Annotated in this window: 49 protein-coding genes (1 of these 49 only partly in view); 22 read left to right on the top strand and 27 right to left on the bottom strand. The window is 73.1% G+C overall.

Annotated features, from left to right (window positions below):
* On the top strand, window positions 1–108 hold the 3' end of the coding sequence (locus tag AB0K07_RS10230; protein WP_363752966.1) for an acyltransferase. 1,290 nt of this gene lie to the left of the window's left edge; 108 of the gene's 1,398 nt are visible here — the last part of the coding sequence; the start codon falls outside the window, past its left edge; it ends in the stop codon at window positions 106–108.
* Here AB0K07_RS10230 and AB0K07_RS10225 read toward each other — a convergent pair.
* The 3 genes from AB0K07_RS10225 to AB0K07_RS10215 form a co-directional block, all read right to left on the bottom strand.
* Entirely contained in the window at window positions 80–1,567 is a 1,488-nt protein-coding gene (locus AB0K07_RS10225; protein WP_363752963.1) for a CoA-acylating methylmalonate-semialdehyde dehydrogenase, read from the bottom strand. The genes AB0K07_RS10230 and AB0K07_RS10225 overlap by 29 nt on opposite strands.
* Complete coding sequence (locus tag AB0K07_RS10220) at window positions 1,564–2,862, bottom strand: aspartate aminotransferase family protein (protein WP_363752960.1); 1,299 nt, start codon at window positions 2,860–2,862, stop codon at window positions 1,564–1,566. The genes AB0K07_RS10225 and AB0K07_RS10220 overlap by 4 nt, the downstream gene beginning before the upstream one ends.
* Before the next feature lie 107 nt (window positions 2,863–2,969).
* Window positions 2,970–3,230, bottom strand: a complete 261-nt coding sequence (locus AB0K07_RS10215) for a hypothetical protein (protein WP_363752957.1) — start codon at window positions 3,228–3,230, stop codon at window positions 2,970–2,972.
* Between AB0K07_RS10215 and AB0K07_RS10210 the strand changes: the two genes are divergently transcribed.
* Window positions 3,229–4,248, top strand: coding sequence for a hypothetical protein (locus tag AB0K07_RS10210; RefSeq protein ID WP_363752954.1), 1,020 nt, complete (start codon window positions 3,229–3,231; stop codon window positions 4,246–4,248). The genes AB0K07_RS10215 and AB0K07_RS10210 overlap by 2 nt on opposite strands.
* Window positions 4,249–4,274: 26 nt before the next feature.
* Here the strand turns inward: AB0K07_RS10210 and murD are convergent, their stop codons facing one another.
* Window positions 4,275–5,624, bottom strand: a complete 1,350-nt coding sequence (gene murD / locus AB0K07_RS10205) for a UDP-N-acetylmuramoyl-L-alanine--D-glutamate ligase (protein WP_363752951.1) — start codon at window positions 5,622–5,624, stop codon at window positions 4,275–4,277.
* Window positions 5,625–5,715: 91 nt separating this feature from the next.
* Here murD and AB0K07_RS10200 point away from each other — a divergent pair, with 91 nt between their 5' ends.
* Window positions 5,716–7,065, top strand: coding sequence for a hypothetical protein (locus AB0K07_RS10200; RefSeq protein WP_363752948.1), 1,350 nt, complete (start codon window positions 5,716–5,718; stop codon window positions 7,063–7,065).
* A 146-nt stretch (window positions 7,066–7,211) separates the two neighbouring features.
* On the opposite strand, the gene AB0K07_RS10195 is transcribed toward AB0K07_RS10200, so the two are convergent.
* Window positions 7,212–8,969 carry a PucR family transcriptional regulator gene (locus AB0K07_RS10195; RefSeq protein WP_363754246.1) on the bottom strand — a complete coding sequence of 586 codons (1,758 nt, stop codon included), beginning with the start codon at window positions 8,967–8,969 and terminating at the stop codon, window positions 7,212–7,214.
* Window positions 8,970–9,041: 72 nt separating this feature from the next.
* On the bottom strand, window positions 9,042–9,899 hold the full coding sequence (locus AB0K07_RS10190; protein WP_363754243.1) for an RNA methyltransferase: 858 nt from the start codon (window positions 9,897–9,899) through the stop codon (window positions 9,042–9,044).
* An 82-nt stretch (window positions 9,900–9,981) separates the two neighbouring features.
* On the opposite strand from AB0K07_RS10190, the gene AB0K07_RS10185 reads away from it, so the two are divergent.
* Complete coding sequence (locus tag AB0K07_RS10185) at window positions 9,982–11,829, top strand: thiamine pyrophosphate-requiring protein (RefSeq protein ID WP_363752946.1); 1,848 nt, start codon at window positions 9,982–9,984, stop codon at window positions 11,827–11,829.
* A gap of 89 nt (window positions 11,830–11,918) precedes the next feature.
* Here AB0K07_RS10185 and AB0K07_RS10180 read toward each other — a convergent pair whose 3' ends face one another.
* The 4 genes from AB0K07_RS10180 to AB0K07_RS10165 form a co-directional block, all read right to left on the bottom strand.
* Window positions 11,919–14,117 (bottom strand): transglycosylase domain-containing protein, encoded by a 2,199-nt coding sequence (locus AB0K07_RS10180; protein WP_363752944.1) that lies wholly within the window; start codon window positions 14,115–14,117, stop codon window positions 11,919–11,921.
* Window positions 14,118–14,391: 274 nt separating this feature from the next.
* A complete protein-coding gene (locus AB0K07_RS10175) occupies window positions 14,392–15,159 on the bottom strand; it encodes a hypothetical protein (RefSeq protein WP_363752941.1) in 768 nt (255 codons plus the stop codon).
* Between the two features lie 152 nt (window positions 15,160–15,311).
* Complete coding sequence (locus AB0K07_RS10170; protein WP_363752938.1) at window positions 15,312–16,418, bottom strand: SPFH domain-containing protein; 1,107 nt, start codon at window positions 16,416–16,418, stop codon at window positions 15,312–15,314.
* A gap of 5 nt (window positions 16,419–16,423) precedes the next feature.
* Window positions 16,424–16,897, bottom strand: a complete 474-nt coding sequence (locus tag AB0K07_RS10165) for an NfeD family protein (protein ID WP_363752935.1) — start codon at window positions 16,895–16,897, stop codon at window positions 16,424–16,426.
* Between the two features lie 112 nt (window positions 16,898–17,009).
* Between AB0K07_RS10165 and AB0K07_RS10160 the strand changes: the two genes are divergently transcribed.
* Both AB0K07_RS10160 and AB0K07_RS10155 read left to right on the top strand, forming a co-directional pair.
* Complete coding sequence (locus tag AB0K07_RS10160) at window positions 17,010–18,095, top strand: serine hydrolase domain-containing protein (RefSeq protein WP_363752932.1); 1,086 nt, start codon at window positions 17,010–17,012, stop codon at window positions 18,093–18,095.
* Window positions 18,092–18,340, top strand: a complete 249-nt coding sequence (locus tag AB0K07_RS10155; protein WP_363752929.1) for a hypothetical protein — start codon at window positions 18,092–18,094, stop codon at window positions 18,338–18,340. Before AB0K07_RS10160 ends, AB0K07_RS10155 begins: the two co-directional genes overlap by 4 nt.
* A gap of 45 nt (window positions 18,341–18,385) precedes the next feature.
* Here AB0K07_RS10155 and AB0K07_RS10150 read toward each other — a convergent pair whose 3' ends face one another.
* Window positions 18,386–19,198, bottom strand: a complete 813-nt coding sequence (locus AB0K07_RS10150) for a DUF3097 domain-containing protein (protein WP_363752926.1) — start codon at window positions 19,196–19,198, stop codon at window positions 18,386–18,388.
* 241 nt (window positions 19,199–19,439) lie between these two features.
* On the opposite strand from AB0K07_RS10150, the gene AB0K07_RS10145 reads away from it, so the two are divergent.
* Window positions 19,440–20,234, top strand: coding sequence for a hypothetical protein (locus AB0K07_RS10145; RefSeq protein ID WP_363752923.1), 795 nt, complete (start codon window positions 19,440–19,442; stop codon window positions 20,232–20,234).
* A gap of 12 nt (window positions 20,235–20,246) precedes the next feature.
* The gene (locus AB0K07_RS10140) at window positions 20,247–20,402 is read left to right on the top strand and encodes a hypothetical protein (RefSeq protein ID WP_363752920.1); all 156 of its coding nucleotides are present in this window, start codon (window positions 20,247–20,249) and stop codon (window positions 20,400–20,402) included.
* Here the strand turns inward: AB0K07_RS10140 and AB0K07_RS10135 are convergent.
* From AB0K07_RS10135 to fabG, 4 genes are all read right to left on the bottom strand, one after another.
* Window positions 20,368–21,147: an HAD-IIA family hydrolase gene (locus AB0K07_RS10135; RefSeq protein WP_030337797.1), complete on the bottom strand. Its 780-nt coding sequence runs from the start codon at window positions 21,145–21,147 to the stop codon at window positions 20,368–20,370. The genes AB0K07_RS10140 and AB0K07_RS10135 overlap by 35 nt on opposite strands.
* 15 nt (window positions 21,148–21,162) lie before the next feature.
* On the bottom strand, window positions 21,163–22,191 hold the full coding sequence (locus AB0K07_RS10130; RefSeq protein WP_363752916.1) for a ferrochelatase: 1,029 nt from the start codon (window positions 22,189–22,191) through the stop codon (window positions 21,163–21,165).
* Window positions 22,192–22,291: 100 nt separating this feature from the next.
* A complete protein-coding gene (gene fabI, locus AB0K07_RS10125) occupies window positions 22,292–23,059 on the bottom strand; it encodes an enoyl-ACP reductase FabI (protein ID WP_363752913.1) in 768 nt (255 codons plus the stop codon).
* Between the two features lie 36 nt (window positions 23,060–23,095).
* Window positions 23,096–23,800: a 3-oxoacyl-ACP reductase FabG gene (gene fabG, locus AB0K07_RS10120; RefSeq protein ID WP_363752910.1), complete on the bottom strand. Its 705-nt coding sequence runs from the start codon at window positions 23,798–23,800 to the stop codon at window positions 23,096–23,098.
* A 704-nt stretch (window positions 23,801–24,504) separates the two neighbouring features.
* On the opposite strand from fabG, the gene AB0K07_RS10115 reads away from it, so the two are divergent.
* Window positions 24,505–24,714, top strand: coding sequence for a hypothetical protein (locus AB0K07_RS10115; protein WP_363752907.1), 210 nt, complete (start codon window positions 24,505–24,507; stop codon window positions 24,712–24,714).
* A gap of 70 nt (window positions 24,715–24,784) precedes the next feature.
* Here the strand turns inward: AB0K07_RS10115 and AB0K07_RS10110 are convergent, their stop codons facing one another.
* The 3 genes from AB0K07_RS10110 to AB0K07_RS10100 are packed head-to-tail and all read right to left on the bottom strand — an operon-like array spanning window position 24,785 to window position 27,818.
* Window positions 24,785–25,735, bottom strand: a complete 951-nt coding sequence (locus tag AB0K07_RS10110) for a VWA domain-containing protein (RefSeq protein ID WP_363752904.1) — start codon at window positions 25,733–25,735, stop codon at window positions 24,785–24,787.
* The gene (locus AB0K07_RS10105) at window positions 25,732–26,733 is read right to left on the bottom strand and encodes a DUF58 domain-containing protein (protein ID WP_363754240.1); all 1,002 of its coding nucleotides are present in this window, start codon (window positions 26,731–26,733) and stop codon (window positions 25,732–25,734) included. The genes AB0K07_RS10110 and AB0K07_RS10105 overlap by 4 nt, the downstream gene beginning before the upstream one ends.
* Window positions 26,712–27,818, bottom strand: coding sequence for a MoxR family ATPase (locus tag AB0K07_RS10100; protein WP_363752901.1), 1,107 nt, complete (start codon window positions 27,816–27,818; stop codon window positions 26,712–26,714). The genes AB0K07_RS10105 and AB0K07_RS10100 overlap by 22 nt, the downstream gene beginning before the upstream one ends.
* A gap of 242 nt (window positions 27,819–28,060) precedes the next feature.
* Between AB0K07_RS10100 and AB0K07_RS10095 the strand changes: the two genes are divergently transcribed.
* The 3 genes from AB0K07_RS10095 (at window position 28,061) to AB0K07_RS10085 (ending at window position 30,803) form a co-directional block, all read left to right on the top strand.
* Window positions 28,061–28,291 (top strand): hypothetical protein, encoded by a 231-nt coding sequence (locus tag AB0K07_RS10095; protein WP_363752898.1) that lies wholly within the window; start codon window positions 28,061–28,063, stop codon window positions 28,289–28,291.
* Window positions 28,292–28,720: 429 nt separating this feature from the next.
* The gene (locus AB0K07_RS10090; RefSeq protein WP_363754237.1) at window positions 28,721–29,257 is read left to right on the top strand and encodes a PH domain-containing protein; all 537 of its coding nucleotides are present in this window, start codon (window positions 28,721–28,723) and stop codon (window positions 29,255–29,257) included.
* Between the two features lie 43 nt (window positions 29,258–29,300).
* Window positions 29,301–30,803 (top strand): PH domain-containing protein, encoded by a 1,503-nt coding sequence (locus tag AB0K07_RS10085; RefSeq protein WP_363752895.1) that lies wholly within the window; start codon window positions 29,301–29,303, stop codon window positions 30,801–30,803.
* 33 nt (window positions 30,804–30,836) lie between these two features.
* On the opposite strand, the gene AB0K07_RS10080 is transcribed toward AB0K07_RS10085, so the two are convergent.
* Window positions 30,837–31,934 (bottom strand): phosphatase PAP2 family protein, encoded by a 1,098-nt coding sequence (locus tag AB0K07_RS10080; protein WP_363752892.1) that lies wholly within the window; start codon window positions 31,932–31,934, stop codon window positions 30,837–30,839.
* A 138-nt stretch (window positions 31,935–32,072) separates the two neighbouring features.
* Between AB0K07_RS10080 and AB0K07_RS10075 the strand changes: the two genes are divergently transcribed.
* Both AB0K07_RS10075 and AB0K07_RS10070 read left to right on the top strand, forming a co-directional pair.
* Window positions 32,073–32,477: a hotdog domain-containing protein gene (locus tag AB0K07_RS10075; RefSeq protein ID WP_363752889.1), complete on the top strand. Its 405-nt coding sequence runs from the start codon at window positions 32,073–32,075 to the stop codon at window positions 32,475–32,477.
* Entirely contained in the window at window positions 32,474–33,304 is an 831-nt protein-coding gene (locus tag AB0K07_RS10070; protein WP_363752886.1) for an MBL fold metallo-hydrolase, read from the top strand. Before AB0K07_RS10075 ends, AB0K07_RS10070 begins: the two co-directional genes overlap by 4 nt.
* Here AB0K07_RS10070 and AB0K07_RS10065 read toward each other — a convergent pair.
* Window positions 33,277–34,236, bottom strand: a complete 960-nt coding sequence (locus tag AB0K07_RS10065) for a PfkB family carbohydrate kinase (protein WP_363752884.1) — start codon at window positions 34,234–34,236, stop codon at window positions 33,277–33,279. The two genes, AB0K07_RS10070 and AB0K07_RS10065, sit on opposite strands and share 28 nt — an antisense overlap.
* A gap of 133 nt (window positions 34,237–34,369) precedes the next feature.
* Window positions 34,370–35,521, bottom strand: a complete 1,152-nt coding sequence (locus tag AB0K07_RS10060; protein ID WP_363752882.1) for an XdhC/CoxI family protein — start codon at window positions 35,519–35,521, stop codon at window positions 34,370–34,372.
* Window positions 35,522–35,711: 190 nt separating this feature from the next.
* On the opposite strand from AB0K07_RS10060, the gene AB0K07_RS10055 reads away from it, so the two are divergent.
* The 4 genes from AB0K07_RS10055 to AB0K07_RS10040 all read left to right on the top strand — a co-directional run bounded on the left by AB0K07_RS10055 (window position 35,712) and on the right by AB0K07_RS10040 (window position 40,811).
* Window positions 35,712–36,212: a (2Fe-2S)-binding protein gene (locus tag AB0K07_RS10055; RefSeq protein ID WP_363754234.1), complete on the top strand. Its 501-nt coding sequence runs from the start codon at window positions 35,712–35,714 to the stop codon at window positions 36,210–36,212.
* Entirely contained in the window at window positions 36,199–37,194 is a 996-nt protein-coding gene (locus AB0K07_RS10050) for a xanthine dehydrogenase family protein subunit M (RefSeq protein WP_363752879.1), read from the top strand. The genes AB0K07_RS10055 and AB0K07_RS10050 overlap by 14 nt, the downstream gene beginning before the upstream one ends.
* On the top strand, window positions 37,191–39,422 hold the full coding sequence (locus AB0K07_RS10045; protein ID WP_363752876.1) for a xanthine dehydrogenase family protein molybdopterin-binding subunit: 2,232 nt from the start codon (window positions 37,191–37,193) through the stop codon (window positions 39,420–39,422). Before AB0K07_RS10050 ends, AB0K07_RS10045 begins: the two co-directional genes overlap by 4 nt.
* Window positions 39,423–39,713: 291 nt before the next feature.
* On the top strand, window positions 39,714–40,811 hold the full coding sequence (locus AB0K07_RS10040; RefSeq protein WP_363752873.1) for a lytic polysaccharide monooxygenase: 1,098 nt from the start codon (window positions 39,714–39,716) through the stop codon (window positions 40,809–40,811).
* Window positions 40,812–40,909: 98 nt separating this feature from the next.
* On the opposite strand, the gene asnB is transcribed toward AB0K07_RS10040, so the two are convergent.
* Window positions 40,910–42,871: an asparagine synthase (glutamine-hydrolyzing) gene (gene asnB, locus AB0K07_RS10035; protein ID WP_363752870.1), complete on the bottom strand. Its 1,962-nt coding sequence runs from the start codon at window positions 42,869–42,871 to the stop codon at window positions 40,910–40,912.
* A gap of 132 nt (window positions 42,872–43,003) precedes the next feature.
* Here asnB and AB0K07_RS10030 point away from each other — a divergent pair, with 132 nt between their 5' ends.
* Complete coding sequence (locus AB0K07_RS10030) at window positions 43,004–44,485, top strand: aminopeptidase P family protein (protein WP_363752867.1); 1,482 nt, start codon at window positions 43,004–43,006, stop codon at window positions 44,483–44,485.
* A gap of 308 nt (window positions 44,486–44,793) precedes the next feature.
* Window positions 44,794–47,256 (top strand): hypothetical protein, encoded by a 2,463-nt coding sequence (locus AB0K07_RS10025; RefSeq protein ID WP_363752864.1) that lies wholly within the window; start codon window positions 44,794–44,796, stop codon window positions 47,254–47,256.
* 138 nt (window positions 47,257–47,394) lie between these two features.
* Here the strand turns inward: AB0K07_RS10025 and pulA are convergent, their stop codons facing one another.
* The 5 genes from pulA to AB0K07_RS10000 form a co-directional block, all read right to left on the bottom strand.
* A complete protein-coding gene (gene pulA, locus AB0K07_RS10020) occupies window positions 47,395–52,890 on the bottom strand; it encodes a pullulanase-type alpha-1,6-glucosidase (protein ID WP_363752861.1) in 5,496 nt (1,831 codons plus the stop codon).
* Between the two features lie 144 nt (window positions 52,891–53,034).
* Window positions 53,035–53,724 carry a cellulose binding domain-containing protein gene (locus tag AB0K07_RS10015; RefSeq protein WP_363752858.1) on the bottom strand — a complete coding sequence of 230 codons (690 nt, stop codon included), beginning with the start codon at window positions 53,722–53,724 and terminating at the stop codon, window positions 53,035–53,037.
* An 84-nt stretch (window positions 53,725–53,808) separates the two neighbouring features.
* On the bottom strand, window positions 53,809–54,495 hold the full coding sequence (locus AB0K07_RS10010; RefSeq protein WP_363752856.1) for a hypothetical protein: 687 nt from the start codon (window positions 54,493–54,495) through the stop codon (window positions 53,809–53,811).
* A gap of 125 nt (window positions 54,496–54,620) precedes the next feature.
* Window positions 54,621–55,010: a hypothetical protein gene (locus tag AB0K07_RS10005; RefSeq protein ID WP_363752853.1), complete on the bottom strand. Its 390-nt coding sequence runs from the start codon at window positions 55,008–55,010 to the stop codon at window positions 54,621–54,623.
* 36 nt (window positions 55,011–55,046) lie between these two features.
* Window positions 55,047–55,727, bottom strand: a complete 681-nt coding sequence (locus tag AB0K07_RS10000) for a hypothetical protein (protein ID WP_363752851.1) — start codon at window positions 55,725–55,727, stop codon at window positions 55,047–55,049.
* A 19-nt stretch (window positions 55,728–55,746) separates the two neighbouring features.
* On the opposite strand from AB0K07_RS10000, the gene AB0K07_RS09995 reads away from it, so the two are divergent.
* Both AB0K07_RS09995 and AB0K07_RS09990 read left to right on the top strand, forming a co-directional pair.
* Window positions 55,747–55,935, top strand: a complete 189-nt coding sequence (locus AB0K07_RS09995) for a hypothetical protein (protein ID WP_363754342.1) — start codon at window positions 55,747–55,749, stop codon at window positions 55,933–55,935.
* Window positions 55,936–56,009: 74 nt separating this feature from the next.
* Complete coding sequence (locus AB0K07_RS09990; RefSeq protein WP_363752849.1) at window positions 56,010–56,732, top strand: hypothetical protein; 723 nt, start codon at window positions 56,010–56,012, stop codon at window positions 56,730–56,732.
* Window positions 56,733–57,144: the final 412 nt, after the last annotated feature.

Here is a 57,144-nt window from a genome sequence, read left to right as displayed (position 1 = left end):
GCGCGCACCCCGGAACCGCTCGGCACGCCCGTCCCGGCGCTGCTGGCGTACCTGGCCGGGGCGGGCGTGCTGCGGCTGCTCAGGTCTGGGTGGGGAACCCGAGGTTGACCCCGCCGTGGCGCGGGTCCAGCCACCGGCTGGTGACCACCTTGCCCCGGGTGAAGAAACGCACCCCGTCCTCGCCGTGCGCGTGCAGGTCCCCGAAGAGCGAGGACTTCCAGCCCCCGAACGAGTGGTACGCCATCGGCACCGGGATCGGCACGTTGATCCCGACCATGCCCACCTCCACCTCGTGCTGGTAGCGCCGGGCCGCACCGCCGTCGTTGGTGAAGATCGCCGTGCCGTTGCCGTACGGGCTGGCGTTGACCAGCTCCACCGCCTCGTCGTACGAGCCGACCCGGACCACGCTCAGCACCGGCCCGAAGATCTCGTCCGTGTAGATCGACATCTGCGGGGTCACCCGGTCGAACAGCGTCGGACCCAGCCAGAAGCCGGCCGGGTCGCCGTCCGGCGTCACGTCCCGCCCGTCCACCACCGGCACCGCCCCGGCGGCCACCCCGGCGTCGACGTAGGAGCGCACCTTCGCCGCGTGGGCCGCGGTGACCAGCGGGCCCATGTCGCAGCCCCGCCGGCCGTCACCGGTGCGCAACGCGGCCATCCGCGCGGCGATCCGCTCGACCAGCGCGTCCGCGACCGGCTCCACCGCCACCAGCACCGAGATGGCCATGCACCGCTCCCCCGCCGAGCCGAACCCGGCGTTGACCGCCGCGTCGGCGGCCAGGTCCAGGTCGGCGTCGGGGAGCACCACCATGTGGTTCTTCGCCCCGCCCAGCGCCTGCACCCGCTTACCGGCGGCGGTGCCGCGCTGGTAGACGTACCGGGCGATCGGGGTGGAGCCGACGAAGGACACCGACCTCACCTCCGGGTGGTCCAGCAGCGCGTCCACCGCCTCCTTGTCCCCGTTGACCACGTTCAGCACCCCGTCGGGCAGGCCCGCCTCGGCGAACCACTCGGCCAGCAGCAGCGCCGCGCTCGGGTCCTTCTCGCTCGGCTTGAGCACCACCGCGTTGCCGCACGCCACCGCGACCGGCACGAACCACAGCGGCACCATCACCGGGAAGTTGAACGGGGAGATCACGGCGACCACCCCGAGCGGCTGCCGGATGGTGTACGAGTCGACCTCGGTGGAGACGTTCTCGCTGAACGCGCCGCGCAGCGCCGAGGGCAGGCCGCAGGCGTACTCGATCACCTCCAGGCCACGCTGCACCTCCCCGGCGGCGTCGGCGAGCACCTTGCCGTGCTCGGCCGTGATCACCTCGGCGAGCCGGTCCCGGCGGGTGTGCACCAACTCCCGGAAGGCGAACAGCACCGCCGACCGCTTGGCCAACGACGCGTCCCGCCAGGCCCGGGCGGCGCGGGCGGCGGCCTGCACCGCGACGTCGACGTCCGCGGTCGAGGCCAGCTCCACCTCGGCGGTACGCCGACCCGTCGCCGGGTCGAACACGTCGCCACGCCGCTCGGACGTCCCGCCGACCCGCTTGCCGTCGATGAAGTGCCCGATGCTCATGCCGCCACCCCCGCCGCCGAGCGGATCGCGTCGACGAGGATGGCCAGGCCCTCACGGGCCTCCTCCTCCGTCAACGTCAGAGGTGGACCCATCCGCAGCACGTTGCCGTACAGGCCGCCCTTGCCGGCGAGCAGGCCGCTCTCCCGGCACGCCTCGAACACCCGGTTGGTCAACGCCGGGTCGGGCTCGCTGGTGCCCGGCCGGACGAACTCGACGCCGAGCATCAGCCCCTTCCCGCGTACCTCCGCGACGCAGTCGAGACCGCCCACGGCGGACCGCAGGCCGTCGGCGAGGATCGCGCCGACCCGGGCCGCGTTCGCCTGGAGGTCGTGCGCGATCAGGTAGTCGAGCACCGCGTTGCCGGCCGCCGTGGAGATCGGGTTGCCGCCGAACGTGGAGAAGCTGATCGCCGGCACCGACTCCAGCACCTCGGCCCGCCCGACCACCCCGGCCAGCGCGAACCCGTTGCCGATGCCCTTGGCGAAGGTGAGCAGATCGGGGGTGACACCGTGCGCCTGGTAGCCCCAGAAGTGCTCCCCGGTACGCCCCCAGCCGGTCTGCACCTCGTCGGCGATGAACAGGATGCCGTGCTCGTCGAGGACCTTCTTCCAGCCGGCGAAGAGCCCGTCCGGCGGGTGCACGAAGCCACCCACGCCCTGGATCGGCTCGGCGATCAGCGCCGCCACGTCGCCGGCGGTCTGGGTCGCCAGCACCTCGCGCAGGTCCTCCACCGCCGCGTCGACCTGCTCCTCGTCACTGAGCCGGGCGAGCAGGCCGCGCACTCGGTCACCCGAGTGCAGCCAGGCGACCTGGAGCGGGTTGAGCCCGCTGGCCGACCAGTTGCGGTTGCCGGTGACGCCCATCGCCGCGTACGACCGGCCGTGGTAGCTGTTGCGCACGGCCAGGATCTGGTGCGACCGGCGGTGATTGGTGGCCACCAGCAGCGCCGCCTCGTTCGCCTCGGTGCCGGAGTTGGTGAAGAACACCCGCGCGTCCGGGATGCCGGAGCGCTGGGCGATCTTCTCGGCCAACTCCACCTGCTGACGAATCAGGTAGAGCGTCGAGCTGTGCACGATGCCGGTGGCGAGCTGACGCTCGACCGCCTCCCGGATCTCCGGGATGTCGTAGCCGATCATGTTGGTCAGCACGCCACCGAAGAAGTCCAGGTAGCTGCGGCCCTGCGCGTCGGTGACCCGGCGGCCCGAGCCGGCGACCAGCTCGATCGGCTCGGCGTAGTAGATCGGCATCCAGGACGGAAGCACGGCCCGGTGCCGGGCCAGCAGGTCGTCGGTCATCGTGGCAACCCTTCAGCGGCGTTCGTGGATACCGCACGCTCCCACCGGAGGCCGGTGTGGACAACTGCCACTGTGTAGCGCAGACCGCGCCCGCTCCTGACAGTGCGTCAGCCGGCGGCGGTAGCGCCCGTGCGGCTGTGGACCACGCCGACCCGCGCGGCCGCGTGCAGCGCCCCGGCCACCAGCGCGAAGGCCACCCAGCCGGCCGCCAGGGCCGCGACCGGCGAGGTCTCCTGCCACCCGTGGTACGCCGCCAGGAAACCCACCAGCGCCAGGCTGTTGCGGGCGAAGTGCCCGGTGAACGCCACCAGGTCCCGGCGGCTCTCGACGGCCACCAGCACCCCGGAGTACGGGAAGGTCACCACCATGCCGCGCAGCAGCTCGCCGAGCAGCCCGGTGAGCGTCGCGCCGATCCCGTACGATCCGGCGGTGCCCGAGCTGCCCGTACCGCTGCCCGTCGGGGCGACGGGCGGCCCGGCCACCGGCATCGCCGGGTGGATCGGCGCGGACCCGATGCGCCGGCTGGTCGAGCACTTCGGTGGCCGTTGGCCCGAGGGCGACCTCGCCGAGGTGCTCCGATTCCTGGACGAGTTCTCCGCGCGACACTGGGATTTCCGGGGCGGCAGGGAGCGGCCCGACGCCCGCGAACCGGACCTCGACGCCGCCACCGCCGAGCTGGTGCTCGCGTCGGCGGCGGCGCTCGGCCTGACCCTGCCGGTGCCGCCGGCCCGAGGGGCGTACGCCCACCTGGTGGTGCTCGGCGGCCTGGCGCACGCCTGCGTACGCCGGGTCGGGTACGCCGCGCACCTGCTGCGCGCCGGTCTGCGGGTGACCGGCGAGGTCGCCGTGCTGGGCAGCTTCCGGCCGCTGTCGGAGTGGGAACGCCGGACGCTGGCCGACGCGGGCCTGCCCGCCGACGACACCGAGGTGGACGTGCTCGACTCGGCGGTCCGCCAGGTGTTCCGGGTGACCGCCCCGGCCGAGCAGGACGGCGTGGACGCCGGGCACCCGCACCACTCCTGGTCCTCGCGGACCTACCGACCCGCCGGTCTGCCGCCGGTACGGGTGCTCGCCGCGCCGTCCAGCGAACCGCGCCGTCGGCGCGCGCACACCGCCGACACGCAGCGGTTCTGGGCCGGGCACGTCCAGCTCGCCCCGGGCGACGAGGTGCTGATGGTGACCGCGCCGATCTACGTGCCGTTCCAGCACTGCGACGCGCTGCGCACCCTGGCCGTGCCGTACGGCTGCGGCATCGACACCGTCGGGGTGGACCCGACGCTGGCCGACCTGGCGGTGCTGCCCGAGCAGACGCTGACGCCGGGGCGCTACCTCCAGGAGATCCGCTCGGCGATCCGCTCGATGCGCGCCCTGCACGACGGGCGCTGATTCCGGCCGGGCTGCACAGCGCCGTGTCAGACCCCGGCGGTGTCGGCGACGGCCTGGGCGAAGACCTCGGAGCGGTGCTCGAAGTTGCGGAACTGGCCGTAGCTCGGAGCGGCCGGCGACAGCAGCACCACCCCGCCGGCCGGGGTGAGCTTGCGCGCCAACCGCACGGCCGCGACCAGATCGTCGACCAGCTCGGCACGCACCCCGGGCAACCCGTCCAGGGCGGCCACGATCCGGCTGCCGCTGTCCGGGATGCCGATGACGGTCAGCTCCCGCTCGGCCAGGTGCTCGGCCAGCGGCGCGTAGTCCAGCCCCCGGTCGTTGCCCCCGACGATCACGGTCAACGGCCGCCCCTCGTACGCGTCGATGGCGTGCATGGCCGCGTACGGGCTGGTGGCGAGGGTGTCGTCGACGAAGGTCAGCCCGGACGGGTCGGTGATCTCGGTGAGCCGGTGGGCCAGCCCCTGGAACTCGGCGACCGCCACGGCGAGGGTGTCCTTCGCGGCCAGCACGTCGACGCCGAGCGCGTCGAGCACGGCGAGCGCGACGCACAGGTTGCCCTCGTTGTGCCGGCCGACCAGGGGCAGCACGGCACGCGGGAAGAGCGGCTGGTCGCCGAGGTGGAACCAGGGGGTTCCGTCCGCGCCGGTGGCGACGTTGGTGGTGTCGGGGCGACCGGCGCGGACCGCCGGCCGGTCACCCAGCTCGGCGGCGAGCCGGGGGTCGGCGCCGTTCACCACGATCGTCTCCGGGTCGTGGGCGAGCAGGTTGAGCTTGTCCCGGTAGTACTCCCGCTCCCCGCCGTGCGCGTCCAGGTGCTCCGGGAAGAGCGCGGTGACCACGGCCACCCGGGGGGAGTCGGAGAGGTCGCTGCACTGGTAGCTGGACAGCTCCAGCACGTACAGCTCGGCCTCTGGCAGGTCGAGCGTGGGTACGCCGATGTTGCCGCCGAACACGTTCGGCCGGCCCATCGCGGTGAGCAGGTGGCTGATCAGGCTGGAGGTGGTGCTCTTGCCCTTGCTGCCGGTGACCCCGACGGTGCGCGCGGCGTGGTCGGCCATCCACAGCGCGGTGCCCTGGGTGACGGTCACGCCGCGCTTGCGCAGCTCGATCAGCCACGGGTGGGTCTGCGGCACCCCGGGCGAGCGGACCACCACGTCGGCGGCGGCCAGCCGCTCGAAGCCCGCCTCGCCGGTGACCAGCGGGGCCGCCTCGGCCAGCGGGCCGTCCCACGGCAGCGAGAGGAAGTTGGCGCTGTCGTCGACGGCGACGAGCTCGGCCGGGCCGTGCGCGGCGATCGCGGTCACCGCGGCCCGGCCCTCCCGGCCGGTGCCCCAGACGGCGACGGTACGTCCGCGCAGGTCAGACAGGCGCACGGTGCTCTCCTCAGGGGTCGCGGCGGAGGTGGGGCGGGCATGGTCCGGCGCAGCCGGACACGGCCGGACGAACCAGGGCCTAGTATGGCGTGTGCCCAACGAGCAGCTCCGGCGGATGGACGCCTTCACCTTCCCGTCCTACTCGATCGACTTCGCCACCGGCGAGGTGTTGTTCGACTACGCCCTGACCGGCCCGGCCGGTGAACAGCGGTTCACCGAGGTCATCACCCTGCCGCTGCCGGCAGCGCCGCCGTCGGACGAGACGGTGGCCACCCTCTCCCGGGTGCTCGAGGTGCTGCACCTGGTCGCCGGCGTCAGCTACTACAAGGCCGCCGCGCCGCCCCGGCTGGTGCTGCCGGCGCCACTGGGCGCGGCCACCGCCGACTACGTCACGGCCGTCTACACGAAGGGCCTGGCGGAGTACGCGTACCGCAACCAGCTGCCGCACGTGCTGGAGCTGCGCCCGGAGGTGCCGGCCGGTGAGGTGACGCCGGCCCGGGTGTACGACAACTCCGACCGTCGCCCGCTCTCCGCGGTCGGCGGCGGCAAGGACTCCATCGTCAGCCTGGAGGCGCTGCGCCGCGCCGAGCTGGACCCGGTGCCGTTCTCGGTCAACCCCAACCACGTGATCGTCTCGGTCAACGAGGCGTCCGGGTTGACCCCGCTGGCCGCCCGGCGGCGGATCGACCCGGTGCTGTTCGACCTGAACGCGGCCGGAGCGCTGAACGGCCACATCCCGGTCACCGCGATCAACTCGCTGATCGCGGTGGCGACCGCGGTGCTGCACGGTCTGGGCCCGGTGGTGATGTCCAACGAGCGTTCGGCGTCCGACCCGAACCTGGTCTGGAACGGCCACGAGATCAACCACCAGTGGTCCAAGGGCGTCGAGGCCGAAGGGCTGCTGCGGGGGGCGCTGGCCGAGCACGCCGGCCTGACCGAACCGTATTTTTCGCTGCTGCGCTCGCTGTCCGAGCTGCACATCGCCCGGCTGTTCGCCGAGTTCACCCGGTACGACGACGTGGTGACCAGCTGCAACGCCGCGTTCAAGCTGCGCGACGCGAGCGAGCGCTGGTGCCGCGACTGCCCGAAGTGCCGGTTCGTCTTCCTGGCCATGGCGCCGTTCATGCCACGGGAGCGGGTCACCCACATCTTCGGCGGCGACCTGCTCGCCGACCCGGCGCAGATCCCCGGCTACCGCGAGCTGCTCGGCGTGGACGGGCACAAGCCGTTCGAGTGCGTCGGCGAGGTCGAGGAGTCGGTGGTGGCTTTGGGCCTGCTCGCCGAGCAGGACCAGTGGCGCGACGCCCCGGTGATCCGCGCCCTGGTCGACGCCGTCCCGGCCACCGCCTGGTCAGCCGTGGCCACCTCCGACGTCTTCACCCCCGGCGGCCCCAACCACATCCCCCCCACCTACGCCAAAGCCCTGACCTCCCTCACCTGACCCCCCTCCCCACCCCTCCCCTCCCCTCCCCTCCCCTCCCCTCCCCGTTGATCATGAAGTTATTGCCACTCGTACCGGCGTGTCATGGCAACAACTTCATGATCAACGGGCCGCAGGACGGGCCGAGGGCCGGGCCCGGGATGGGGTCAGGGGGTGCGGACGGCGTCCAGGGCCAGCAGGGCCACGTGGAGGGAGAGGGAGGCCTCGACGGAGTCGAGGTCGACGTCGAGGATGCGGGCGATGCGGGCCAGGCGTTCGTAGAACGCCGGCCGGGACAGGTGGGCGGCGGCGGCACCGGCGGACTTGTTGCGGCCCTGCTCCAGGTACGCGCGCAGGGTGTCGAGCAGCCGCTCCCGGGGGTGCCGCGCGTCGTACTCCAGCAGCGCACCCAGTTCACGCTCCACGAACGTCTGCAACCGGGGCTCGTCGCGCAGCAGGTGCAGCAGACCGGCCAGGCCGACGTGCGGCAGCCGGAAGATCGGCAGGTCACGCCGGTCCCGGCGGGCCGCCTCGGCGATCTGACGCGCCTCGACCAGTGACCGTCGGGCCTCACGCAGGCCGCCCACCCCCGAGCCGGCCGCAACGATCACCCCGCCCGGCGCACCACCCCGGGACGGTTCCGCCGCGCGGACCGCACCGGCGTCGAGGCGTACCCGACGCAGCGCGGTGGCGAACGCGGACAGCGCGCGGTCCTCGGCGGCCGGGTCCGGCAGGGCCAGCAGCGCGCCCACCGAGTGGTCGTCGACCGCGCTGGTCAGCGCGGTCAGCTTCGCCTCCCGCAACGCCTGGCCGACCGCCTCGGAGAGGTCCCGCAGCCGGGCCGGGCCGGCCTCGGGGCCACCCTCGCCGGCCGGGTCGTCGGCCCGGTGGCGGACCATCACACCGACCAGGTGCCGGCGCTCCAGCACCACGCCGAGCGCCCTGGCCCGCAACGCCACCTCATCCACCGGCCGGGAGTGATCGAGCAACGCGGTCAGCAGGGTGCGGTGGATCTGCCGTTCCAGCCCCTCGGCGTCGCGGCGGATCAGCCGGCCCAGCGCGAGGGTCGACGCGGCCCGCTCGATCAGGATGGTGAGCCGGGTCGGCGGCCCGCCGCCAGGTGAGACCTCGGCGCTGTCGTCCCGGCGGGTGGGCGGCTCCCCGCCGGCCGGCCAGCGCAGCAGCAGCCGCCCCCAGTCCTGCCCCCGCGCGCCGACGACCGTCACCAGCCAGCCACTGTCCGGGTCGTACGCGGTCCGCCCGGCCGGCCGGATCCGCCGGGAGTGCTGCTCCCAGCCGTCCAGCAGCAGCTCGGCGCTCTCTCCCGCCGGGTCGTACCCCAGCACCTGCCGGGACAGGTTCTCCAACACCACCGGGCACCCGGACAGCTCGGCGGCCTGCCGGATCACCTCGCCGGCGTCGGCGCCCTCGACCGAGAGATCGGTGAACCGCTGGTGGATCTCCTCGGTGGCGCGCAGCTCGGTGAGCTGCGCGTCGACGATCAGCGCGTGCACCGCTTCGGTGATCCGCACGAACGGGGTGGCGCGGCGCAGCTCCACCAGGGGCAGGCCGCGCCGCTCGGCGGCGGCGGCCATGACGCGGGGCACCCCGCTGACGTACCGGCGGCCCAGCTCGACGACGAGCCCGGAGACGCCGACGTCGGCCAGGTCGCCGATGAACGCGCGCAGCCCCGCGTCGTCCCCGGGCAACCCGATGCCGGTGGTGAGCACCAGCTCACCACCACCGAGCAGGGTGGCGATGTCCGGCACCTCGGCGACGTGCACCCAGCGGACCGGCCGGTCCAGCCCGGTGTCCCCGGCCACCACGCGCGGCGCGCCGTGGCGGACCGGGTCGAGGGCGAGGACCTCACGGACGGTAGGGAACACGGCCGCCACGCTACCGTCCGTGACACCGGAACTCGACATCCCGCCGCTGGCGGGAACGGTCAGCGGCGGAATCCGCGCCGCGTCCACCGGCTGACGAGGGCTTCCCCGCCCTCACCACGGGTCGTCGCGGCTCAGTTCCCAGCAGGCCACAGCGGTGGCGGCCGCGACGTTGAGTGAGTCGACCCCACGGCGCATCGGGATGACCACCCGGACGTCGGCGGCGTCCATGGCTGCCCGGGTCAGGCCGGCGCCCTCGGCGCCGAGCAGCAGCGCCGAGCGGGCCCGCTGGGTGGCGTCGAGGCGTTGAATCGGCACCGCGTCCGGTGCCGGGGTCATCGCCAGAATGGTGAACCCGGCCGTCCGGACCTCGGCGAACGCGTCCGGCCAGGGGTCCAGCTTCGCGTACGGCACGGCGAAGACCTCGCCCATGCTGACCCGGACGCTGCGCCGGTAGAGCGGGTCGGCGCAGCTTGGCGAGAGCAGTACCGCGTCCACCCCGAGGGCCGCCACCGCCCGGAAGATCGCGCCGAGGTTGGTGTGGTTGTTGACGTCCTCCAGGATCACCACCCGGCGCGCGGTGGCGAGCACCTCGGCCGCCGTCGGCAGCGGTCGGCGGTGGAACGACGCCAGCACCCCCCGGTGTACGTGGAAGCCGGTGGCCCGTTGCAGCACGTCCTGCGTCGCCGCGTAGACCGGCGCGTCGCCGGTGTCCAGGTCGGCGAGCTGGTCGATCCGCTTGGCGTCGACGAGGTACGACCGGGCCGGATAGCCGGCGCGCAGCGCCCGGCGCAGCACCAGCTCCCCTTCCGCGATGAACAGGCCGTGCGGCGGCTCCCAGCGGGTGCGCAGCTCGACGTCGGTGAGCGCGCGGTAGTCGGCGATCCGGTCGTCGTCGGGGTCGGTGATCTGGTGGACGGGCACCCGACGATTCTGCCGGACGGCGGGCCCGGCACTCCGGGGCCGGTCCAGCCTGCGGCATCGAGGGCGTTTTGTCCGGGAAGGAAGGGGAATGGCGGGCGGCGTACCGGACCCGACGGGAAGGACCAGCCAGGTGAGTTCAGACCACACCGCGCCGGGCGAAGCAGGCATCCTGCCCCGGCACCCGACCGTCGCGGACCACATCGTCTCCCGCCTCTTCAGTTGGGGCGTGCACCGCTACTTCGGCTACCCCGGCGACGGCATCAACGGCCTCACCTCCGCCCTGCAACGCACCAACGAACGTGCCCAGTTCGTCCAGGTGCGGCACGAGGAGACCGCCGGCTTCGCCGCCTCGGCGCACGTCAAGTACGGCGGCGGGCCGCTGGGCTGCGCGCTGGTGACCAGCGGCCCGGGCGCCATCCACCTGCTCAACGGCCTGTACGACGCCAAGCTCGACCACCAGCCGGTGATCGCCCTCGTCGGGCACACCGCGGTCACCGCCGAGGGCGGCGGCTACTACCAGGAGATCGACCTACTCGCCCTCTACAAGGACGTGGCCGCAGCGTTCCTGGCTCAGCTCGACCACCCGGCGCAGGTCCGCCACCTCGTCGACCGGGCGTGCCGTACGGCGCTGGCCCGACGGACCGTCACCGCCCTGGTGCTCCCCTCGGACCTCCAGGACGAACCGGCCGTCCCGCAGCCGCCGTACGCGCACGGCTACTACCACACCAGCAACGTGCCGAGCAGCACACCGACCGTGCCGCCGGAGGCTGACCTGCGGCGGGCCGCGGAGGTGCTGCGCGGCGGGCAACGGGTGGCGATGCTGGTGGGGCAGGGCGCGCTCGGCGCGCAGGACGAGGTCCGCGAGATCGCCCACCGGCTCGGCGCCGGGGTGGCCACCGCGCTGCTCGGCTTCACCGTCGTCGACCACCGGGAGCCGTGGGTGACCGGCGCGGTCGGGCTGCTCGGCACCCGGCCGAGCTGGCAGCTGATGACCGGCTGCGACCGGCTGCTGATCGTGGGCAGCAACATGCCGTACTCGGAGTTCTACCCGCCGCCCGGCCAGGCCCGCGGAGTGCAGATCGACCTGGACGGCACCCAGCTCGGGCTGCGGTACCCGACCGAGGTGAACCTGACCGGCGACGCGGCTCCCACGCTGCGGGCGCTGCTGCGCGAGCTGGGCCCCGGTCCCGGACCGACCGCCTGGCGGGCGGAGATCACCGATGCCACCACGGCGTGGCGTCGCGTGCAGCGCGACCTGGCCGAGCAGCCCGCCGACCCGGTCAACCCGCAGCTGCTGTTCAGCACGCTCAGCGAGCGGCTGCCCGACGACGTGATGCTCGCCGTGGACTGCGGCACCGCGACCGCCTGGTACGCCCGGCACATGCAGGTCCGCCCCGGGATGCTGGCCAGCCTCTCCGGCACGCTGCTGTCCATGGGCGGCGCCATGCCGTACGCGCTGAGCGCCAAGTTCGCCCACCCCGACCGGCCCCTCGTCGCGCTGATCGGTGACGGCGCGATGCAGATGAACGGGGTCAACGAGCTGATCACCGTGGCCAAGTACTGGCGGAGCTGGGCCGACCCGCGGTTCGTGGTGCTGGTGCTCAACAACCGGGATCTGGCGTTCGTCAGCTGGGAGCAGCGCTCCAGCGAGGGGACGCCGATGTTCCCGGACAGTCAACAGCTGCCGGACATCGGCTACCACCAGTGGGCGCAGGTGCTCGGGCTGCACGGCGAACTGGTCGACTCACCGGACCAGCTGCCGGAGATCTGGGAACGGGCCCTCGCCGCCGACCGGCCGACGGTGATCAACGCGCTGGTCGACCCGGCCGAGCTGATGCTGCCACCGCACTTCACGGCCGAGCAGGCGCGCAAGACCGCGGCGGCGGTGCTGCGCGGCGACACCGACTGGGCCGGGATCATCCGGCGGGGCCTGCCCGCCACGATCGCCAGCTACCGCCCCCGGCGCCGGGAGCGCTGACCGGCCCGCCCTCAGGATCGGCAGAGGCTGTCCCGGACCGATCGACGGCCGGAGGTGCACGATCGCGAGGAACGCCGCGGGGCGGCGGGTCAGCCCCGGCGGTTGAGCCAGCGCTGGAGCAGCGACCGGGGGTCGTCCTGGTCCGACCGGCGGTCCGGAACGACGGGCGCGCGCTCGACCGGGCGGCGGGGTTCGCCGGCCAGCTCACGGCTCGGCGCGACGAACGCCTTCTCCGGCTGCCCCTTCACCGCGGTGGCGATGACCCGGGCCACCGCGTCGATCACCTTGGCCTGCACCGCGGAACCCACCGAGTCGGTCGGGTCGTCCGGGTTGGCGGCGATGCCGGCGACCGCGACCTGCGGGGTGAAGCCGACGAACGTCTCGGTGGCGTTCTCCTCCGAGCTACCGGTCTTGCCGGCCACCGGGCGGCCGTCGAGGATCTCGTTCACGCCGGTGGCGGTGCCACCGTTGCACTGCCCGTACGGCGACTGCTGCCCGACCGGGCACCGGGCGGCGTCGGTCGCGGCGCGGGCCACGTCGGCGTCGAGCACCCGCTTGCAGGACGGCTGCCCGACCGGCACCTTCGCGCCCTTCGCGTCGGTCACCGAGATCACCGGCACCGGCGTGCAGTAGGTGCCCTCGGCGGCCACCGTGGCGTACGCGTTGGCCAGGTCCAGCGGGGTGGTCGCCGCCACGCCGAGCGTGAACGAACCCCAGTTGGCGGCGTCGTTCTTGGCGAAGGCGGCGTCCGTGTCGGCGCGGAAGGTGATGCCGAGTCGCTGCGCCATCTCCACCACCTTGTCCTGGCCGACCTGCTCGGCCAGCCAGACGAAGTAGGTGTTCACCGAGCGGCCGAAGCCGTCCCACATCATCCGGTACCCGTCCATCCAGTCCGGGTTGGCGTTCGCGGGGCACCAGTGGCCGTCACAGCTGCCCGGGCCCTCGGCGGCGTACCGGGTGGGCAGCTTGGCGGGCGCGTCGAAGCCGGTGGAGAGGGTACGGCCCGACTCCAGCGCGGCGAGCATGGTGAACAGCTTGAACGTCGAGCCGGCCTGGTACCCGACGACGCTGGCGCCGCCGGAGATCAGCGGGTTGACGGTGTTCGGGTAGTTGGCCTGCCCGGCCGGGTTGTCGGCCAGGCTGTAGTGCCGGTTGACCGCCATCGCCAGCACCTGCCCGGTGCCCGGCTGCACGGCCGCGATCGGCAGCGCCCGCTTGTTGTCGTACCCGTAGACCTTGGTGGCCTGCTGCTGCGCGGTGGCCTGGACCTGCGGGTCCATCGAGGTGACCACGGTGTAGCCGCCCGCGCGCAGGGCCTGCTCGCGCTCCGGGACGGTCGCCCCGAACGCCGGCTGGGTCACCCACCAGCGACGCAGGTAGTCGCAGAAGTAGCCCCAGTCGTCGTGGCCCTGGGCCACGGCGGTGCAGCCGTTGGGCTGCGCGGTGGGGTGCAGGGTCAGCGGCTCGGCCTTGGCCTGCGCGGCCTGGGCGGCGGTGATCGCCCCGGTGTCGGCCATCGAGTCCAGCACGTACGACCGACGGGCCAGCGCCGCGTCGGAGTCCCCGTCGATCGGGCTGTACGCGTCCGGGGACTGCACCAGGCCGGCGAGCAGGGCCGACTCGGCGAGGGTCAGCTGTGCCGGGAGCTTGCCGAAGTACCGCTGGCTGGCCGCCGCGATCCCGTACGCGCCGGAGCCGAAGTAGGCGATGTTCAGGTACCGGTTGAGGATCTCGTCCTTGCCGAGGCTCTGCTCCAGCGCGCTCGCGTACCGGATCTCCTGGATCTTGCGCCCGACGGTGGGATCGGTGGCGGCGGCGCGCTCCTCGGCGGTGCGGGTGGGGTCGGTCTTGAGCACGTTACGGACGTACTGCATGGTCAGCGTCGAGCCGCCCTGCTCGGTGCCGCCACCCTTGACGTTGGCCACCAGCGCGCGGGCCAGGCCGCGCAGGTCGGCGCCGCCGTGCGAGTAGAACCGCCGGTCCTCGGCCGCCACGATCGCCTGTCGCATCACCGGGGCGATGTCCGCCAGCGCCACGTCGGTGCGGTTCACGTCGTAGAACGTCGTGATCAGCGTCTTGCCGTCGTTGGCGTAGAGGTAGGAGCGCTGCGGGGTGGCCGGGGTGCGCAGCGAGTCCGGCAATGCGGCGTACGACCCGATCGCGGAGCGGGCGGCGAACCCGAGCAGCAGGTTGCCCGGCAGCGCGGCGACCGCCAGGACGAGCCCGGCCAGCAAGCCGGCGAGCAGCACGGTGAACAGCCGCGACAGCGGCGAGCGAGAGGCGGCCATGCTCCCCAGGATTGCCACGAAAGCCGCCAACCGACCACCCCCGGCCGCCGATTGTCAGCAACTTCACCACCCCCCACCAGCAACTTCCCACCAAACCCCACCCCGCACCCCCGCCCGCGCCCGCGCCCGCGCCCGCGCCCGCGCCCGCGCCCGCGCCCGCGCCGGTGATCATGAAGTTATTGCCGCGACTCGCCGAGGCGGAGGGCGATAACTTCATGATCAACAGGCGGAACGCGGGTGCGAGCGTGGGATGGGTGGGATGGGGTGGGTGGGGTTAGGGGGTTGGGGTGGAGAGGCTGGCGCTGGCGGCGTCGCGGGCCGTTTCGCGGGGCATCAGGCGGCCGGAGCGGTAGCCGATCCCGATGCCGGCGATCAGCACGAAGATCGCGCCGAACGTCTGCAACGAGCCGATCAGGGCACCTCCCAGGCCGAGCAGCGGCGCGGCGATGATCAGCATCACCCCGTCGCCGAGGCTGAACGTGCCCGAGCGGGCCACCGCCCACCCGGTGAGCAACCAGCCCACGCTGTAGAAGGTGGCGCCGACCAGGACCAGCGAACGCGCGGTGGTGCCGAAGACCGGCGTCTGCTCGGCGAGCCCGGTGAACGGCAGCATCAGCACGGTGCCGGCGATGCTGACCAGCAGCCCGGCGGTGGCCTCCCGGCGGCTGCGGGTCGCGGCCAGCAGCCCGGTGAGGGCCAGCAGCGCGAGCAGGCCGAGCCAGACCGCGGCCACCCAGCCGATGAGGTACGCCGCCTGGCCGTCGGCCGGATACGGGTCGTTGCCCACCCCGCCGTCGCTGGCCATCGCCACCGCGCCGTAGAGGATGGCGTACGCGGGCAGCAGCCACACCGCCGCCCGCGCGAACCGGCGCACCGACCAGGCCCAACTGGCGTTCGTTGCCGGCCCGGCCGGGCCCGGATCGCCGACGAACGGCAGTACGCCGAAGCCACCACCGGTACGCCGGGAGCCCAGGGGGCCGGCGGGGTCGTGCGCGCCGGGCACCGGGGCCGAGGACCACATCCGATTCGCCGGATCCTTCATGCGTCACCTCGCTCGTCCACGAGCGGTGCGGAACGCGCCGGGGCGCCCCGATTGCCTGGTCACCACCCGTCCTAGGACCGATCGTGGCAGGCGTCGGAGCGCCCCATGAGTCTTTCTCGCATTTAACCGGCCGGCTGGGCCGGCGTACTCGGTTACTCGCGCTCGCGCTGGTCGGTCGGGTCGTTGACCAGGCTGGTCGGGGACACCGGCTCCGGCGCGGGCAGCCCCTGCGGCCCCTTGCCACCGGTGGCCTGCGCTTCGGCCACGCGTACCTCGTCGTGGATCTGCTGGGCGGCGTCCGCCGCGGCCTGCGCGGCCTCCGCGGCCTCGCGCTCGACCTGGCTCGCGTGGTCGGCCGCCTCCGGCGCGGGCAGGTCCCCCACCATCTTGCTCAGCCCGCCGAGCGCGCCACCCATCCCCTCCAGAGCCTTGGTCAGCTCGGCCGGCACGATCCAGACCTTGTTGGCGCTGCCCTGGGCGATCTGCGGCAGGGCCTGCAGGTACTGGTAGGCGAGCACCTTCTGGCTCGGGTTCGCCTGGTGGATCGCGTCGAAGACCGTCCGGATCGCCTTCGCCTGCCCCTCGGCCTGCAGGATCCGGGCCTGCCGGTCACCGTCGGCCCGCAGCACCGCGGACTGCTTCTCACCCTCGGCGGTCAGGATCTGCGACTGCTTGTGCCCCTCGGCGGTGAGGATCGCCGCACGCCGGTCCCGCTCGGCGCGCATCTGCTTCTCCATCGAGTCACGGATGCTGGCCGGCGGCTCGATGGCCTTGATCTCCACCCGGGTCACCTTGATGCCCCAGCGGCCGGTGGTCTCGTCCAGCACGCCGGAGAGGTGCCGGTTGATCTCGTCCCGGCTGGTCAGCGCCCGCTCCAGGTCCAGCGAGCCGATCACGTTGCGCAGCGTGGTGACGGTGAGCTGCTCGATGGCCTGCAGGAAGCTGGAGATCTCGTACGTCGCCCGGACCGCGTCGACCACCTTGAAGTAGAGGACCGTGTCGATCGAGACCACCAGGTTGTCCGAGGTGATCACCGGCTGCGGCGGGAAACTGACCACCTGCTCCCGCATGTCGACCTTGGTGCGCACCGCGTCGATGAAGGGCACCAGGAGGTTGAGGCCGGGGCTGAGCGTGCGCTTGTACTTGCCGAGCCGTTCCACCACGTCCTGGCGTTGCTGCGGCACGATCCGCACCGCCTTGGCCAGCGTCACGACAGCGATCAACGCCACCGCTATCACCAGCACGCCTATGACCGTCATCCCGTTCACCCTCTCGCTTCCGGCAGCTCGCCGGCGGAAGAAACGTCGTCCTGCCAGACCAGGGCGGTCGCGCCCCGGACCTTTATCACCCGCACCCGTTGACCGGGCTCGTAGATCTGCGTCGTGTCGTACGCCCGGGCGCTCCACAGCTCTCCGTCGATCTTGACGAGGCCGCGCTCGGCGTCCACCCGTTCCAACACCAACGCCGTGGAGCCCTCGATCGCCTCCACGCCGAACGGCTGCTCGCCGCTGTCCAGCGCCGTCCGCTGATGCCGCCGGATGACCGGCCGGACCACCAGCAGGCTCAACGCCGACACCACCGCGAACACCAGCGCCTGCACCGCCACCGGCGCGCCCAGGGCGGCCGCACCCGCGGCGGCGAACGCGCCCGCCCCGAACATGATCAGAAATAGCGTCGTCGTGAAGATCTCGGCGACTACCAGCACCACACCCAACACGATCCACACCACGGCGTCCACACCACGATCGTGACACGCAAATGCACGCGCGGCCGACCCGTGATGATCAGTAGGCTCGGCGAAACCCACCTGGCCCCCCGAAACAGCCCACACCGGTGGCCCGCCCGAGCCGATGAGCGAGGAGATCCCGTTGACCCTGCTGCCCGAGACCGCCCGACAGATCGACGCCCGGGTGGCCCGGGCACAGGCCGACGGCCGCGCCCCGTCGCTGGTGCTGGGCGTGGTCCGCGACGGCACGCTGGCGCACCTGGCCGTCGCCGGCGAGCACCCCCACCCGGGCGTCGACCTCCAGTACCGGCTGGGCTCGATCAGCAAGACGATGACCGCCACCCTGATCATGCAGTTGCGCGACGCCGGCCGGCTCGCCGTGGACGACCCGCTGGAACGACACCTGCCGGGCACCGGCGTCGGCACGCTCACCCTGCGCCAACTGCTCGGGCACGCCAGCGGCATCCAGCGTGAACCCGACGGCGAGTGGTGGGAGCGGACCGCGGGCGCCGACCTGGCCACCCTGCTCGCCGGGCTGACCGCCGACAAGATCGCCTACCCGCCGCACGCCACGTACCACTACTCCAACCTGGCGTACGGGCTGCTCGGCGGGGTGCTCGAACGACTCACCGGGACGCCCTGGGCGGACCTGCTCGACCAGCGGATCCTCACCCCGTTGGGGATGCGCCGCACCACGTACGCGGCCACCGAGCCGTTCGCCCGCGGCTACGTCGTCCACCCCTGGCACGACACGCTGCGCGAGGAGCCCCGTACCGACACCGGGGCGATGGCCCCGGCCGGGCAGCTCTGGTCGACGATCGAGGACCTGGGCCGGTGGGCCGCGTTCCTGGCCGACCCGGCCCCGTCGGTGCTGGCCGCCACGACGCTGACCGAGATGTGCAGCCCCGTGGTGATCAGCGACCTGGACTCCTGGACCTCCGGGCACGGCCTCGGGCTGGAACTCTTCCGGGAAGGCGACCGGGTGTACGTCGGGCACGGCGGCTCGATGCCCGGCTACATCGCCTCGCTGGCCGTGCACCGGCCGTCCCGCACCGCCGTGGTCGGCTTCGCCAACTCGTACGGCCTGCGCACCGGGCACATCGGCGCACTCGGCCGGCAGCTGCTCACCCTGGTGCTGGACGCCGAACCCGCGCCGGTCACCCCGTGGCGGCCGGCCGCCGCGGCGCCGCCGGCCGAGCTGGCCGAGTGACCGGCCGCTGGTGGTGGATGGGCACCGAGATCGAGGTGTCCGTGGACGCCGCCGGCGAGCTGCGCGCCGGCCCGGTGGGCGCGCCGGACCTGCGCTTCGTCCCCGAGGGACCGGACCGCTGGCGGGGCCGCGCCGGTGGAGAGAACGGCGAGATCCTCACCGTCCTGCGCGACGAGCGGGGCGGGCCGGTCGCCCTGGACATCGCGACCTTCGTCCACACCCGCACGCCCGACCAGGAACCCTGACCCGCGCCTGCGACCCCGGCCCGGCGCGAGACGCGGCGGGGCAGCTCAGGCCGGCTCGGTGACGAAGTCGATGAGGCGTTCCACGGCGTTGATCAGGGGGGTCTCCACGTCGGCGAAGCTGTTCACCCGGGACAGGATGTGCCGCCACATGTCGGCCGGCTCGGCCACCCCGAGGGCCGCGCAGACCCCCTCCTTCCACGGCCGTCCCGGCGGCACGACCGGCCACGCCGCGATGCCCAGCGCGGCCGGCTTGACCGCCTGCCAGACGTCCACGTACGGATGCCCGGTCACCAGCACGTACGGCGAGGTCACCCGGGCCACGATCCGGCTCTCCTTGCTGCCGGGCACCAGGTGGTCGACGAGCACGCCGAGTCGCCGGGTCGGGCCGGGGGCGAAGTCGCGCACCTCGGCGTCCAGTGCGTCGATGCCGTCCAGCGGCTCCACGACCACGCCCTCGATGCGCAGGTCGTCGCCCCAGATCCGCTCGACCAGCGCGGCGTCGTGGACGCCCTCCACCCAGATCCGGCTGGCCTTGGCCACCTGGGCGCGGACGTTGTCCACGGCCACCGAGCCGGACGCGGTACGCCGGCGGGCCGCCGGCACCGGTGCGCGGGCCGGACGGCGCAGCGTCACCGGGCGACCGTCGAGCAGGAACGCCGCCGGCAGCAGCGGGAAGTTGCGCCGCCGGCCGTGCCGGTCCTCCAGCACCACCGCGCCGGACTCGAAGCCGACGACCGCCCCGCAGAACCCGGAGTCGGCGTCCTCCACCACGAGATCCGGTTCGGCGTCCACCTCCGGGGTGACCTTCCGCCGCCGCCAGTCCCCCGCCAACACGTCCTCGCCGTATCGCCCCGCCATGTCGATCACGCTAACCCCGCCGCCGCCGACCACCACCCCGACACACCGCCCCACCGCCCCCGCCCACCCCGCCGATCATGGTTGTGGTGCCATGATCGACATCAGCGGAGGGCGACCGGAGGGAGAGCAGACGGCGAGCAGGGACGGGCCTGGAGTGGGGCGAAGGGGGCAGTTCGGGGCAGGCAGGGCGGCCGGAGCGGCAGTCGAGACAGGGCCGGCGGTGACCACGTACCCTTTCGGCATGTCCACCCCCGCAGCGGGCGCGGCCACACTCACGCCGCGCCGGTCGAGCCGGTTCGTCGCCTGGGTGCGCGCGTGGCGCGCCGGGTTGGTGCCGTACGACGAAGTCGCCGACGCCATCGCCGGCGACGAGGAGCACCTCGTGGCGGACGCCCCCGGCACCTGGACCGACGTCCCGCTGGGCGCCGCGCTGCCCACCCTGGCCAAGCTCTCCCCGGACGAGATCCGCCTGGTGCTGCCCGCGCCGGGCGACCCCCGGGGGCTGCCCGGCCCCGGCGACTTCGCCGGCGCGGCCCTGGTCGCGGGCGAGGCGGTGGTGGCCGGCGGCCTCGGGTTGATCCCGCACGTCCGGCTGCACACCTCCGGCTCCGGGGACTGTTTCGAGACGGTGCTCTGGCGGGTGTACCCGCTGCCGGCCAACGCGCCCGCCGCCTCCCTGTCGCTGCCCGGCGCCGCCGAGGCGGAGGCCGAACTGGCCGCCGCGCTGGCCGAGACCACCGCCGCGCTGACCCGTCTCGACGTCGCCCAGTGGCGGCCGGAGCTGGCCGGGGCGCTGGCCGCGCTGCGCCGCCCGGACGGCGCCACCGACCTGCCACCGGGCTTCGACCCCCGGGCCCGCCGGCTCTTCGCCCGCGCCGCGGTGCTCGACCGGGTGCTGGCGCTGGCCGGGCACGCCGCGCCCGGTGGCGCGATCAACAACTACGAGGCGCAGCAGCGCGACGCCGCGCTCCGCCCGCTGACCACGGCCTGCCGGCAGGCGCTGGTGGCCGCCTGCAACGCTCCACTGCGCCCCTGACGGGAGGCAACCATGGTCGGCACCGCGGTGTTTCTCCTGTTCGCCGCCGTCGAGATGCTGTTCTTCGTCTGGATGATCATCGTGGTTCGCCGGCAGCACCGGCGCATGGCGGCGGGCCGCCGAAACCAGCCGATCACACCTCGTCGAGCAGGTCCGCGACCGAGTTGATGATCCGGGACGGGCGGTACGGGTAACGCTCCGCCTCGGTGCGGCTGCTGATCCCGGTGAGCACCAGGATGGTCTCCAGCCCGGCCTCCAGGCCACACAGGATGTCGGTGTCCATCCGGTCGCCGATCATCGCGGTGCTCTCCGAGTGCGCGTTGATCGTGTTCAGCGCCGAGCGCATCATCATCGGGTTCGGCTTGCCCACGAAGTACGGCTCCACCCCGGTCGCCTTGGAGATCATGGCGGCGACGGAGCCGGCGGCGGGCAGCGCGCCCTCCACGGACGGGCCGGTCACATCGGGATTGGTGCAGATGAAGCGGGCCCCGTCGTTGATCAGCCGGACCGCCTTGGTGATCGCTTCGAAGCTGTAGGTGCGGGTCTCACCGAGGACCACGTAGTCCGGGGCGAAGTCGGTGAGCACGTACCCGACCGCGTGCAGCGCCGTGGTCAGCCCGGCCTCCCCGATCACGTACGCGGTGCCGCCCGGCCGCTGGTCGGCGAGGAACTGGCCGGTGGCCAGCGCGGACGACCAGATCGACTCCTCCGGCACGTCCAGACCCATCCGGCTCAGCCGGGCGGTCAGATCGCGGGGGGTGTAGATCGAGTTGTTGGTGAGCACCAGGAACGGCTTGCCGGAGGCGCGCAGCCGGTTGATGAACTCCGGCGCGCCGGGCACCGGCTGGCCCTCGTGCACCAGCACGCCGTCCATGTCGGTCAGCCAGCTCTGCACGGGCTTGCGGTCATGCATGATGATCCTCAGAGGTCAGGGGCGGCGGGTCGGCACGCAGCAGACGGTGGGGCAGGTGTCCCACATGGGCAGCTCGCCCAGGCGGCGGCGCAGCTGCGCGCCGTCCGGGTCGATCCGCTCGGTGACCAGCTCACGCACCATGGCCACGAAGCGCGGGTCGGTGCCCGGGGTGCCGGCCCGGACGAAGTCCAGGCCGAGCTGCTTGGCCGTCTCCAGCGCCTCGGTGTCCAGGTCCCACACCACCTCCAGGTGGTCGGAGACGAACCCGATCGGGCTGACCACCACGGCGGTGGTGCCGCCCTGCGCGAGGGTCGCCAGGTGGTCGTTGACGTCCGGCTCCAGCCACGGCACGTGCGGCGGGCCCGAGCGGCTCTGCCACACCAGGTCGTACGGCAGGTCGGGAGCGGCGGCCGCGGCAACCAGCCGGGCGGTCTCGCGCAGCTGCGCCTCGTACCGGCCGCCGTGCGGGCCGGCGTTGGCGGCCATCGAGGTGGGGACGGAGTGGGCGGTGAAGACCAACCGGGTGGTGTCCCGCTTCGCCGTGTCGAGCTGGCCCAGGGCGGCCCGGACCGCGTCGACGTGCGGCTCGACGAAGCCGGGATGGTCCCAGAACTGGCGCAGCTTCTCGATCACCGGGGCGTCCGGGCCGACCGCGGCGCGGGCGGCGGCGATGTCCTCCTGGTACTGCCGGCAGGACGAGTAGCCGCCGTACGCGCTGGTGACGAAGGCGAGCGCCCGGGTGACGCCGTCGTCGCGCATCCGGGTCACGGTGTCCGCGAGCAGCGGGTCCCAGTTGCGGTTGCCCCAGTAGACGGGCAGGTCGAGACCGTGTGCGGCGAAGTCGGCGCGGACGGCGGCCAGCAGGTCACGGCACTGCTGGTTGATCGGGGAGACACCGCCGAAGTGCTGGTAGTGCTCGGCGACCTCGGCCAGCCGCTCGGGCGGCACGCCCCGGCCCCGGGTCACGTTCTGCAGGAACGGCATCACGTCCTCGGGCCGCTCCGGCCCACCGAAGGACACCAGCACCACCGCGTCGTACGCCATGGGTCCATTCTTGCCCCCCGGCCGTAACCGCCCGGCGACGCCCCCTGGTCCGGCCCGCGCAGATCACACGGGGCGGCCCTCGGGGGCGCCGCCGGGGACGTCAGGCGCCGATGGCGTGGTAGCCGCCGTCGACGTGCACGATCTCGCCGGTGGTGGCCGGGAACCAGTCGGACAGCAGCGCCAGGCAGGCCCGGGCGGCGGGCTCCTGGTCGGTGAGGTTCCAGCCCAGCGGGGCCCGCTCGGTCCAGGCGTCCTCGAACTGGTCGAAGCCGGGGATCGACTTGGCGGCGATGGTGCGCAGCGGCCCGGCGGCGACCAGGTTGCTGCGGATGCCCTGCTTGCCCAGGTGCAGCGCCAGGTAGCGGGACGCGGACTCCAGGCCGGCCTTGGCCACGCCCATCCAGTCGTAGACCGGCCACGCCTTCGTCGCGTCGAAGGTCAGGCCGACCACCGCGCCGCCGGCGGACATCAGCGGCAGCGCCGCCATGGCCAGCGACTTGTACGAGTAGGTGGAGACGTGCAGTGCGGTGGCCACGTCCTCCCAGGGGGCGTCGAGGAAGCCGCCGCCCAGGCAGCTCTGCGGGGCGAACCCGATCGAGTGCACGACGCCGTCGAGCCCGTCGACGTGCTCGCGGACCCGGTCGGCGAGGTTGGCCAGGTGCTCCGTGTTGGTCACGTCGACCTCGATCACCGGGGCGGGCTCGGGCAGCCGCTTGGCGATCCGCTCGACCAGGGAGAGCCGGCCGTAGCCGGTGAGCACGACCTGGGCGCCGTTCTCCTGGGCGAGCTTCGCCACCGAGAAGGCGATCGAGGCGTCGGTGATGACACCGGTGACGAGCAGCCGCTTACCGGCGAGCAGTCCGGACATCCGGGGGTTCCTCCGTACGTTGTCAGAAAGCGCGGGTCAGTGGCCCATGCCGAGGCCACCGTCGACCGGGATCACGGCACCGGAGATGTACCCGGCGCTGTCCCCGGCCAGCCAGGTGACCACTGCCGCGACCTCGTCCGGGCTGGCCATCCGGCCGGCCGGGATGGACTTGCGGATCTCCGCCTTGCGGTCCTCGGACAGGACGGCGGTCATGTCCGTGTCGATGAAGCCGGGCGCCACCACGTTCGCGGTGATGTTGCGGCTGCCCAGCTCCCGGGTGATCGAGCGGGCCACGCCGACCAGGCCGGCCTTGCTGGCGGCGTAGTTGACCTGACCGGCGCCACCGGAGAGCGCGACCACCGACGAGACGAAGATCATGCGGCCCCACCTGGCCCGCAGCATCTTGCCGGAGGCCCGCTTCGCGCACCGGAACGCGCCGGTGAGGTTGGTGTCCAGCACCCCGGTGAACTGCTCCTCGGACATCCGCAGCAGCAGCGTGTCGTCGGTGACGCCCGCGTTGGAGACCAGCACCTCGACCGGCCCCAGCTCGGCCTCCACGGTGGTGAACGCGGCGTCGATCGAGGCCGCGTCGGTGACGTCGGCGCGCACCCCGAACAGACCGTCGGGCGCCTCGCCGCTGCGGTGGGTCACCGCCACCCGGTCGCCCTGCTTGGCGAACGCCTGCGCGATGGCCAGGCCGATTCCCCGGTTGCCCCCGGTCACCAGCACGGTACGGGCCACGGTTCCCCCTTGCGAATGGTCAGCACGGACGCGTCGGAGCCTAGGCGTTACCGGCAGGTAAGCGCTAACGGGAGTCGCGTCACATTGGGGTACGACACCGGGATCAACCCCTGGTGGGACGCACTCCGGGGACGCCGGCCCGTAGCCTCCCGGTGGTGACCCGGCAACCGATCGCCATGGCCCTGCGGCAGACCTTGCTGGGCCCGGACGCCCCGGCCGGCCGACCGCTGCTGGCCCGCTGGCCCGCTGGCCCAGGCTGGCCCGTCACGCCACCCCGGTCGGCTACCTGTGGCACCAGCCGGTCCTGGTCGCGGTGACCGCGCTGGCCGCCCGGGGCGGGGCCGCCCTGCCGGGGCTGCACAGCGCACCGAACTCCCCGGGCTGGGTGCTCGCCCTGGTGCTGCTGGCTGCCACTGTTCGCCGCCGTGCTGGTCACGTTGGTGAGGGCGGGCCGGCCCCGGAACGGGCGGGCCCGACCGGGCGGTGGAGGGGCCGCCGGCCGGTCGGCCGAGTGCGTCCCGGCGGCCACGCGGGTGTACGATCATCGACGTTCCGGCCGGGCCGACTTCAGGAGGTGATCGCTGTGCGAGATAGCGATCCTCCCAGTCGTGGCCGGGCCGATGGTCAGCCCCGCTGAGCCACGACTCAGTCTGGTGAGCTGACCCCGCTCCGCTCCCCGCCACCCGGCCCACGCCGAGGTGCGCGTGCCGCGCCGTCCGATCCCGGACGTCGCCGGGAGCCGCCCGGTCACGACTTCGTGTGCGCGTCCCCACCCCCTGCGGTCCGCCCCCGCACGCGGACCGTCCAGCCGCCACCCGGAGCCGTCCATGAGCCGCTACGTCGCCCCGCTGGGCTTCACCCTCGCCGCCGTCTGGGTGGCCATCGTCTTCGTCCTCGCCGGCGGCGGGCACTGACCCACCGCTCGCGGCGGGCCCCGCCACCGCGACCCGGCGGCGCCCGGGACCAGCCCGGGCGCCGCCGGCCTCACAGCATCCGGGACGTCCACAGCAGGCTGAGCGCACCCGCGCAGAGCGCCAGCAGCAGCGCCACCCCGGCGTACCACTGGGTCACCTCGCGCGGCTCCGTGCGGAACCCGATCGAGCTGCCCATGTCCTGGTAGACCTGCTTCAGCTCGCTCGCCGAGGCCGCCTCGTAGAAGTAGCCCTCGGTGGTCTCGGCCAGCTCGGCCAGGGCCAGCCGGTCCACCGGCACCCGCTGGAGCTGACCGCCGATGTCGACCTGACCCGTGTCGGTGCCGAAGGCGATGGTGGAGACCGGCACGTTCGCCGCCTGCGCGGCCGCCGCCGCCTCCTCCACCGACCGGCCGGACGTGCGGAACCCGTCGGAGAGCAGCACGATCCGCGCCGGTGGGATGCCCGCCGCGCCGTCGGCCGGCACCGACCGGATCGCCTCCAGGCACGTGAACACCGCCTCGCCGGTCGCGGTCGCCTCGGCCAGCACCAGCCCGTCGATCGCGCTGGTCACCGCCGCCCGGTCCTTGCCCGGCGGCACCAGCACGTTGGCCGCCTTGGCGAACGACACGAGACCCAGGTTGTAGCTCTCCGGCAGCTCGCCGACGAACTGTTTGGCCGCCTCCTGAGCCGCCTCCAGACGGTTCGGCGCCACGTCGTCGGCCTGCATCGACAGCGACACGTCGATGGCGAGCATCACGGTGGCCCGCTCCAGCGGCTCCTTGGTGTCCACCGCGGGACGGGCCAGCGCGGTGGCCAGCACCAGCAGGCAGAGCAGGAAAGCGGTCGCCGGGACGTGCCGGCGCCAGCCCAGCCCCTTCGGCGCCACGGTGCGCAGCAGGTCCACGTTGGTGAACCGCATCGCGTACGCCCGGCGGTGCAACTGCCGCCAGAGGTAGAACGCGGCGAGGGCGAGCACCGGCAGCACGGCCAGCAGCCACCACGGTTGCATGAAACGGATCATCGTGTCGTCCCCCGGGTGCGGGCGTGCCGCTGCGCGGCAACGAAACGCACCATGTCCAGCAGCCAGTCTCGATCGGTACGCAGTCGCAGGTGGGCCGCGCCGGCGCCGCGCAGCGCGGCGGCGATCGTGGCCCGCTGGGCGGCGGCGGCCTCGGCGTAGCGCTGCCGCAGCCGCGGGTCGGCGGTCTGCACCTCGTGCAGCTCGCCGCTCTCCGGGTCGACCACCGGCAGCACACCCACGTCGGGCAGCTCCAGCTCCCGCGGGTCGACCACCTCGATCGCCAGCACGTCGTGCCGGACCCGCAGCTTGCGCAGCGGCCGGGCCCACTGCTCGGACGGCGCCAGGAAGTCCGAGACCACCACGGCCACGCCCCGCCGCCGGGGCGGACGGTTGAGCATCTCGATCAGGGCGCCCAGGTCACCCCGGCCGGGCTGGATCGCGGTGCCCGCGACGGCCCGCAGCAGGCCCTGCGCCTCCTTGCGGCCGGAGCGGGCCGGCAGTCGGGTGAGCACCCCGGGCCCGGGCTGTGGCGGCACACCCCGCCAGCGCCGGGCCGGGGCGGACGCGCCGCCACCGGTGCCGATCACCGCGCCGATCCGGTTGCCGCCGCGCACGGTCAGGTGGGTGATCGCTGCCGCGGCGGCCACCACGACCTCCCGCTTGAGCCACTGCCCGGTGCCGAAGTCCAGGCTGGCCGACAGGTCCAGCGCCAGCCAGGTCTCCAGCTCCCGGTCGGCCACCGTACGCCGCACGTGCGGCGTCGTGGTCCGTGCCGTGACCGGCCAGTCCATCCGGCGCACGTCGTCGCCGGCGCGGTACTCCCGCGACTCCCCCGCCTCGCTGCCCGGACCGGGGAGCAGGCCGGCGTAGTCGCCCTGGAGCAGGCCGTCGAGCTTGCGGGTGACCAGCAACTGGAGCCGGGACAGCACGGCCTCGCTGCGGTCGGGGACGGGAGCGGGTCGAGGGGTGGGTGAGGTCACGGCCGCTGCCCGGGCCAGCCAGCGCCCGGCGGCGGGGCGGTCGACGACGGGCTGGCCTGCTGCCGGGGAGCGACTGCCGGGAGCGGGATGGTGGACATCACCCGGTGCACGATGTGGTCGGCCGGCACGTCGTCGGCGAGCGCGTCGTAGCTGAGCACCAGCCGGTGCCGCAGGATGTCCGGGGCGATGTCCTGCACGTCCTGCGGCAGCGCGTAGTCCCGCCCCCGCAGCAGCGCCAGCGCGCGGGTGGCCCGGACCAGGCCGAGCGAGGCGCGGGGGCTCGCCCCGTACTGGATCAGCTGGGCGACGTCGGGCATGCCGTGCTCGGCCGGCGCGCGGGTGGCCAGCACCAGGCGGACCGCGTAGTCCACCAGCGCGTTGTGCACGAAGACCTGGTCCGCCTTGCGTTGCAGGGCGATCAGGTCGGGGGTGTCGAACACCGCCGTCGGCTCCGGCGCGGCGACGCCCATCCGGTAGACGATCTCCCGCTCCTCGGCGTCGGTCGGGTAACCCACCACGATCTTCATGAGGAACCGGTCCCGCTGCGCCTCCGGCAGCGGATACACGCCCTCCTGCTCGATCGGGTTCTGGGTGGCCATCACCAGGAACGGGTCGGGCACCCGGTGGCTCTCCCCGCCGATGGACACCTGCCGCTCGCTCATCACCTCCAGCAGCGCCGACTGCACCTTGGCCGGAGCCCGGTTGATCTCGTCCGCGAGCAGGAAGTTGACGAAGACCGGGCCCAGCTCGACGTCGAACTTCTCGCTCGACTGCCGGTAGATCCGGGTGCCCATGATGTCGGCCGGCACCAGGTCCGGGGTGAACTGCACCCGGGCGAAGGACCCGCCGACGACCTTGGCGAGGGTCTCCACGGCCAGGGTCTTGGCCACCCCGGGCACCCCTTCGAGCAGACAGTGGCCGCGGGCGAGCAGCGCGACGAACATCCGCTCGACCATCCGGTCCTGACCGACGATGACCCGTTTGATCTCGAACAGCGCCCGCTCCAGCAGGGTGGCGTCCTGCGCGGGTGTGGTCACCGGCGCGGGTTCCGCCGGGGCCGCCCCGTTCGGCGTCGGGGCGTCGGGCATGGTCGGCTGGGCCACCGGTCCTCCACAGCGTTGGTCGGTCGTCGCGGCTGATGCGGTATCAAGACTCGCACGCCTTCCTGAGTGTCGAGGTGGGGAGAAGCCGATTTTCGCCGTGCCGTCCCCAGCAGCCGGATCACGCGTCGCGGGGTGGACACGAACCGGGCCGCCGCGTGTACGATTCACCCCGTCGCCGGGCGGCTCCCCCCGTGGCCGCCCGGCGCTCAAGCCCTCCGTCCCGCCGCCCTAGACTGGCCGGGATGAGCAACCCCTCCCCCGCCGGCGAGGCCCTGATCTGCTCGGCCCGCGGCTGCCGCGCCCCCGCCGTCTGGGCGCTGGAGTGGAACAATCCCCGGCTGCACACCGCCGAGCGGCGCAAGACCTGGTTGGCCTGCGACGAGCACCGCGGCAACCTCGGCGACTTCCTGGACGCTCGCGGCTTCCTGCGTGCCGTCAATCCGGTGCCCGGATCGCCTACCCTCGACATGTGAGCGAGCGCAGCGAGCGAATCAGGTGGCACAGCAGCGTGGCGTCTCACGCCGCTGCCGAGCGGAGCGAGGCCGCGGCGTGAGCGAGCGCAGCGAGCGAACCAGGTGGCACAGCAGCGTGGCGTCTCACGCCGCTGCCGATCAGGACGGATCCCATCGGTGAGCGCGGAGGACCGCGTCGACCCATCGGCTTCCCCCGGCCCCACCTCTGCCTCCCGGCCGCCCACCGCACCGCCTCCGCCGCCCGGCGCGTTCCCGGCACCGGGCACGCTCGGCCCGGATCCTGCCCCGCCCGACGCGTCGTCACCCGCCCCGCTGCCGCCCGGCGCCCTGCCGCCAGCCGGCGGGTACGACGCCGACCCTCGCCCGCCGGACCTGCCGCCGCCCGGCCTGCTTCCGCCGGGTCCGTCGCCGGCCACCGGTGCACCCGGCCTGGCCGCCGGTGCACCTGGTCCGCTGTTGACGGAGGGGTCGGTGGGGCGGGGGCCACTGGAGCCCTGGCCGGACACCGTCCGCTGGCAGCCGATCTCCTCCGACCTGATCTGGGTGGAGCTGATCCGGCTGGCCGTGGTGCTCGCCATCGGGCTGGCGGTGACGGCGATCGGCTGGGCCGTGAGTGGTCACGGCCTGTTCGGGCTCGCTCTCGCCGCCGTGCTGGTGTTCGGCGCCTGGCGGGCCGTGGCGATCGTCCGCGCGGTCCGTGCCTGGGGGTACGCCGAGCGGGAGGACGACCTGCTGGTCCGCCACGGGCTGCTCATCCGGCGGCTCTCCATCGTGCCGTACTCCCGGATGCAGTTCGTCGATGTCAGCGCCGGGCCGCTGGAACGCGCGTTCAACCTGGCCACCGTGCAGTTGCACACGGCGGCGGCGGCGAGCGACGCCCGGGTGCCGGGGCTGCGCCCGGCGGAGGCGTCCCGGCTGCGTGACCGGCTCACCGCGCTGGGCGAGGACCGGGCGGAGGGACTGTGAGCGCCCGTCCGGGCGACCGCCGGCCGCGCCGGAGGCCGGCCCGATGAGCGACCGTCCCGCCGACCCGGGCACCGGGCCGCCCCTGCCGTCCGGCGGCGCACCGCCCGCCGGTCCGCCTCCCGGTGGAGCCCCGCCCTACGGCGCTGGGCAGCCCGGCGGCGCGCTGCCCTACGGGGCTGTCCCGCCCGGGGCGCCCTATCACTGGCCGGTGCCGCCGGTGGCCGGCGACGGCGAGCCGCGCCAGCGACTGCACCCGCTCAGCCCGCTGCTGCACGGGGCCAAGTCGCTGGTCGTGGTGATCGCCGGGCTGTCCTGGTCGACGCTGTCCCGGGTCGGCTTCGGCTGGTTCGCGGCAATGGTGGTGGTGCTGGCGCTCGGGGCGACCGTGCTGTCGGTGATCAGCTGGTACAACACCGGCTACCACGTGGTGGGCCGCGAGCTGCGGGTGTACGAGGGGCTGCTCTGGCGACGTACCCGGGCCATCCCGTTGGAGCGGTTGCAGGCCGTGGAGGTGGTCCGGCCGCTGCTGGCCCAGCTCACCGGCCTGGCCGAGCTGCGGCTGGAGGTGGTCGGCGGGGGCAAGACCGAGGCGCCGCTGGCGTACCTCGGGGTGGCCGACGCCGCCCGGCTGCGCGAGCGGTTGCTGGCGATCGCCGGCCGGGCGTCACAGCCGCCCGCGCCGGGCCTCACGGTGCCCCCGGCTGCCCCCGGCACGGTGCCGCAGGCGGCGGCACCGGGCCGCCCGCTGCACGCGGTACGCAACCAGAACCTGCTGGTCAGCCAGCTGCTCACCCCGCAGGCGTTCCTGCTCCCGTTCGGTCTGGCCTTCGTCGTTGTGCAGTTCATCACGGCGGGGTCGTGGTCGTTCGTCGCGGTGGCGAGCACGCTGACCGCGATGGCCGGCGTGCTGCTGCAACCGATCCGCCGGGTCCTCGACGACTGGAACTTCCGGCTGGCCCGCGACGGCGGCACGCTGCGGGTGCACAACGGCCTGCTGGAGACCCGGGCGCAGACCGTGCCGCTGGACCGGGTGCAGACCGTACGGGCCACCTGGCCGCTGCTGTGGCGGGTGAAGGGCTGGCTGCGGCTGCGGCTGGAGGTGGCCGGGTACTCCGTCGCGGAGGCCGACGACCGCAACCGGCCGGACCGACTGCTGCCGGTCGGTGACCTGCCGACCGCGACGATGATCGTCGCCGAGGTGCTGCCGGGGGTGCGCCTCGACGCGCTGGCGCTGAGCCCACCGCCGCCCCGCACCCGCTGGCTGCACCCACTGGGCAGGCGCGCGCTGGGTGCCGGCCTGTTCGAGCGGGTCTTCGCCACCCGCTCCGGTCTGCTCACCCGGCAGGTGGCGATCGTGCCGTACGCCCGGATCCAGAGCGTGCGGGTGGTGCAGGGGCCGGCGCAGCGCCGGCTGGGCCTGGCCACCGTGCACGCGGACACCGCCGGCGGGTCGGGCGCCGCGGCGCAGGACCGGGACCTGGCGGAGGCGTGGGCACTGGCTGCCGAGCTGACCGCCCGCGCGCACGCCGCCCGCCGCTCCGGCTGACCTGTTCCGCCGCGGCCGGTCGACCCGGCGGTGTCAGCGCTCGGCGGGTACCGCGGGCTGGTCGGCGTCGCCCGCCGCGACCGGCACCGCTCGATCCGACGCCGGCGGGCCGGCGGTGTCGTCCGCGCCGGTGATCTCCCCAGGCGGCGGGTCGGCGGTAGCCGGCGCGGGCCCGGCGCGACGGGCCCGCAGCGCCGCCCACCCGCGCTCGGCCAGGCCGACCACCAGGAAGGTCAGCCCGACGTACGCCCAGCCGACCAGCACGTCGATCACGTAGTGCTCACCCGAGTAGACCAGGGTGAAGGTCATCGCCAGCGGGTACGCGAGCAGCAGCGGCCACCAGCGGCGGCGGGTGGCGGTCAGGAAGAAGAGCACCACGAACAGCGCCCACGCGGTGTGCAGCGACGGCATCGCGGCGACCGGGTTCGAGGCGATCTGGCCGGCGTTGAGCACGTTGCCGGCGCCGTGCATGCCGAACGCCTTCCACCCCCGGGTGGAGATCCGGGCGACCTCGGTGAGCAGGCCGTTCTGCGCCGCCCACCACGGCGGCGCGGCCGGGTAGATGAAGTAGGTGGCCAGGCCGGCGGCGCAGAGGAAGCCCCAGCGCCGCATGTACGCCGCCCAGCGGTGCCGGTCGCGCAGCCAGAGCACCGCGGCGGCGGCCAGCGCCACCACGAAGTGCGAGAAGTACACCCAGCTCGCCGCGATGTCGTACCAGTGCACGTCGGGGTGGTAGAGGCGCTGCTGCAACCAGATGGTGGGCACCTCGCCGCCCGTGGCCCAACCGAACATGAACCGGTCGGCGACGATCAGCTCCATCGCGTGCGGGGTGGCCCCGTTGTCGGCGAACCCCCGGGAGAGGTTGTACGCGGCGAGCAGCAGCACCACGGGCACCCAGTCCCGGGCGAAGCGCAGGTGGCTGCGCCACGGCCGTTCGCTGTTCCAGGCGATGGTGCCGGCCCAGATCCACACGAACGCGTACGCGGGGTCGGTGGGTAACCCGATGCCCAGCCAGGCGGCCACGAAGGCGACCGCCCATATCGTCATGGCGACGATGCGCCGGCGGCCCCCGTCCGGGGACGCGGGCGGGTCGGTCCGGGCGGGGGGTTGGGGGTCAGTCACGACGGCCATCGCGGTCAAGGTTAACGACGGGGGCGGCATCGACCGACGGCGACCACCCGCCGGACCGCTCCAGAGGTGGGACGGCCGGCGCGGCCGGATCGCCGGGCGAGTGCTCGGCGGGCGCGGCGAGCACCTAGGCTGGCGACCATGCAGGAGCAGCCCGAGCCGGCCTTCACGCCGGGTCTGACCGCCCGGGTCGAGTTGACCGTCACCGACGCGGACACCGCCTGGGCGGTCGGTTCCGGGGACGTACCGGTCCTGGGCACACCCCGGGTGCTCGCGCTGGCCGAGGCGGCCACCGTCGCGGCGACGGCCACCCACCTGCCGTCCGGGTCGACCACCGTGGGGACCCGGGTCGCGCTGGAGCATCTGGCGCCGACCGTGGTCGGCCGGACGGTCCGGGCGCAGGCCGTGCTGGCGGCCGTCGACGGTCGCCGGCTGTCGTTCGAGGTCACCGTCAGCGACGGTGACGAGACGGTGGCCCGGGGGCGCGTGGACCGCATCCTGGTGGACCGGCAACGCTTCGTCGACCGTGCCGGGCGGGCATCGTGACCAGCGGATTCGTCGAGGTCGCCGACCGGGTGCACGTGCTGACCGAGCCGCTGCTGCGGGTCAACGTCACCCTGGTCGTCGGCGACCACGAGGCACTGCTGGTGGACACGCTCTCCTCCGCAGCGCAGGCCACCGAGCTGGCCGCCGCCGTCCGGGTGGTGACCGACCGTCCGCTGACGCTGGTCAACACCCACCACCACTACGACCACTGCTTCGGCAACGCCGTCCTGGCCGGCGACCCGCCCCGCCCGGTGTACGCGCACGAGCTGGCCGCCGCGGCCCTGCGCGAGCAGCCGGAGCGGCTGCGCCGCGAGGCGTACGAGGAGGTGCGCGACGAGCACCCGGCGCTCGCCGCCGAGCTGGCCGACACGCCGCTGCTCGCGCCGACGCACCCCGTGCTCACCGAGACGGCGCTCGACCTGGGCGGCCGGCGGGTGCTGCTGCGTCACCCCGGGCGGGGGCACACCGACGCCGATCTGGTGGTGCACGTGCCCGACGCGGACGTGCTGGTCGCCGGGGACCTGGTGGAGCAGAGCGGCCCGCCCGCCTTCGAGGACTCGTACCCCCTGCAGTGGCCGGACGCGGTCGCCGACCTGCTCCGGCTGACCACCCCGGGCACGGTGGTGGTGCCGGGTCACGGCGACCCGGTGGACGTCGAGTTCGTCCGGGCCCAGCACGGCGCGCTGGCGAAGCTGGCCTGGCTGATCCGGGCCGGGCACACCGGCAGCGCGCCACCGGAGCGGATCGCCGCCGAGGCGCCCTTCGGCGCCCGCGCCGCCCTGATCGCCGCCCGCCGCGGCTACCGCGAGCTCGACGGCACCGCCTGACCTCCGAAGCGGCGATCGACGTCGGCGCGGGTGGGCATGGCGGTGGCGCCGCCCGGTGACTCGCAGACCAGCCCGGCCACCCGCAGCGCGAACGCCACCCGCTCGACCCAGCCCGCAGGGCTGGTCGGCTCACCGGCGAGGAGCAGGTCGGCGATCAACGCGGCCATCACCGAGTCGCCGGCGCCGGTGGCGTCCACCGCGGTGATCCGGGCGGCGGGCACCCGGACCGGGTCGGCGTCGGCGGCGGCCAGCACGGCCCCGGCCGCGCCGAGCGTCACCACCACCGTCGCGGCACCCAGCTCGCGCAGGTACGCGGCCACCCCCTCGACCGGCTCGCCCGGGTAGAGCAGCTCGGCGTCGGCGGTGCTCAGCTTGACCACGTGCGCGCCGGCCGCGAACTCGGCCACGACCTCGCGCAGCCCGGCCAGCGCGGCCGGCCCGTCCAGGAGCCGGGGGCGCACGTTCGGGTCGAAGACCCGCAGGCCGGTGGCGAGCGCCCAGGCACGGCGGGCGGCGGCCAGCGTGCCGGGGTGGAGCAGCACGACGGAGCCGCAGTAGAGCACGTCGGCGCCCTCCAGCAGCGCCAGGTTGAGATCCTCGGGCGCGAGCAGGCCATAGGAGGGCGGCTCACCGTAGAAGCGGAAGTCGGGTTCCGGGCCGGCGAAGGTGACCACCGCGAGGGTGGTCGGCGCCGGCACCGTGACCGCGCCGGCCAGCCCGACGCCGGTGTCGGTCAAGAAGGCGCGGATCCGGTCGGCCAGCACGTCGTCGCCGAGAGAACCGACGTACTGGGCCGCGCCGCCGAGCCGGGCCACCCCGACGGCGACGTTGAGCGGCGCGCCGCCGATCGCCTGCCGGTAGACCCGCTCGCCGTCGCGCTCGGCGTCGAGCAGGTCGACGAGCGCCTCGCCGAGCACCACCGCGTATCCCATGCCGGTCCCTTCGTCGTCGCCCGCCGCCCGCGTCGTCGTTCGGCGTGGCACCAGGCTGGCACAGCGCACGGCCCGGTGGGCGCCGAAGGCACGGGTCCGACCGCCCGGGGACACGCGGGAGGCGGCCGGGGCGCTACCCCGCCCGGTGGATCGGCCCGGCGAGTGCCGTCAGCGGGCGGCCGGTCCCGCCCCAGCGGCCCGCGACGATCTGGGCGGCCACGCTCACCGCGGTCTCCTCCGGGGTACGCCCACCGAGGTCCAGCCCGATCGGCGAGGCGAGCCGAGCGAGTTGCTCCGCGCTGAGCCCCGCCTCGCGCAGCAGCTTGTGCCGCTCGTCGTGGGTGCGCCGCGACCCCATCGCGCCGACGTACGCCAGCCGGTGGCGCAGCGCCAGCGCCAGCAGCGGCACGTCGAACTTCGGGTCGTGGGTCAGCACGCAGACCACCGTCCGCCCGTCGACACGGCCTGCGTCCAGCTCGGCCCCCAGGTAGCGGTGCGGCCACTGCACCACCACCTCGTCGGCCTCGGGGAAGCGTGGGGTGGTGGCGAAGACCGGGCGGGCGTCGCAGACGGTCACCCGGTAGCCGAGGAACGCGCCGATCCGGGCCACCGCGGCGGCGAAGTCGATCGCCCCGAAGACGATCATCCGGGGTGGGGTGGCGTACGTGGCCACGAAGAGGCTCAGGCCGCTGCCCCGGCGCTGGCCGTGGTAGCCGTACCGGAGCACCCCGCTGTGCCCGGCGGCGAGCAGGCCGAGGGCGTCGGCGGTGGCGGCGGCGTCCAGCCGGTCGTCGCCGAGCGAGCCGCTCACCCGCTCTCCGGTCAGCACGAGCCGCCGGCCCAGCCGCCCCGCCGGGTCGGCCGGCACCGCGCCGGGTGGATCGCCGGCGTCGGCCGCCACGCAGGTGACCACCGCCACCGGTTGGCCGGACCGGCGCGCCGCGTCGACTGCGGCCAGCTCCGCGAGGCCGCCACCGTCGATCCGTTCCACGAACACGTCGAGCACGCCGCCGCAGGTCAGGCCCACGGCGTACGCGGTGTCGTCGCTGATTCCGTAGCGGGTCAGCTCGGGGGTGCCGGTGTCGAGCACGTGGCGGGCCCGTTCGTAGAGGTCGGCCTCGACGCAGCCACCGGAGACGCTGCCGGTGACCGTGCCGTCGGCCGCGACCAGCATGGCGGCGCCGGGCGGCTGTGGCGCGGACCGCCAGGTGGCGACGACGGTGGCCAGGGCGACGGCCTCGCCGGCGCGGCAGCGCCGGTGCACCTCGTCGAACACGTCCGGCACGCGCTGCCGCCTCTCCGTCTCGCCGCCGCGTCGGCCGGCCCGTGCCGGCCGAGCCCATCGGCCCGGCGGCATCGCCTCGAAAGCCCCAAACCAGTCTTATGCGAAGGATATGGTCGATTTCACCAGGAGGGGGTGCGAGTTGGTGAAGTCCTACCAGGCGCTGCGTACCGCGCCGAGCCCGGACCACGCGGTGGTCCGCGGTCCCGGCGCCGTCGAGGTCCACCTTCAGGTGAACGGGGAGCCCCGGGCGGCGACCATCGAGCCACGGGTCAGCCTGCTCGACGCCCTGCGCGACCGGCTCGAGCTGACCGGGACCAAGAAGGGCTGCAACCAGGGGGCCTGCGGTGCCTGCACGGTGTGGGTGGACGGACGCCGGGTGCTGTCCTGCCTGACCCTGGCGATCACCTGCGAGAACCGCGAGGTGACCACGATCGAGGGGCTGTCCGACGGGGACACCCTGCACCCGGTGCAGCAGGCGTTCCTGGACTGCGACGCCTTCCAGTGCGGCTACTGCACACCCGGGCAGATCATGTCCGCGGTGGCGCTGCTGGCCGAGGGGCACGCCGGCGACGACATGGAGATCCGGGAGTGGATGAGCGGCAACATCTGCCGCTGCGCCGCGTACCCGCACATCCGCGCGGCCATCCGCCGGGTCCGCGACCAGGGAGGCACCGCCGATGCGGCCCGTTAGCTACTCCCGGGCCACCGACGTCGGCACCGCGATCGGCGCGGTGAGCGCCGACCCGGACAGCGCCTTCCTGGCCGGCGGCACCAACCAGATCGACCTGCTGCGCATCTACGTCGAGCAGCCGCGTCGCCTCGTCGACATCAACGACCTGCCGCTGAACCGCGTCGAGGAGCTGCCCGGCGGCGGGCTGCGGCTCGGCGGGCTGGCCCGGATGAGCGACGTGGCCGAGGAACCGGAGCTGGTCCGCCGTTACCCGATGGTCGCCGAGGCGCTGCTGCTCGGCGCCTCCCCGCAGCTGCGCAACATGGCCACCCTCGGCGGCAACCTGTTGCAGCGGGTGCGGTGCGGTTACTTCCGCGACACCGCGGCGCCCTGCAACAAGCGCGTCCCCGGCAGCGGGTGCGGCGCACTGGAGGGGATCAACCGGGGGCACGCCGTGCTCGGCACCAGCGAGCGCTGCATCGCCACGCACCCGTCCGACCTGGCCGTCGCGCTGGTGGCGTTGGACGCCGTGGTGCAGACCGAGGGGCCGGGCGGCACGCGGAGCATCCCGATCGACGACTTCTTCCTGCTTCCCGGCGAGACCCCGGAGCGGGAACACCCGCTGACCCACGGCGAGCTGGTGACCGGAATCGACCTGCCGCCGGCGCTGGTCGCGGCCACCTCCCGGTACATCAAGATCCGTGATCGCGAGTCGTACGAGTTCGCGCTCGCCTCGGTCGCGGTGGCCATCTCGGTCGGCGGCGGTCGGATCACGGAGGTGCGGCTGGCCCTGGGTGGGGTGGCCACCAAACCGTGGCGGGCCCGGGCGGCGGAGCAGGTGCTCGCCGGCGCTCCGGCGACCACCGAGTCGTTCAGCCGGGCGGCGGCGGCCGAGCTGGCGCCGGCGGTGTCGCACGGCATGAACGCCTTCAAGATCGAGCTGGCCCGGCGGACGATCGTCCGGGCCCTGGAACAGCTGACCCAGCGGGAGGGCTCGGCATGAGCCCGGCGATCGGCGCCACGCTCAACCGGGTGGACGGGCGCGCCAAGGTTCGCGGCGAGGCCCGCTACTCCGCCGAGGTCGCGGTGACCGGCCTGGTCCACGCCGTGCTGGTGAGCGCCACGGTGGCCAGCGGCCGGATCACCGCGATCGACACCGTCGAGGCCGAGCAGGCCGACGGGGTGCTGGCCGTGTTCACCCATCGCGATCTGGACCGGGTCGCCACCGTGCCGAAGTTGCTCCCGTCGCTGGCCGGGCTGGCCGCGCCGGGCCAGACCTTCTTCCCGATGCAGGACGAGACGATCCACTACGCCGGTCAGCCGATCGCCCTCGTGGTCGCCGACACCATCGAACGCGCCGAGCACGCGGGCACCCTGATCCGCGTCGAATACGCCTCCACACCCGCCATCACCGTGCTCGACCAGGCCCGGGACCAGGCGTACGTGCCCGAGCGGATCTTCGGCGGGCTGCTGCCGGGGCACGGGTCCCGCGGTGACGTGGCGAAGGCGCTGGCCGAGGCGGAGGTGTGCGTGGACGCGACGTACCGCTTCGCGCCCAACCACCACAACCCGATCGAGGCGTCCGCCAGCACCGCGGTCTGGGAGGACGTCGACCGGCTGACCATCTACGACTCGACCCAGGGGCCGAACGCCACCCAGTTCACCGTCTCGGCGCTGCTCGGCCTGCCGCCGATCTCGATCCGGGTGGTGAGCCACGCCGTCGGTGGCAGCTTCGGCTCCAAGGCGATGATCTGGCACCACCCGGCGCTGGCCGCGCTCGCGGCCCGGCAGGTCGGCCGGCCGGTGCGGCTGGCGCTGACCCGGGAGCAGATGTTCACCTCCTGCGGGCACCGCGAGGAGCAGGAGCAGCGGATCACCCTGGGCGCCCACGCGGACGGCCGGATCACCGCGCTGCGCCACCACAAGCTCTCGCTCACCTCCCGCTTCGACGACTGGGCGGAGCCGTCGTTGCAGAGCCCGGCGGTGGCGTACACGAGCCCCCACTACGAGGGGATCTACCACCTGGTCCGGGGCAACACGATCACCCCGACCTTCATGCGCGCCCCCGGTGAGGCGACCGGCATGTTCGCCCTCGAATGCGCGATGGACGAGCTGGCCGAGCGGATCGGGATCGACCCGCTGGAGCTGCGGCTGCGCAACTACTCCGACACCGACCCCGAGAGCGGGCACCCGTGGTCCAGCAGCGGGCTGAAGGAGTGCTACGAGCGGGCGTCCGAGCTGTTCGGCTGGCGTGACCGCGACTCGCGGCCCCGGCGCGAGGGCCAGTGGCTGCTCGGCAGTGGCATGGCCAGCGCGCTCTACCCGGTGACCCAACCGGTGAACCCGCAGCGCGCACGGGCCCGGCTCTACAACGACGGCACCGCGGTCGTCGAGGCCGGCGTGTCGGAGTTCGGCACCGGCGTCTACACCGCGATGACCCAGGTCGCGGCGGACGTGCTCGGCCTGCCGGTGGAGCGGGTGCGGTTCGTCGGCGGCAGCAGTGACCTGCCGAACGTCACCGCCGCCGTGGGCTCCGCGGGCACCAGCGCGGTCGGTTCCGCCGTACACCTGGCGGCGACCCAGCTTCGCGACGAGCTGATCGGGCGCGCGGTCGCCGACGACCACTCCCCCCTGCACGGCACGGACCCCGCCGGGGTCGTCGTGCAGGACGGCCGGATGGCGCGGCGCGACCGGCCCGACGTCGGCGAGACGTACGCCGACCTGATGCGGCGCACCCTGACCCCGGACGTGGAGGTGCTCGGCACCTGGACGCCGCCACCGCAGGACGCCGGGTACGGGCTGCACACCTTCGGCGCGCAGATGGCCGAGGTCGCGGTCGACGCCGAACTCGGCGTGGTCCGGGTACGCCGGATGGTCGGGGTGTTCGCACCCGGCCGGGTGCTCAACCGCAAGACCGCGCACAGCCAGTTGATGGGCGGCATGCTGTGGGGGCTCGGCCAGGCGCTGCTGGAGGCCACCCGGATGGACCCGCGGTCGGGTCGCTGGGCCAACGCCAGCCTCGGCGACTACCTGGTGGCGGTCAACGCGGACGCGCCGGACGTGGTGGTGGACACCGTCGAGGTGCACGACGAGGTGGTGAACCCGCTCGGGATGAAGGGCGTCGGGGAGATCGGCGTGGTGGGCGCGGCCGCCGCCATCGCGAACGCCGTGCACGACGCCACCGGCCGTCGGCAGTACGAGCTGCCGATCACCCTGGAGAAGCTGCTCTGAGGATGGTCTGACACATCGAGAGCTGACTATTGCGCTGCGGCTGGACGGCGTGGTGGGATGGCGCGTACCGGGCGGTGCGAGGGCTGCCGCGCCGCCGGTTGCCGGGTTCGTTCGACGCGAGGGCGCCGGTCCACGACAGGGACCGTTGACGGCGCGTGTCCACCGGCCGGTTCCCTGCCGGGGCACGGCACCGTGATCGTCGCTTCCGCTCTCAGCGGGGCGACCAGGCCACATCCCACCCGATTGCGGCGGGGCGGCTAGGGCGGCGCGCCTCGCGAGTCAGGAGAACCCGTGAACCGTTCCCGTACGGCCGCCTTGCTCACCGCGGCCGTGACCCTCACCCTCGGCGCCGTCGCCCTGGCGTCCAGCCCGGAGCCGGCCGCCGCGCACGGCGCGGCCATGACGCCGGGCAGTCGCACCTTCCTGTGCTGGCAGGACGGCCTGAGCCAGACCGGCGAGATCCGGCCGAACAACCCGGCGTGCTCCGCGGCCGTGGCGCAGAGCGGCGCGAACTCGCTCTACAACTGGTTCAGCGTGCTGCGCTCGGACGCCGGTGGCCGGACCGTCGGCTTCATCCCGGACGGGCAGCTGTGCAGTGGCGGCAACCCCGGCTACCGCGGCTACGACCTGCCGCGCACCGACTGGCCGTTGACCCACCTGACCGCCGGCGCCCGGCTGGACTTCCGCTACAGCAACTGGGCGCACCACCCGGGCACGTTCTACTTCTACGTGACCAAGAACAGTTGGAGCCCGACCCGGGCGCTGGCCTGGAGCGACCTGGAGGAGCAGCCGTTCCTGACGGTGACCAACCCGCCGCAGCGGGGCGGGGTCGGCACCAACGAGGGGCACTACTACTTCAGCGGCAACCTGCCGTCGGGCAAGAGCGGCCGGCACATCATCTACTCCCGCTGGGTGCGTTCGGACTCGCAGGAGAACTTCTTCGGCTGCTCCGACGTGACCTTCGACGGCGGCAACGGCCAGGTGACCGGCGTGGGTCCGGGCGGCACCCCGCCGCCGAACCCGACGACTCCCCCACCCAACCCGACGACTCCGCCGCCGAACCCCACCACGCCGCCGCCGTCCGGCGGTGACTGCATGGCGGTCTACCGGGTCGTCAGCGCGTGGCAGGGCGGCTTCCAGGGCGAAGTCATGATCATGAACCACGGCAGTACGCCGTTCGCCGGCTGGACCGCGAGCTGGACCTGGCCCAGCGGACAGTCGATCAGTCAGGTCTGGAACGCCACCCAGACGTCGTCCGGCTCATCGGTGACGGCCACCAACGTCGCGCACAACGGCACGGTCGCACCGGAAGGCACGACAACCTTCGGCTTCCTGGCCAGCACGACAGGCACCAACACCCTGCCCACGGTCACCTGCGCCCGCCGCTGACCCCGTCCCGGCCCCAAACGACCAAGAGGTTTGCGTCACCGGAACGACTCCGGATGACGCAAACCTCTTGATCGACAGGGACGGACGGGGGCCCGGGGTCAGCGGACCATGGAACCTACGACGGGCTTCGTCAGCAGGGCGGACTGGTTGCGCTGGATGCCCGGGTCGAGGGTCTTGGCGACGAAGATGGCGTGCCAGATGCAGAAGATCAGCACCGTCCACACCTTTCGGGAGTGGTCGGCCTCCTCCCGCTTGTGCTCGTCGAGCAGCCGCAGCGCGTACGACAGGTCGAGCAGGTCGCCGGCGCCCGAGGTGCTCAGCACGTGCCGGGCCCACTCGTACATCTCGCCGCGCAGCCAGACCCGCGTGGGGGTCGGGAAGCCCAGCTTCTTGCGGTTGACGATCGCCGGCGGGACGACGCCCTGCAACGCCTGACGCATCGCGTACTTGGTGGCGTCGGAGCGCGGCGGCAGCTTCAGGTCGACCGGGATCTTCGCCGCGACCTCGAACACCGCGCGGTCGAGGAACGGCACCCGCACCTCCAGCGAGTGGGCCATCGAGATCCGGTCGGCCTTGACCAGGATGTCCCCGCGCAGCCACGTGTAGAGGTCTACGTACTGCATCTTGGTGACGTCGTCGAGCTCCATGCACTCGGCGTAGATCGGGGCGGTCACGTCGGTGTAGCGCACCGAGGGGTCGTAGCGGCGCAGCAGGTGCTGCTTCTCCTCCTCGGTGAACATCCGGGCGTTGCCGTAGTAGCGCTCCTCGATCGGGGTGGTGCCGCGCTCCAGGAAGCTCTTGCCCTTCACCCCCTGCGGGATGGCCTTGGAGACCGCGCGCAGCCCCTTCTGCACCCCGCCGGGCAGGCCGTTGACGCCGCTGAGCGACAGCGGCTCCCGGTAGATCGTGTAGCCGCCGAAGAACTCGTCGGCCCCCTCGCCGGAGAGCACCACCGTGACGTGCTCGGCGGCCTTCTTCGCCACGAAGTAGAGCGGCACCAGCGCCGGGTCGGCCACCGGGTCGTCCAGGTGCCAGACGATCTTCGGCAGCGCGTCGATCATGTCCTGCGGACCGATCTTGGTGGGGATGGTGGTGACGTCCAGGTGCCGGGCCGAGTCCTGGGCGACGTCGATCTCCGAATAGCCCGGCACGTCGTAGCCGACGGTGAAGGTGAGGATGTTCGGGTTGAACTCCCGGGCCAGCGCGACCACCGCCGTGGAGTCGATGCCGCTGGACAGGAACGAGCCGACCGGCACGTCGGAGCGCATGTGCATGCGCACGCTCTCCCGCAGCGTCTCCCGGATCTCGTGGTACAGCTTCTGCTCGTCGTCGACCGGCGCCGGCCGGAACACCGGCCGGTACCACCGGCGTACGTCGATCCGCCCGCCCGGCGTCCAGGTCAGGTACTCCCCGGAGCCGATCCGGTTGATGCCCTTGTGCAGGGTGCCGGGCTCGGGGACGTACTGCAGGGTCAGGTAGTGGCTGAGGTTCGCCGTGTCGACGCCCGCGTCACCCTGGTAGCTGCTGTGCGCGAACGGCAGCAGCGCCTTCTTCTCCGAGGCCAGGTAGAGCCCGTCGGCGGTCTCCAGGTAGTGCATCGGCTTGATGCCGAAGTAGTCGCGGGCACCGAACGCGCGCCGCTCCTGCCGGTCCCAGATGACGAACGCGAACATGCCCCGCAACCGGGTGAGCACCTGCTCGCCCCAGAAGTGGTAGCCGGCGACGATCACCTCGCCGTCGCCGGCCGTGGCGAACTGGGCGCCGAAGTCCCGGATCAGCTCGTCGCGCAGCTCGATGTAGTTGTAGATCTCACCGTTGAAGGTGAGCAGGTAACGGCCGTTCGCGTAGGGCAGCGGCTCGTGACTCGACGCGACGTCGATGATCGCGAGCCGCTTGTGGGCGAACACTCCGTCCGCGTACCGGCCGGAGGCGTCGCCGACCACCTCGACCCCTGTCTCGTCGGGCCCGCGGTGGTGCAGGCATTCCAACGCTCCGGCGATGTGGTCGCGGTGCGCGGCGGCGTTGCCGTTCGCGCTGAAGAAGGCCAGGAGTCCGCACATGGTGGTCATCTTCCCACGCGCGCCCGAGGCCCGTCGCAGCCGTCCGTCGATCCGGAGCGTTCCGGCGGGCGGCACGGCGAACCGGGCGCGCGGTACCGTCGGGACCAGCAACGACACGGAGGGAGCGGCGCAATGACCGAGGGACGCACCGACGGTACGCCGACGGACGGTACGGAATCGCACGATCCGGACTTCCCGGAGGCGTTCCTGTCCTTCATGCGGCAGGGCTGGCGGGACAGCGCGCTCCCGGTGGCGCCCCGGCCGGAGGCCCCCAACTACGCCAAGCGCAGGGCCGCGCTCTCGGCGGCGTTCCCCGGCGAGACGCTGGTGATCCCGACCGGCACCGAGAAGGTCCGGGCCAACGACACCAGCTACCCGTTCCGGCCCGGCAGTGACTTCGCCTACCTGACCGGCGACCACGACCCGGACAGCGTGCTCGTGCTGCGCCCGAACGGCTCCGGGCACGACGCCACGCTGTACATGCGGCCCCGCTCGTCGCGGGAGACCGACGAGTTCTTCCGCAGCCGGCACGGCGAGCTGTGGGTGGGCCGGCGGCACACGCTCAGCGAGAAGTCCACCGAGCTGGGCCTGCCCACCGCCGACCTGACCGCCCTGGAGGCCACGCTGGCCGACCTGGCGCCGGGTCGCACCCGGGTGCTGCGCGGCTTCGACGCCCAGGTGGACGCCGCGGTCCGCCCGTACGACGGGGTCCGCGCCGAGGGGCAGCCACCGCGCGACCGGGAGCTGGCGATCGCCATCTCCGAGCAGAAGCTGGTCAAGGACGAGTGGGAGATCGGCCAACTCCAGGACGCGATCGACGCCACGGTGCGCGGCTTCGAGGACGTGGCCCGGATCCTGCCGGCCGACCGCGCCGTCTCCGAGCGGCTGCTGGAGGGCGTCTTCGCCCTGCGGGCCCGGCACGACGGCAACGACGTCGGGTACGGCTCGATCGTCGGCGCCGGCGAGCACGCCACGATCCTGCACTGGGTGCACAACCACGGCGCCACCCGGCCGGGTGACCTGCTGCTGATGGACATGGGTGTCGAGGGGGCCAACCTCTACACCGCCGACGTGACCCGGGTGCTGCCGGTGAGCGGGCGGTTCACCGCCCTGCAACGGCAGGTCTACGACATCGTGTACGCCTCGCAGCAGGCCGGCATCGAGGCCATCCGGCCCGGGGTGAAGTTCAAGGACGTCCACCTGACCTGCATGCGCGTGCTCGCCGAGGGCCTGGCCGACCTGGGCCTGCTGCCGGTGAGCGTGGACGAGGCGATGGACGAGAAGTCGTCGGTCTACCGGCGGTGGACGCTGCACGGCTTCGGCCACATGCTCGGCATCGACGTGCACGACTGCTCGAACGCCCGCAAGGAGACCTACCGCGACGGCACGCTGGGCGAGGGCTACGTGCTCACCGTCGAGCCGGGTCTGTACTTCCAGCCGGAGGACGAGCTGGTCCCCGCCGAGCTGCGTGGCGTCGGCGTGCGGATCGAGGACGACGTGCTGGTCACCGCGACCGGCGCGGTGAACCTGTCGGCCGGCCTCCCCCGCACCTCCGACGAGGTGGAGACCTGGCTGGCCGAGCAGCGCGAGGCGGGGCAGCGCCTGCCCGGCTGACCCCCGAACGTACGACAACGCGGGCCTCGCCGCCGGCGTCTGCGACGTGCTCGTCGTGGATGCCAGCGGTGGGGCCCGCCGTCATGTGCGCTGCTCTTGCCCGTCGCATCACCGTTGACCCTCCACGACCGCCGCGCGAGCTTTGCGCCGCCAGCCACCTCCTCGGCATTCCCGCGAGCTTTCCCTCACGGCCCACGTCTTGGTGGCGTCCGTCGGCTTTCCGCCGCCAGCCGCGTTCCCCGCACCGGTCATGCCCGACCGGCACTGGCCGTCCGCCGTCCTGCCGTCCGCGCCCCTGCATGCGATATGTGGGGTTTATTCGGATACACACGCATGGTGAGGAAGTTTCCCATACGGTGTTGTTTGGCAGCTACAACCGATTTGTAGCGAAGGCCGCCTCGCCACGGCGAAGCGACCTTGTCGGTACAAGGAGAGGGCAAAGAGCTCCGATGTCCAACAACCTTCGCAACAACGATGATGCGGCGCGCGACAAGAACTCACCGTTTCGCCGGCGCCGACTCTGGCTGATCACCGGCGTCGCCGGCCTCGCTGGGGCGGTCAGCCTCACGGGCGTCGCCTACGCCACCACGGGCGTGACTGGTCCGCACCGGCTGACCGACGTCAAGTGGTCGACCTCCCAGCTTGTCAGCGACGACGGCAAGGACAAGGCCAAGGACGAGGCCAAGGACGACAAGGGCAAGGACGACAAGGGCAAGGACGACAAGGGCAAGGACGACAAGGACAAGGACAAGGACGACAAGGACAAGGACAAGGACGACAAGGACCGGGTGCGGGAGGTGGAGTGCGACGACGATGCCCTCGTCGAGGCCCTCGACCTGGCCAACCGTGACGATGGCGGCACGCTGAAGCTGGCCCCCAACTGCACCTACGAACTCGACGAGCACGACAAGAAGTCCGAGGCGGGCCTGCCGACGATCAAGCAGGAGATCACCATCGAGGGCAACGGCTCGACGATCAAGCGGGAGGCCGAGGAAGGGTTCCGGATCTTCCGCGTCGCCAACGGCGGTGACCTGACGCTGAAGGACGTCGAGGTCCGCAACGGTGCCGCTGGCGAAGACCGTCGCAAGGACGACAAGCACGACAAGGACAAGGAGCCGGCGAAGAAGGCGGTTCCTGGTTACCAGTCCGGGTCCGGTGGGGGCGCGCCTGCCCCGGCACCGGCGGCCGTGGAGCCCGCGGCCGCCCCGGCCGTGGAGCCCGCGACCGCCGCAAAGCCCGCGGCCGTGGAGCCGGCGGCCGTGGAGCCCGCGACCGCCGCAAAGCCCGGGGCCGTGGAGCCGGCGGCCGTGGAGCCCGCGACCGCCGCGAAGCCGGAAGCTGCGAAGCCGGGGGCTGCGAAGCCCGCGACCGCTGCGAAGCCGGGGGCTGCGAAGCCGGTGGCCGCGGAGCCCGCGACCGCTGCGAAGCCGGGGGCTGCGAAGCCGGTGGCCGCGGAGCCCGCAGCCGCCGCGACGAAGCCGGGCGAGAACGGCTGGCACGGCGACGAGTCCGGCAAGGACAAGAAGGACTGGGAGTCCGGCAAGGACAAGAAGGACTGGGAGTCCGGCAAGGACTGGGAGTCGGGCAAGGACGACAAGGAGCACGAGGGCGACGGCGGTGGCCTGCTGGTCGAGCGGGGCGGCGAGGCGCACCTGGTGAACAGCAAGTTCTTCCTCAACAGCGCCGAGAACAACGGCGGCGCGGTCGCCAACTTCGGCCGGCTTGACGTCGAGAGCAGCACCTTCGACAACAACCACGCCGGAAAGGACGGCGGCGCCATCTTCAACGCCGGTGTCCTCAAGGTGTCCGGGTCCCGCGACGGCAAGGGCGGCGAGTCCCGCATCACCAACAACACCGCCGGCAAGGACGGCGGCGGCGTCGCCAACGGCCACGGCGACAAGGACAAGAAGAAGGACGAGCACGGCAAGGACCCGTACGGCAAGGACAACGTCAACGGCGGCGGCCGTCACGACGACGACAAGGACAACAACAAGGCCGGCACCGTCACGATCGAGAAGACCCTGATCGAGGGCAACACCGCCAAGAAGAACGGCGGCGGCCTGTCCAGCAGCGACGGCTTCGTCGAGGTCAGCTGGACGTTCGTCAAGAACAACACCGCCGGCGAGAACGGCGGCGGCATCGCGGCCGTCGACACCGTCCTGACGGTCAAGAAGAGCAACATCGAGAAGAACAAGGCCCACAAGGACGGCGGCGGCATCTACAACGTCAGCAGCAAGGACGACAAGAAGCACAACACCGCCCTGTGGAACGGCGGCAAGGACAAGGACGAGGAGAACCGCGGCACCGCCACCGTCACCGACAGCGAGCTCCTCGAGAACAGCGCCGGCCGCTTCGGCGGCGGCATCTTCAACGGCAAGCCGTTCGAGGACGAGCACAACTGGGGCGGCATGTCCGGCCCGGCCGCTTGGCAGGGCTCCTGGTCCAAGGACAAGGACCGCGAGGACGACGCGGCCACCCTGGTCCTGCGCGACAGCAAGATCAAGGAGAACTTCGCCGGCAAGAACGGCGGAGGCATCTACAACAACGAAGGCAAGGTGACCCTGACCGACACCAAGGTCACCAAGAACAAGGCCGACAACGGCAACGAGGACAAGGACAAGGGCAAGGACAAGGGCAAGGACAAGCACGACAAGGGAATCGCTGGCGGCATCTTCAACAACGATGGCAAGGTCAAGCTCGACGACGACTCCACCATCACCGACAACGACCCCACCAACTGCGCCAACACCGTCGAGGACTGCTTCAACTGAGCAACGCGACAGGGAAACAGTGACGGAAAAGGTCGGCCCCCTGCCACCAGAGGTGGCAGGGGGCCGCACCCTGCGAACCAGGGTCTGTGTCGGAGTCCTCGGTCGAGCCTGGGCTGGCGAGGGACGTCGACATGGGCCCTATCGCTGCACGAAGACCGCCACGCTGCGAGGGGGCACGGTGAACGTGCCGGTGGCCCGATCGAACGCGGCCGTCCGCAGCGTCGGGTCGGCCGATGTCGTCAGGACGGGGTGCAGCGACACGTCCGCCCCCCGCAGGCCCGGCAGCCGCTGGGTCGCGGCGTCCGGGGTGCCGTTGAAGACCACCGCCACCGACGTCCACCGCGGGTCCAGGCCGCGACCGTCCAGCGTCATCGTCAGCACGCCGGGCGTCTCCGCCTCCCCGGAGAGCGGGAACGCCACCCGCTGCTGCACCTGCTCGGCGTTGCTCAGCCCGAACACCGGCGACGACGCCCGGATGCGCAGCAGCTCGGCGTACCGGGCGTCGGTGGTGGTGATCGCCGCGCAGTCCGGCACCAGCGCGGGGTCGGCCAGCAGCGGCTTCGCGTACGGCCACTTGTCCTCGTTGTCCTGCGCCGGCGGCAGGCCGGCGCCGAACCCGTTCCCACGCTCGCAGCCCCAGCGGATCTGGTTGAACCAGTCACCGGAGTTGTACGAGTTGCGGTCCAGCGACTTCGACCGCAGCCGCTCGGTGCCGGCCGTGACGAACCCGGTGCCCTGGCCCAGCACCACCGTGCCGAGCGCCAGCACCTGCATCCGGGCGCGGTCCGCCGCGGCGGTGGACTGCGGCAGCTTGTACGCCAGCGCGTCGTACAGGATCTCGTTGTCGTGCGCGTCGACGTACGTGACCGCCTCGCCCGGCGCAGCGGTGTAGCCGGCCGGCGAGCCGTTGTAGTCCACCTGCGCGCCGGTGACCTGCCGCCCCGCGGAGTCGGTGAACCGGTATCCGCGCAGGTTGCCGGTGAGCCCCACCTTCATCAGGTCGTGGGCGTGCAGCAGCCGCGCCTTCTGCTCGGCCGGTGACCCGTTGACCGGATCGCCGTTCGGGTCGGTGTAGAGCCCGGAGGCGAAGCCCTGCACCCGGGGGTTGGCGTCGAACGGTCCACCGCCGCGCACCGCGTCGCGCAGCCGGTCGTTGAAGGTGCCGATGCCGGTGCCGGCCATGTTGGCCTGGGTGGCCTGCACGAACCGGGCGTCGTTGGCCACCTCGCCGAAGTTCCAGCCCTCGCCGTAGAGCAGGATCGCCTTGCCGTCCACCCCGTCGCGGGCCACGGTCAGCCGGTCCAGCGCCGTGCGCACCGCCAGGATGTTCGCCTTCGGGTGGTGACCCATCAGGTCGAACCGGAAACCGTCCACCTTGTACTGCCGGGCCCAGGTGACCAGCGAGTCGACCACCAGCTTGCCCATCATGGCGTGCTCCGGCGCGGTGTTGGCGCAGCAGGTCGAGTTGGCCACCGTGCCGTCCTCGAGCAGCCGCTGGTAGTAGCCGGGCACCACCTGGTCGAGTACCGACTTCGCGTCCGTGCCGGCCGCCGAGGTGTGGTTGTAGACCACGTCCATGACCACCCGCAGGCCGGCGTCGTTCACCCCGGCCACCATCCGCCGGAACTCGGTGGTCCGTGCGGCGCCGACCGGGTCGACGGCGTAGCCGCCCTCCGGCACGGTGTAGTGCAGCGGGTCGTAGCCCCAGTTGTAGCCGTCGGCCTCGGCGACCGCCGCCACGCACTTCTGCTGCTCGGCGGAGTCCGGCGGCAGCGCGGCCAGGTCACAGGCCGGCTGACGCTGGTCGGCCCGCTTCTCGGGGATCGTCGCGAAGTCGAACGCCGGCAGCAGGTGCAGGTGGGTGACACCGGCGTCGCCGAGCGCCCGCAGGTGGGTCATGCCGGCGGTCTTCGGGTCGGTGAAGGCCAGGAAGGTGCCCCGCCGCTCGGCCGGCACGGTGTCGTCGGCGATGGAGAAGTCCCGCACCGACAGCTCGGAGACCTGCGCCTTCGCCGCCGGCACCGGCGCGGGCTTGCGCAGCGTCCGCCAGCCCGCCGGGGCCAGCGCCGGATCGCTCAGGTCGACCAGTTGGCTGTGCGTGGAGTCCGCCGCCACGGCCACCGAGTACGGGTCGGTCACCGAGGCGGTGACCATCCGCTGCGCCGCCGGCTGCCACGCCTGCACCTGGTACCGGTAGTACTTCCCCGTCCAGGCGCGGCTGCCGCGCACCGACCAGACGCCGGTGCGGTCGTCCCGGCGCATCGGCACCGTCGTCGGCTGCGCGGTGGGCGAGTCGAACAGGTGCAGCGACACCGTCCGGGCGGTCGGCGCCCACAGCGCCAGGCTCGGCGTACGGCCGGCGAACGTCGGCCCGAGCGCGACCTGGGTGGCCGGCGCGTACACGTCGTCGAGCACGCCGGGGATCTGCACGCCGGTCGCGGCGAGCAGGGCACCCTCGGCGTCGCGCTCGGTGACCAGCAGCTGCCCCCGCAGCGCCGCCGGCACCCTGGCCAGGTCCGCCCGGTCCAGCGTGAAGCTCCGGTACGACCACAGGTGCGGGAACGCGGCGCGCTGGGCCTCGGTGAGCCCGTTGCGCTGCGCCCGCAGCGGCAGCGTCGCGTACGTCCCGGTCAGCTCCCCGTCGGCCACACCCACCCCGCCGGTCGGGGCGGTGACCAGCGCGTACGTCCGGCCGTCGGTGGGGCCGGTCTGCCAGGCCACGGTGGACCGGTCGATCCAGTGCGCCTTCTGCTTGGTGATGTCGGTGTCCCGGCCGGCGCCGGTCGCGGTCGACGGCAGCAGCCGTCCCGGGGTGGCGGCGAGCAGCCACACCTCCCGGCCCGCGCTGGCGAAGTCGATCCGCTGGTCGTCGGGCAGGTCCTTGGTGTCGCCCTGGTGGATGATGTAGTTCAGCCCGGTCGCCCCGGCGGCCAGCGGCACCCGGAACACCGCCCCGAACGCGTCGACGGAGGTCGGCTCGAACGGCGCGGACCACTCGGTCGGGTTGGCGGCGCCGTCCCACAGGTGCAGGCCCCAACCGTCGTAGTTGCCGTCGGCCCTCCGGTAGTGGATGACCGCGGTGCCCTCCTCGACCGGTGGGTCCGGTTCACCGGTGGCCGCCTGCCGGGTCGGGTGGATCGCCGGGTCGCCCTGCTTGAGCCAGACCTCGCCGGTCTGCGTGACGTCGATGCTGCGGTCCGCGCCGACGTCCTTCGTGCCGTTGGAGTCGACCACCAGGAAGCTCACCGACTTCGCGCCCGGCTTGAGCTTCACCCAGGCGAACCGGCCGTAGGAGTCCTCCCCGGCGAACGGCTGCCCCTTCGGCCACTCGGTGGCGTACGCCGGATCGATGTCACCCCAGGCGTACAGGCCCCAGTCGTCGTACCCGCCGGCGGGACGCTGGTAGTGCACCACCGCCCACTCCCGGGACGCGCCCTGGGCCGGGGTGCCGACGATCGCGGTGGACCGGGCGGTGGCGGTACGTCCGCGCCCGTCGCGGACCACCGCCTTGTACTCCACCGGCGTCCCTCCGGCCAGCCCGGTCAGGTCGTGCTGCACGGTGTACGGCGCCCGGTCGGCGCTGCCCAGCAGCGTCCACCGGCCGCCGGCGACCCGGGCCGCCACGGTGACGGTGGCCAGCGGGTCGCCGGTCACCTGGGCGGTGACCGCGGCCCGGGTGGCAACCAGCGCGTCCGGGGCGGGGGTGGTGATGGTGATGGTCGGCTTCCCGGCCGGCTGCGCGACGGGCGTGCCGGCCCGGTGCACGACCGCCGACAGTGGCGGCACGGTCAGGGTCAGCTTGCCGTCGGCGCCTGCCCGTCCGGTGGCGTCGCCGCCGTAGATGCCGGTGAAGGTGGCGCCGGCCGACCAGGTGTCCACGGTGACAGTCTGCGCGGTGTCGGCGTTGTTGACCGCCACCACGTATTCGGTGCGGTCGCCGGGGGCGATCCGGGAGGCGGCGAAGACACCCGGACCGTCGGCGGCGTACCGGGTGACCTGCACGCCGTCGCGCAGCGCCGGGTGCGCCTGGCGCAGCCGGCCCAGCTCGGCGATGGTCCGGTACAGCGGGTGGGTGGGGTCGAACTGGTCACTGGCGTGGGTGCGGTCCGTGCCCAGCAGGTCGTCGTCGAGGTAGTCGGGGACCGACGACGCGAACATGTCCTGCCGGGCGTCCTTGTCCCCGCCGGGGCCGGTGAAGCCCTGCTCGTCGCCGGAGTAGATCACCGGCTGACCGCGGGTGAGGAACATCAGCTGGTGCGCGAGCTGGTCGCGGCGCAGGTGGCTGGCCGCGTCGGTGCCCCCGCCGGCGATGAACGAGCCGATCCGGCCCATGTCGTGGTTGCCGAGGAAGGTGGTCAACCGACCGGCGTCGGTGTCCCGCGCGGCGTAGAGGTCGTCGCGGGCGTACACGTCGGCCAGCGCCTTCGCCGAACCGGCGCCGGCGGTGTAGCCCCGCGCGGCCTCCTGGAACGCGAAGTCGAGCGTGGCCGGCAGGCCACCCTGCCGGACGTAGCTGGAGCTGATCTCCGGGTCGGCGCTGTACACCTCGCCGAACATGAAGAAGTCCTTCTTGCCGGCGCGCTCGGCGGCCCGCTCGATGCCCTGGCTGAACTGCGGCCAGAAGTCCATGTTGACGTGCTTGACGGTGTCCAGCCGGAACCCGTCGACGCCGGTCGCGCCGATCCAGTCCCCGTACGCCCTGGTCAGGCCCTGGACCACCTCGGGGCGCTCGGTCCACAGGTCGTCCAAGCCGAAGAAGTCGCCGTACTCGCTGTTCTCACCGGCGAAGGTGGAGTCGCCCCGGTTGTGGTACATCGTGGCGTCGTTCAGCCAGGCCGGGACCTTGACCGTGGCGTCCTTCGGGTCGGCGAACGTCGGGGTGTACGGGAACGACGACTGATTCACCTGAGGGAAGGCGCGGCTGCCGTCGGCATAGTTGCGGTCCTCGAACGCCCGTCCCTGCGCGTCGGTGTACGGCGAGGTCGCCTTGTCCGCGTAGGCGTACCTGTCCTCGGCGTACTTGATGACGTCGGCGGTGTGGTTCACGATCACGTCGAGGTAGATCTTGATGCCGCGCTGGTGGGCGAGCCTGACCAGCCGCTTCATCTCCTCGTTCGTGCCGAAGTGCGGGTCCACCTGGGTGAAGTCGGTGATCCAGTAGCCGTGGTAGCCGGCCGAGATGTCGTCACCCGAGCCCTGCACCGGCCGGTTCTTGAAGATCGGGGCGAGCCAGATGGCGGTGGTGCCCATCCCCTGGATGTAGTCGAGCTTGTCGATGACGCCCTTCAGGTCGCCGCCGTGGTAGAAGCCCTTGTCGGTCGGGTCGAGCCCGGTGCGCAGCCGGTCGCCGGCGAGGCCACCCTGGTCGTTGCGCCGGTCGCCGTTGGCGAACCGGTCCGGCAGTACGAAGTAGAACTGCTCGGCGCGTGCGGTGTCGGTGCCCGCCTTCAGCAGCTCCTCGGCGGTGGGCTCGTCGCGCCACTGGACCGCGCCGGCGGCAGCGAGGGGATCGGTGCCGGACGGCCGGGGGGCCGCGGCGGCTGGGTGCACGGCGACCGGACTGCCGACGAGCGTGAGGGTGAGCAGGGAGGCGAGGGCCAGCAGGGTGGTGCGCGGTGTGGGCGGCGGTTTCATCGACGGCCTTCCTCTGGTCGTGATTGGCCGCACGCTAACCCTTGCCGAAACAATCTGCAATACCTTGCAAACAAAGTCGTAACAGAGCAGCGTCCTTGCGGAAGTGCGCCGCACCGGCCGTGCGTCCGCCGACCACCGTCCAGGTCAGACCCCGGAGCAGCGCACCCCGTCGACCGTGCACACCTGCGGGCTGCTCGACGCCCGCTCCCAGTGGAACCGCAACGACGCCGACCCACCGGCCGGCACCCGCACCCCACTCGCGTACGTGAAGCCGTCGTCGCTCTGCCGCACCGTCCCCTGTGGCACGCCCTCGACCCAGGCGGTCACCAGCCGCCCACCGGCGAAGTCCAACCGCACCGTCCAACCCCGGTCCTCGCCGGCCGCGTTGACGATCAGCACCTCGCCGATGAAACCCCCGTCGAAGCTCTGCACGACCCGGTACCGGCCACTCACCACGGGCGCGCCCTGCGCCGGCCGGTTCGCCGGCCTGCTCGACGCCGGCCCGCCCGTCCGGCCGGCCGTCGGCGGCCGCGACCCGGCCGAGGCACTCGGCGACAGCCCGCTCGCGCGCGGCGACAGCCCCGGCCGCGGCGGCGCCGTCGACGATCCGGAGGGCGTCGGCGTTGCCACGGTGGACGGGACCGGCCCCTGCGGCAGCGGCAGCGCCGGCGGCGGCGCCGCGTCCGGCACCGGACTACGACCCCGGTACGCGCCCAGCGCCACGAACAGCAGGACGACCATCACCACGACGCCGGCGAGCACCACGATCCAGGGCGACGACACGACAGCGGCCGGACCACGGGACGGTCGCGGGGCGCGACGCATGCCGGACATGAACCTCCCTCAGCGGGCCGTCCGGGCAGCGTAGCTACCGGCGGCAAGACCCGGAAGCGCCCGGCCGCCCGCCGAACCGGGCTGTCAAGCGAGCTGGCAGTCGACCTCGTTGACCGTGCACCGGAGCGGCCGCTCGCCCGAGTCGTCCCAGCCGAGCCGCAGCCGCAGCGTCCGGGTGTCACCCGGACCCAGCGACCGGGTGCCGCGCAGCACGAACTCGCCGTCCCCACGCGACCACACCGAGACCTCCGAGTCGCCGCTGACCCGCAGCACCCGCACGTCGTCGTCGAACGCCAACTCCACCCGCCAGTCCAGCGCCCCACCCGACCCGTTGCTGACCGACAACTCCGCCTCGGTCCCGTTCCGGCCATCCGTTCCGACCTGGTACCGGGCGGTGAGCGTCCCCTCCGCCGGGCCCAGCGGCACCACCGGCGCCGCCGAAGTGCTCGTCCGGCTCGGAGCCGGCGAGCTGGTGCTGACCCTCGGCGACGGCGGCCGGCTGCTCCGCGACGGCTTCGGCGACGCCGTGCGCCGCTCCGCCCCGGTCGGACTCGGCGCGCCAGTGACCGACGCGGCGGCCGGCACCGTCGGCAGGAACGCCGGCGGCGCCGCCTGCGACGTGGCCTCCCGCTCCCGGGTACGGAACGACAGCAGCGCCACCACCAGCAACACCACCAGAGCGCAGACGCCCAGCAGCACCACGATCCACGGCACCGATGCCAGCACCCGGGCCGCCCGCGAACCGTCCGCACCGTCCGCCCGCACCGCCATCAGGTCTCCCCTCGTCCCCGCCGACGCGCCAGCGTAGTCAGCACCGGCCAGCCCGGAAACCGGGCGGGTACGGATCGGGCCGACCAGCCGGCCCGGTGCGGAAAACGGCTCGATCGCGCCGTTGGTCAGGCCGTCCGGACGACCGTGGAGATGACCGGCCCCTCACCGGTGAGGCGCAACAGATAGCTGTACCGCTCCCCCGGCACCGCCTGCCCCCGACTGTCCAGGAACTCCCACTCCACCGCCACCATGGTCAGCAACGCCGACATCGGCTGCACGTCCTCGATCCGGGCGTGCGCCGCCACCAGCTGCCGGTCCTGGTAGTCGGGTGCGGCGCCCACGAAGGACAGCGCCACCGCCGCCGGCGAGTTGAACGAGAAGCTGTAGGTGTCGGCCACCACCAACCCGGGCAGCGCGTAGCAGCTGGCGATGGCCGGCAGGTCGCCGGAGGTCAACGCCACGCCGTACCGGTCGAAGAAGTCGGTCAGCGCGTCGAGATCCGTGGAGGCGTTCACCGCCCAGCTGTTGCCGGTTACCGGGCAGGTCAAACCTCAGCGCGGCGGGACGTGGACCTCGATCTCCGTACCCAACCGCGCGTCGGCGGCCAGCCCCAGATCGTCCCCGCTCCAGAACCGTCCCGGGTCGTACCAGTTCGGACGCCGGCCGGCGGGCAGCAGCCCCATCGCCTCGTAGGTCACCGCCACCACCTCGGCGCAGTACGCCGTCTCCAGCGCCCGGTCCCGCGCCGCCGACGACCCGCCCGACGCGGCCGAAGTCGACGGCCGCGCCGGCCGACCAGGTCGTGGCAGCGCCGGCACCCGACCGCGCACCCACCGCCAGGCCAACTGCGCGGTGGACGGGAACGGCGTCCCGTCCAGCCGCGCGATGGTACGCAGCACCGCCCGCTCCATCTCCCCGTCCGCCGGCGGGTCGAGCTGCCGCAGCCAGGCCCGCTGGCCGTACCGGTTGGCCCAGACGCAGACCGCGTCCCGCAGGTCGTGCAGCTGCACACCGCGCTGGTGGGTGCCCGACCACAGATCCGGCAGCGACCTGCCCAGCTCCGCGTGCCACATCAGCGGCGGCATGTCGTCCAGCACCACCGCCATGCCCACATGATTGACGGGACTGTTGGTGGTGAACTGGATCGCCCGGTCCGGCACGCTACGACCCCGGAACACCCACACGTCGCCGGTGCGGGTCAACTCGACGGCCTCGTCCAGGCTGATGCTCATGAGGGTCTAGCCTAGGCCGATGCGGCAACGAATGCGGTGGTGGAAGGTCCTCGGGTTGGCCGGCCTCGCCGGGGTCGCGGCCTCCGGTGTGGTCATCGCGCGGGCCGAACGGCGTCGGCGCGCGTACACCCCGGAGGAGATCCGGCAGCGGCTCCTCGAGCGGCACGCCCAGGCCGGCGACGCCACGAAGCCCACCGACCGGGCCTGACCACCCGCCCGACGCTCCCCCGTGGACGGTCGACGGGGCAGCTACGCACGACCATGATCGATATCATCACGGTCATGACGACGCCCGTCGCTCAGCGACCCTTCGTCCTGTCCACCCCCGCCGCGCCCATCGAGCGGCACGGCAGCGTCGATCTGCACCTGCCCGCCGTCGCCGGTCCCGCACCCGCGGTGGTGCTGGTGCACGGCGCCCCGCTGCCGCCCGGTGTTCCCGATCCCCGCGACTGGCTGCTCTACCGCGGCTACGGCGCGCTGCTCGCCGACAGCGGCCTGGTCGCCGCGCTGATCAGCTACCAGGTGACCGAGTTGTCGGCGCTGCCCGCCACCGCCGACGACATCGCCGGGATGGTCGAGCAGGTCCGCGCCGACCCCCGGGTCGACCCCGACCGGGTGGTGCTCTGGTTCTTCTCCGGCGGGGGCCTGCTGTCGGCCGACTGGCTGCGCGCCGCGCCGCCGTGGCTCCGCGGGATCGCCCTGACCTACCCGCTGCTCATCCCGATGCCCGGGTGGGAGATCGATGAGCGGTTCCTACCCGTCCGGGCCCTCGACACGGGTGGGGGCGTCCCGCTGGTGCTGACCAGGGCGGGACGGGACATCCCGCCGGTCCTGGCCGGCATCGAGGAATTCCTCGCGGCGGCGACGACACACGACCGGCCGGTACAGGTGATCGAGGTGCCGGACGGGCAGCACTCCTTCGACATCCTCGACCACACCTCGCAGTCCGAGGCGGCCGTCCTGGCCGCCCGGGACGCGGTCCTGGCCCTGCTCGACGCCACCTGATCCACACGCCCACGCGGTCCACGCCCCGCTGGCAAAATCCGCGCAACTTACGGGAAAGTGCTGCCTCCCGAAGCGTCGAGGCCGCAGTTTCCCGGAAAGTGCGCAGATCTTGCACCCGGTGGCGCACCCAGGTGATCGAGGTGTTCCGGCCTTGGATCACCCTGGCGAGGGTGGGTCCGGGGCGAGGGACGGGTCGGACCTCGCCGGCACCCGTGGGATGGCTCGATCTCGGCCGACCACCGGTGGGGTGGCTCAGTCTCGGCGGGTGCCCTGGGACGGGTCGGAGGCCACCGGCGGGATGCATGGACCTGCACAGGCCGTCCGGGCGCTTGCGCGCTGACTGTCCGGTTCAGGGTTGGCCCGGGTGGGTGTGGTGTCCGGTTTGGGTGTCGGTGTGGGGTGGGCGGGGCCA

The organism is Micromonospora sp. NPDC049301, from assembly GCF_040678715.1.
Lineage (GTDB): Bacteria > Actinomycetota > Actinomycetes > Mycobacteriales > Micromonosporaceae > Micromonospora.
The sequence above is the reverse complement of the archived record's forward strand: the minus strand, read 5'-3'. Positions and strand labels throughout refer to the sequence as shown.

What these genes read in the sequence shown, in the direction of transcription:
- AB0K07_RS10150 (WP_363752926.1), bottom strand. Translation starts at nt 19,198, where the DNA reads ATGGCGGGGCGATACGGCGAGGACGTGTTGGCGGGGGACTGGCGGCGG.
- AB0K07_RS10015 (WP_363752858.1), bottom strand. Translation starts at nt 53,724, where the DNA reads ATGTCCGGCATGCGTCGCGCCCCGCGACCGTCCCGTGGTCCGGCCGCT.
- AB0K07_RS10220 (WP_363752960.1), bottom strand. Translation starts at nt 2,862, where the DNA reads ATGACCGACGACCTGCTGGCCCGGCACCGGGCCGTGCTTCCGTCCTGG.
- AB0K07_RS10030 (WP_363752867.1), top strand. Translation starts at nt 43,004, where the DNA reads ATGACCGAGGGACGCACCGACGGTACGCCGACGGACGGTACGGAATCG.
- fabI (WP_363752913.1), bottom strand. Translation starts at nt 23,059, where the DNA reads ATGTCCGGACTGCTCGCCGGTAAGCGGCTGCTCGTCACCGGTGTCATC.
- AB0K07_RS10065 (WP_363752884.1), bottom strand. Translation starts at nt 34,236, where the DNA reads ATGGGATACGCGGTGGTGCTCGGCGAGGCGCTCGTCGACCTGCTCGAC.
- AB0K07_RS10145 (WP_363752923.1), top strand. Translation starts at nt 19,440, where the DNA reads ATGTCCACCCCCGCAGCGGGCGCGGCCACACTCACGCCGCGCCGGTCG.
- AB0K07_RS10045 (WP_363752876.1), top strand. Translation starts at nt 37,191, where the DNA reads ATGAGCCCGGCGATCGGCGCCACGCTCAACCGGGTGGACGGGCGCGCC.
- AB0K07_RS10175 (WP_363752941.1), bottom strand. Translation starts at nt 15,159, where the DNA reads ATGAAGGATCCGGCGAATCGGATGTGGTCCTCGGCCCCGGTGCCCGGC.
- AB0K07_RS10050 (WP_363752879.1), top strand. Translation starts at nt 36,199, where the DNA reads ATGCGGCCCGTTAGCTACTCCCGGGCCACCGACGTCGGCACCGCGATC.
- AB0K07_RS10085 (WP_363752895.1), top strand. Translation starts at nt 29,301, where the DNA reads ATGAGCGACCGTCCCGCCGACCCGGGCACCGGGCCGCCCCTGCCGTCC.
- AB0K07_RS10140 (WP_363752920.1), top strand. Translation starts at nt 20,247, where the DNA reads ATGGTCGGCACCGCGGTGTTTCTCCTGTTCGCCGCCGTCGAGATGCTG.
- AB0K07_RS10095 (WP_363752898.1), top strand. Translation starts at nt 28,061, where the DNA reads ATGAGCAACCCCTCCCCCGCCGGCGAGGCCCTGATCTGCTCGGCCCGC.
- AB0K07_RS10195 (WP_363754246.1), bottom strand. Translation starts at nt 8,969, where the DNA reads ATGTCGAGTTCCGGTGTCACGGACGGTAGCGTGGCGGCCGTGTTCCCT.
- AB0K07_RS10135 (WP_030337797.1), bottom strand. Translation starts at nt 21,147, where the DNA reads ATGCATGACCGCAAGCCCGTGCAGAGCTGGCTGACCGACATGGACGGC.
- asnB (WP_363752870.1), bottom strand. Translation starts at nt 42,871, where the DNA reads ATGTGCGGACTCCTGGCCTTCTTCAGCGCGAACGGCAACGCCGCCGCG.
- pulA (WP_363752861.1), bottom strand. Translation starts at nt 52,890, where the DNA reads ATGAAACCGCCGCCCACACCGCGCACCACCCTGCTGGCCCTCGCCTCC.
- AB0K07_RS10210 (WP_363752954.1), top strand. Translation starts at nt 3,229, where the DNA reads ATGCCGCGCAGCAGCTCGCCGAGCAGCCCGGTGAGCGTCGCGCCGATC.
- AB0K07_RS10000 (WP_363752851.1), bottom strand. Translation starts at nt 55,727, where the DNA reads ATGAGCATCAGCCTGGACGAGGCCGTCGAGTTGACCCGCACCGGCGAC.
- AB0K07_RS10080 (WP_363752892.1), bottom strand. Translation starts at nt 31,934, where the DNA reads ATGGCCGTCGTGACTGACCCCCAACCCCCCGCCCGGACCGACCCGCCC.
- AB0K07_RS10215 (WP_363752957.1), bottom strand. Translation starts at nt 3,230, where the DNA reads ATGGTGGTGACCTTCCCGTACTCCGGGGTGCTGGTGGCCGTCGAGAGC.
- AB0K07_RS10160 (WP_363752932.1), top strand. Translation starts at nt 17,010, where the DNA reads ATGAGCGAGGAGATCCCGTTGACCCTGCTGCCCGAGACCGCCCGACAG.
- AB0K07_RS09995 (WP_363754342.1), top strand. Translation starts at nt 55,747, where the DNA reads ATGCGGCAACGAATGCGGTGGTGGAAGGTCCTCGGGTTGGCCGGCCTC.
- AB0K07_RS10110 (WP_363752904.1), bottom strand. Translation starts at nt 25,735, where the DNA reads ATGATCCGTTTCATGCAACCGTGGTGGCTGCTGGCCGTGCTGCCGGTG.
- AB0K07_RS10130 (WP_363752916.1), bottom strand. Translation starts at nt 22,191, where the DNA reads ATGGCGTACGACGCGGTGGTGCTGGTGTCCTTCGGTGGGCCGGAGCGG.
- AB0K07_RS09990 (WP_363752849.1), top strand. Translation starts at nt 56,010, where the DNA reads ATGACGACGCCCGTCGCTCAGCGACCCTTCGTCCTGTCCACCCCCGCC.
- AB0K07_RS10075 (WP_363752889.1), top strand. Translation starts at nt 32,073, where the DNA reads ATGCAGGAGCAGCCCGAGCCGGCCTTCACGCCGGGTCTGACCGCCCGG.
- AB0K07_RS10010 (WP_363752856.1), bottom strand. Translation starts at nt 54,495, where the DNA reads ATGGCGGTGCGGGCGGACGGTGCGGACGGTTCGCGGGCGGCCCGGGTG.
- AB0K07_RS10170 (WP_363752938.1), bottom strand. Translation starts at nt 16,418, where the DNA reads ATGACGGTCATAGGCGTGCTGGTGATAGCGGTGGCGTTGATCGCTGTC.
- AB0K07_RS10180 (WP_363752944.1), bottom strand. Translation starts at nt 14,117, where the DNA reads ATGGCCGCCTCTCGCTCGCCGCTGTCGCGGCTGTTCACCGTGCTGCTC.
- AB0K07_RS10225 (WP_363752963.1), bottom strand. Translation starts at nt 1,567, where the DNA reads ATGAGCATCGGGCACTTCATCGACGGCAAGCGGGTCGGCGGGACGTCC.